Annotated in this window: 56 protein-coding genes (1 of these 56 cut by a window edge); 22 read left to right on the top strand and 34 right to left on the bottom strand. The window is 68.5% G+C overall.

Features of this window, described 5'->3' with window-relative positions:
• Positions 1-753, bottom strand: partial view of a transglycosylase SLT domain-containing protein gene (locus OEJ37_RS24415; RefSeq protein WP_263346347.1) — the start only. 822 nt of this gene lie to the left of the window's left edge; the window shows 753 of its 1575 coding nt (coding positions 1-753); the start codon lies at positions 751-753; its stop codon lies off the left edge, out of view.
• A 151-nt stretch (positions 754-904) separates the two neighbouring features.
• Entirely contained in the window at positions 905-1711 is an 807-nt protein-coding gene (gene gloB, locus OEJ37_RS24410) for a hydroxyacylglutathione hydrolase (protein WP_263346346.1), read from the bottom strand.
• An 18-nt stretch (positions 1712-1729) separates the two neighbouring features.
• Between gloB and OEJ37_RS24405 the strand changes: the two genes are divergently transcribed.
• Genes OEJ37_RS24405 through dnaQ form a run of 3 tightly spaced genes read left to right on the top strand, consistent with a single transcriptional unit; the run spans position 1730 to position 3755 of the window.
• Entirely contained in the window at positions 1730-2542 is an 813-nt protein-coding gene (locus tag OEJ37_RS24405; RefSeq protein ID WP_263346345.1) for a class I SAM-dependent methyltransferase, read from the top strand.
• A complete protein-coding gene (gene rnhA, locus OEJ37_RS24400) occupies positions 2539-2982 on the top strand; it encodes a ribonuclease HI (RefSeq protein WP_072435875.1) in 444 nt (147 codons plus the stop codon). Before OEJ37_RS24405 ends, rnhA begins: the two co-directional genes overlap by 4 nt.
• Positions 2983-3020: 38 nt before the next feature.
• Positions 3021-3755, top strand: a complete 735-nt coding sequence (gene dnaQ, locus OEJ37_RS24395; RefSeq protein WP_263346342.1) for a DNA polymerase III subunit epsilon — start codon at positions 3021-3023, stop codon at positions 3753-3755.
• Positions 3756-3782: 27 nt separating this feature from the next.
• Here the strand turns inward: dnaQ and OEJ37_RS24390 are convergent, their stop codons facing one another.
• Positions 3783-4115, bottom strand: a complete 333-nt coding sequence (locus tag OEJ37_RS24390; protein ID WP_175945510.1) for a YnfA family protein — start codon at positions 4113-4115, stop codon at positions 3783-3785.
• 542 nt (positions 4116-4657) lie between these two features.
• Here OEJ37_RS24390 and proP point away from each other — a divergent pair.
• Positions 4658-6142, top strand: a complete 1485-nt coding sequence (proP, locus tag OEJ37_RS24385) for a glycine betaine/L-proline transporter ProP (RefSeq protein ID WP_174419091.1) — start codon at positions 4658-4660, stop codon at positions 6140-6142.
• 109 nt (positions 6143-6251) lie between these two features.
• On the opposite strand, the gene OEJ37_RS24380 is transcribed toward proP, so the two are convergent.
• Together OEJ37_RS24380 and OEJ37_RS24375 are read right to left on the bottom strand one after the other, a co-directional pair.
• A complete protein-coding gene (locus OEJ37_RS24380; RefSeq protein ID WP_111017951.1) occupies positions 6252-6449 on the bottom strand; it encodes a hypothetical protein in 198 nt (65 codons plus the stop codon).
• Between the two features lie 192 nt (positions 6450-6641).
• Positions 6642-7271 (bottom strand): glutathione S-transferase family protein, encoded by a 630-nt coding sequence (locus OEJ37_RS24375; RefSeq protein WP_175918817.1) that lies wholly within the window; start codon positions 7269-7271, stop codon positions 6642-6644.
• Between the two features lie 182 nt (positions 7272-7453).
• Here OEJ37_RS24375 and OEJ37_RS24370 point away from each other — a divergent pair, with 182 nt between their 5' ends.
• Positions 7454-8677 (top strand): polyhydroxyalkanoate depolymerase, encoded by a 1224-nt coding sequence (locus OEJ37_RS24370; protein ID WP_263346339.1) that lies wholly within the window; start codon positions 7454-7456, stop codon positions 8675-8677.
• Here OEJ37_RS24370 and OEJ37_RS24365 read toward each other — a convergent pair.
• From OEJ37_RS24365 to madL, 11 genes are all read right to left on the bottom strand, one after another.
• Complete coding sequence (locus OEJ37_RS24365) at positions 8664-9329, bottom strand: phosphoribosyltransferase (RefSeq protein WP_263346338.1); 666 nt, start codon at positions 9327-9329, stop codon at positions 8664-8666. The genes OEJ37_RS24370 and OEJ37_RS24365 overlap by 14 nt on opposite strands.
• Positions 9330-9454: 125 nt before the next feature.
• Positions 9455-9976 (bottom strand): phospholipase D-like domain-containing protein, encoded by a 522-nt coding sequence (locus OEJ37_RS24360; RefSeq protein ID WP_263346337.1) that lies wholly within the window; start codon positions 9974-9976, stop codon positions 9455-9457.
• Positions 9977-10093: 117 nt separating this feature from the next.
• A complete protein-coding gene (mdcH, locus tag OEJ37_RS24355; RefSeq protein WP_263346336.1) occupies positions 10094-11026 on the bottom strand; it encodes a malonate decarboxylase subunit epsilon in 933 nt (310 codons plus the stop codon).
• Positions 11023-11889, bottom strand: a complete 867-nt coding sequence (gene mdcB, locus OEJ37_RS24350) for a triphosphoribosyl-dephospho-CoA synthase MdcB (RefSeq protein WP_263346335.1) — start codon at positions 11887-11889, stop codon at positions 11023-11025. Before mdcB ends, mdcH begins: the two co-directional genes overlap by 4 nt.
• Positions 11886-12554 carry a malonate decarboxylase holo-[acyl-carrier-protein] synthase gene (gene mdcG, locus OEJ37_RS24345; protein ID WP_263346334.1) on the bottom strand — a complete coding sequence of 223 codons (669 nt, stop codon included), beginning with the start codon at positions 12552-12554 and terminating at the stop codon, positions 11886-11888. The genes mdcB and mdcG overlap by 4 nt, the downstream gene beginning before the upstream one ends.
• Complete coding sequence (mdcE, locus tag OEJ37_RS24340; protein ID WP_263346333.1) at positions 12541-13248, bottom strand: biotin-independent malonate decarboxylase subunit gamma; 708 nt, start codon at positions 13246-13248, stop codon at positions 12541-12543. The genes mdcG and mdcE overlap by 14 nt, the downstream gene beginning before the upstream one ends.
• Before the next feature lie 151 nt (positions 13249-13399).
• Positions 13400-14329 (bottom strand): biotin-independent malonate decarboxylase subunit beta, encoded by a 930-nt coding sequence (locus OEJ37_RS24335; protein WP_263346332.1) that lies wholly within the window; start codon positions 14327-14329, stop codon positions 13400-13402.
• A complete protein-coding gene (gene mdcC, locus OEJ37_RS24330; RefSeq protein ID WP_034183256.1) occupies positions 14326-14640 on the bottom strand; it encodes a malonate decarboxylase acyl carrier protein in 315 nt (104 codons plus the stop codon). The genes OEJ37_RS24335 and mdcC overlap by 4 nt, the downstream gene beginning before the upstream one ends.
• A 10-nt stretch (positions 14641-14650) precedes the next feature.
• A complete protein-coding gene (gene mdcA / locus OEJ37_RS24325; protein WP_175945530.1) occupies positions 14651-16297 on the bottom strand; it encodes a malonate decarboxylase subunit alpha in 1647 nt (548 codons plus the stop codon).
• Between the two features lie 134 nt (positions 16298-16431).
• A complete protein-coding gene (gene madM, locus OEJ37_RS24320; protein ID WP_175918827.1) occupies positions 16432-17199 on the bottom strand; it encodes a malonate transporter subunit MadM in 768 nt (255 codons plus the stop codon).
• 11 nt (positions 17200-17210) lie between these two features.
• On the bottom strand, positions 17211-17606 hold the full coding sequence (gene madL, locus OEJ37_RS24315) for a malonate transporter subunit MadL (protein WP_034183253.1): 396 nt from the start codon (positions 17604-17606) through the stop codon (positions 17211-17213).
• Between the two features lie 328 nt (positions 17607-17934).
• On the opposite strand from madL, the gene OEJ37_RS24310 reads away from it, so the two are divergent.
• Together OEJ37_RS24310 and OEJ37_RS24305 are read left to right on the top strand one after the other, a co-directional pair.
• Positions 17935-18783: a LysR substrate-binding domain-containing protein gene (locus OEJ37_RS24310; protein WP_072435890.1), complete on the top strand. Its 849-nt coding sequence runs from the start codon at positions 17935-17937 to the stop codon at positions 18781-18783.
• Between the two features lie 175 nt (positions 18784-18958).
• Positions 18959-19237, top strand: a complete 279-nt coding sequence (locus tag OEJ37_RS24305; protein WP_174419078.1) for a DUF4148 domain-containing protein — start codon at positions 18959-18961, stop codon at positions 19235-19237.
• 69 nt (positions 19238-19306) lie between these two features.
• Here the strand turns inward: OEJ37_RS24305 and OEJ37_RS24300 are convergent, their stop codons facing one another.
• Positions 19307-20224: a 3-hydroxyacyl-CoA dehydrogenase NAD-binding domain-containing protein gene (locus OEJ37_RS24300; RefSeq protein WP_174419077.1), complete on the bottom strand. Its 918-nt coding sequence runs from the start codon at positions 20222-20224 to the stop codon at positions 19307-19309.
• Positions 20225-20469: 245 nt separating this feature from the next.
• On the opposite strand from OEJ37_RS24300, the gene OEJ37_RS24295 reads away from it, so the two are divergent.
• Together OEJ37_RS24295 and OEJ37_RS24290 are read left to right on the top strand one after the other, a co-directional pair.
• Positions 20470-20910 (top strand): Hsp20/alpha crystallin family protein, encoded by a 441-nt coding sequence (locus OEJ37_RS24295; RefSeq protein WP_263346326.1) that lies wholly within the window; start codon positions 20470-20472, stop codon positions 20908-20910.
• 16 nt (positions 20911-20926) lie between these two features.
• Positions 20927-21337 carry an Hsp20/alpha crystallin family protein gene (locus OEJ37_RS24290; protein ID WP_263346322.1) on the top strand — a complete coding sequence of 137 codons (411 nt, stop codon included), beginning with the start codon at positions 20927-20929 and terminating at the stop codon, positions 21335-21337.
• A 116-nt stretch (positions 21338-21453) separates the two neighbouring features.
• Here the strand turns inward: OEJ37_RS24290 and OEJ37_RS24285 are convergent, their stop codons facing one another.
• Both OEJ37_RS24285 and OEJ37_RS24280 read right to left on the bottom strand, forming a co-directional pair.
• On the bottom strand, positions 21454-21765 hold the full coding sequence (locus OEJ37_RS24285) for a zf-TFIIB domain-containing protein (protein WP_175918830.1): 312 nt from the start codon (positions 21763-21765) through the stop codon (positions 21454-21456).
• A gap of 89 nt (positions 21766-21854) precedes the next feature.
• Positions 21855-22610 (bottom strand): TerC family protein, encoded by a 756-nt coding sequence (locus OEJ37_RS24280; RefSeq protein ID WP_263346317.1) that lies wholly within the window; start codon positions 22608-22610, stop codon positions 21855-21857.
• 108 nt (positions 22611-22718) lie between these two features.
• On the opposite strand from OEJ37_RS24280, the gene OEJ37_RS24275 reads away from it, so the two are divergent.
• Together OEJ37_RS24275 and OEJ37_RS24270 are read left to right on the top strand one after the other, a co-directional pair.
• Complete coding sequence (locus tag OEJ37_RS24275; protein WP_174419072.1) at positions 22719-23612, top strand: LysR family transcriptional regulator; 894 nt, start codon at positions 22719-22721, stop codon at positions 23610-23612.
• A gap of 227 nt (positions 23613-23839) precedes the next feature.
• The gene (locus OEJ37_RS24270; protein WP_263346313.1) at positions 23840-24988 is read left to right on the top strand and encodes a DUF2242 domain-containing protein; all 1149 of its coding nucleotides are present in this window, start codon (positions 23840-23842) and stop codon (positions 24986-24988) included.
• Positions 24989-25278: 290 nt separating this feature from the next.
• Here OEJ37_RS24270 and OEJ37_RS24265 read toward each other — a convergent pair whose 3' ends face one another.
• On the bottom strand, positions 25279-26205 hold the full coding sequence (locus OEJ37_RS24265) for a pyridoxal-phosphate dependent enzyme (RefSeq protein WP_263346311.1): 927 nt from the start codon (positions 26203-26205) through the stop codon (positions 25279-25281).
• A 157-nt stretch (positions 26206-26362) separates the two neighbouring features.
• Between OEJ37_RS24265 and OEJ37_RS24260 the strand changes: the two genes are divergently transcribed.
• Positions 26363-27274 carry a LysR family transcriptional regulator gene (locus tag OEJ37_RS24260; RefSeq protein WP_152855247.1) on the top strand — a complete coding sequence of 304 codons (912 nt, stop codon included), beginning with the start codon at positions 26363-26365 and terminating at the stop codon, positions 27272-27274.
• A gap of 769 nt (positions 27275-28043) precedes the next feature.
• Complete coding sequence (locus OEJ37_RS24255) at positions 28044-29249, top strand: MFS transporter (protein WP_263346306.1); 1206 nt, start codon at positions 28044-28046, stop codon at positions 29247-29249.
• 61 nt (positions 29250-29310) lie between these two features.
• Here the strand turns inward: OEJ37_RS24255 and OEJ37_RS24250 are convergent, their stop codons facing one another.
• Genes OEJ37_RS24250 through OEJ37_RS24240 form a run of 3 tightly spaced genes read right to left on the bottom strand, consistent with a single transcriptional unit; the run spans position 29311 to position 32972 of the window.
• Positions 29311-30333, bottom strand: coding sequence for a histone deacetylase family protein (locus tag OEJ37_RS24250; RefSeq protein ID WP_174419068.1), 1023 nt, complete (start codon positions 30331-30333; stop codon positions 29311-29313).
• A gap of 25 nt (positions 30334-30358) precedes the next feature.
• Positions 30359-31630, bottom strand: coding sequence for a Zn-dependent hydrolase (locus OEJ37_RS24245; protein WP_263346303.1), 1272 nt, complete (start codon positions 31628-31630; stop codon positions 30359-30361).
• Positions 31631-31661: 31 nt separating this feature from the next.
• Positions 31662-32972, bottom strand: a complete 1311-nt coding sequence (locus tag OEJ37_RS24240; protein WP_175918837.1) for an MFS transporter — start codon at positions 32970-32972, stop codon at positions 31662-31664.
• A gap of 192 nt (positions 32973-33164) precedes the next feature.
• On the opposite strand from OEJ37_RS24240, the gene OEJ37_RS24235 reads away from it, so the two are divergent.
• Positions 33165-34121 (top strand): LysR family transcriptional regulator, encoded by a 957-nt coding sequence (locus tag OEJ37_RS24235; RefSeq protein WP_069745718.1) that lies wholly within the window; start codon positions 33165-33167, stop codon positions 34119-34121.
• Between the two features lie 58 nt (positions 34122-34179).
• On the opposite strand, the gene OEJ37_RS24230 is transcribed toward OEJ37_RS24235, so the two are convergent.
• The 4 genes from OEJ37_RS24230 to speB form a co-directional block, all read right to left on the bottom strand.
• Positions 34180-35250, bottom strand: coding sequence for a porin (locus OEJ37_RS24230; protein ID WP_174419064.1), 1071 nt, complete (start codon positions 35248-35250; stop codon positions 34180-34182).
• Positions 35251-35414: 164 nt separating this feature from the next.
• On the bottom strand, positions 35415-36845 hold the full coding sequence (locus OEJ37_RS24225; RefSeq protein ID WP_263346297.1) for a purine-cytosine permease family protein: 1431 nt from the start codon (positions 36843-36845) through the stop codon (positions 35415-35417).
• Between the two features lie 305 nt (positions 36846-37150).
• A complete protein-coding gene (locus tag OEJ37_RS24220) occupies positions 37151-37828 on the bottom strand; it encodes an SOS response-associated peptidase family protein (RefSeq protein WP_175918839.1) in 678 nt (225 codons plus the stop codon).
• Positions 37829-38088: 260 nt separating this feature from the next.
• The gene (gene speB / locus OEJ37_RS24210) at positions 38089-39057 is read right to left on the bottom strand and encodes an agmatinase (protein ID WP_263346293.1); all 969 of its coding nucleotides are present in this window, start codon (positions 39055-39057) and stop codon (positions 38089-38091) included.
• Positions 39058-39186: 129 nt separating this feature from the next.
• Between speB and OEJ37_RS24205 the strand changes: the two genes are divergently transcribed.
• Positions 39187-40104 (top strand): LysR family transcriptional regulator, encoded by a 918-nt coding sequence (locus OEJ37_RS24205; RefSeq protein ID WP_175945556.1) that lies wholly within the window; start codon positions 39187-39189, stop codon positions 40102-40104.
• A 48-nt stretch (positions 40105-40152) separates the two neighbouring features.
• Here OEJ37_RS24205 and OEJ37_RS24200 read toward each other — a convergent pair whose 3' ends face one another.
• The 7 genes from OEJ37_RS24200 to OEJ37_RS24170 form a co-directional block, all read right to left on the bottom strand.
• On the bottom strand, positions 40153-40782 hold the full coding sequence (locus OEJ37_RS24200) for an NAD(P)H-binding protein (protein WP_263346289.1): 630 nt from the start codon (positions 40780-40782) through the stop codon (positions 40153-40155).
• A gap of 321 nt (positions 40783-41103) precedes the next feature.
• Complete coding sequence (gene lpdA / locus OEJ37_RS24195; RefSeq protein ID WP_263346286.1) at positions 41104-42495, bottom strand: dihydrolipoyl dehydrogenase; 1392 nt, start codon at positions 42493-42495, stop codon at positions 41104-41106.
• 5 nt (positions 42496-42500) lie between these two features.
• Positions 42501-43844, bottom strand: a complete 1344-nt coding sequence (locus tag OEJ37_RS24190; RefSeq protein ID WP_263346283.1) for a dihydrolipoamide acetyltransferase family protein — start codon at positions 43842-43844, stop codon at positions 42501-42503.
• 1 nt (position 43845) lies between these two features.
• Positions 43846-44886, bottom strand: a complete 1041-nt coding sequence (locus tag OEJ37_RS24185; protein WP_174419057.1) for an alpha-ketoacid dehydrogenase subunit beta — start codon at positions 44884-44886, stop codon at positions 43846-43848.
• Positions 44887-44888: 2 nt separating this feature from the next.
• Complete coding sequence (locus tag OEJ37_RS24180; RefSeq protein WP_175945564.1) at positions 44889-46121, bottom strand: 3-methyl-2-oxobutanoate dehydrogenase (2-methylpropanoyl-transferring) subunit alpha; 1233 nt, start codon at positions 46119-46121, stop codon at positions 44889-44891.
• Positions 46122-46691: 570 nt separating this feature from the next.
• Entirely contained in the window at positions 46692-47312 is a 621-nt protein-coding gene (locus OEJ37_RS24175) for a glycoside hydrolase family 19 protein (protein WP_175918845.1), read from the bottom strand.
• On the bottom strand, positions 47309-47458 hold the full coding sequence (locus OEJ37_RS24170; RefSeq protein WP_263346277.1) for a hypothetical protein: 150 nt from the start codon (positions 47456-47458) through the stop codon (positions 47309-47311). The genes OEJ37_RS24175 and OEJ37_RS24170 overlap by 4 nt, the downstream gene beginning before the upstream one ends.
• A gap of 87 nt (positions 47459-47545) precedes the next feature.
• On the opposite strand from OEJ37_RS24170, the gene OEJ37_RS24165 reads away from it, so the two are divergent.
• From OEJ37_RS24165 to OEJ37_RS24135, 7 genes are all read left to right on the top strand, one after another.
• Positions 47546-48964, top strand: coding sequence for a class I SAM-dependent methyltransferase (locus OEJ37_RS24165; protein ID WP_263346275.1), 1419 nt, complete (start codon positions 47546-47548; stop codon positions 48962-48964).
• Positions 48965-49852: 888 nt separating this feature from the next.
• Entirely contained in the window at positions 49853-50878 is a 1026-nt protein-coding gene (locus OEJ37_RS24160; protein ID WP_175918847.1) for a substrate-binding domain-containing protein, read from the top strand.
• A gap of 73 nt (positions 50879-50951) precedes the next feature.
• Positions 50952-51980, top strand: a complete 1029-nt coding sequence (locus OEJ37_RS24155) for an ABC transporter substrate-binding protein (RefSeq protein WP_174419054.1) — start codon at positions 50952-50954, stop codon at positions 51978-51980.
• Positions 51981-51997: 17 nt separating this feature from the next.
• Complete coding sequence (locus OEJ37_RS24150; RefSeq protein ID WP_263346269.1) at positions 51998-52822, top strand: ABC transporter permease; 825 nt, start codon at positions 51998-52000, stop codon at positions 52820-52822.
• Positions 52823-52832: 10 nt separating this feature from the next.
• On the top strand, positions 52833-53735 hold the full coding sequence (locus OEJ37_RS24145; protein ID WP_152855268.1) for an ABC transporter permease: 903 nt from the start codon (positions 52833-52835) through the stop codon (positions 53733-53735).
• Positions 53736-53756: 21 nt separating this feature from the next.
• Complete coding sequence (locus OEJ37_RS24140) at positions 53757-54788, top strand: ABC transporter ATP-binding protein (protein ID WP_174419052.1); 1032 nt, start codon at positions 53757-53759, stop codon at positions 54786-54788.
• 87 nt (positions 54789-54875) lie between these two features.
• Positions 54876-55700, top strand: coding sequence for a phosphodiesterase (locus OEJ37_RS24135; RefSeq protein ID WP_263346264.1), 825 nt, complete (start codon positions 54876-54878; stop codon positions 55698-55700).
• The last annotated feature ends 119 nt before the right edge of the window (positions 55701-55819 follow it).

Genomic DNA, 55819 nt, shown 5'->3' with positions numbered 1-55819 from the left:
GCCGTACTGCTTCGGGCTCGCGATGATGTTCTTCACCGCCTGCAGCTTCGGCACGTAGTTGCGCGTCTCGTTCGGCATCCGCAGACTCTGGTAGTCGGTCGGCAGGCCGGCCGCCTGGTTGCGCGCGATCGCGCGCTGCACGTTGCCCTCGCCCCAGTTGTAAGCGGCCAGCGCCAGATACCAGTCGCCGAACATGTCATGCAGGCGCGACAGGTAGTCGAGCGCGGCGCTCGTCGACGCGAGCACGTCGCGCCGCTCGTCCTGCCACATGTTGCGCTTCAGGTTGTACGTGCGGCCCGTGCCGGGCATGAACTGCCACATGCCGGCCGCCTTCGCGACCGACAGCGCCTGCGGGTTGAACGCGGATTCGATGAACGGCAGCAACGCGAGCTCGGTCGGCATGTGACGCGCCTCGAGTTCCTCGACGATGTGATACAGGTATTTCTGCGAGCGCTCGGTCATGCGCTGCACGTAATCGGGACGCTGCGTGTACCAGGTCGTCTGCATGTCGACGAGGTCGCTCTGCAGGTCGGGCATCTGGAAGCCGCGACGGATGCGGCCCCAGAGATCGGAGTCCGCACTGGTCAGGTCGCCGACGGATTGCTTGTCGACGTCGACAGTTTCTTTGGCGGTGGCTGATTTACGGAGGTAGTTGGACGTCGCCTGCGAATCGGCGGCGTTGTCGGCGACAGGAGCCTGGCTCGCACAAGCGGCGAGCAGCAGGACCACCATCGCACTCAATATAAGTCGCATGAAAATCTCGGCTTCCGACGGCTGGAAATTGCTGGCGATACTACGGAAGTGCGTGCTTCACGTCAATAAAAACACCGAAAACTCAGCGAAATCCTACATTTGGAGCAATTTTTACAGACACCGCTTGAGCTTTGGAGTCCTCCGGAAATGATCATCTGAACCGGTTTTTCCACTCCCGCATCAGCGTAAACGCCGCCAGACGATCCGGCACCGTTTCGTGAAGCTCGGCCTCGAGCGTCGCATGGATGGCGGCGCTGTCCGCGCGCATGAACGGGTTCACCGCGCGCTCGTGCGCGATCGTCGTCGGCAGCGTCGGCACGCCGCGCGCGCGCAGCGCCTGCGCGTCGTCGCGCCACGCGGCAAGCGCCGCGTTGCCCGGTTCGCACGCGAGCGCGAAGCGGATATTGGACAACGTATATTCGTGTGCGCAATGCACACGCGTGTCGCCCGGCAGCGCCGCGAGCGCGTCGAGCGACGCGAGCATCTGCGCGGGCGTGCCTTCGAACAGGCGGCCGCAGCCGCACGAGAACAGCGTGTCGCCGCAGAACACGTGCGGCACCGCGGCGCCCTGCCCGGCCGCCTGGAAATAGGCGATGTGGCCGCGCGTATGACCGGGCACGTCGAGCACATCGAACGCGACGGCCGGCGCGTCGAGCGTCACGCGATCGCCGCCCGAAAGCGGCCGCGTGACCACGCCGATCGCCTCGGCCGCAGGGCCGTAAACGGTCAGCGGCACATCGGCCGGTTGGCTATTGCGCAGCGACTCGACACCGCCGACATGGTCGGCGTGATGGTGCGTGAGTAAAATAGCGGTCAACCGCCAGCCTCGTTCGGCAAGAACCCGGCGTACGGGCGCGGCTTCACCCGGATCGACGGCGATCGCATCGCGGCCGTCCGAGACGAGCCAGATATAGTTGTCTTCGAATGCCGGTACCGGCACGTACTCCAGCTCGTTCATGGGCGCGCAATCATCGTTATGCCTGATCGTCAAATTATAGACTGGCCCGCCTGGACCGACTCGCCTCCCGGCCGCTACGTGCTGGACTGGGAGCAGGCGCAGCTCGACCGGATCGTGTCCGACGTCTTCGGGTTCCACGCGCTGCAGCTCGGCCTGCCGCAGCTCGACGCGCTGCGCGAGAACCGCATGCCGTATCGCGGCCTCGTGCTCGATCCGGCGAGCGGCGCGAGCGCGCCGTACCAGTATCCGTGGGCGCGCGAAGCGCACGCGCCGGAGCACGCGCCCGCCGATCGCAGCACGACGTGGTGCGACCTGCTCGACCTGCCGTTCGAATCGCAGAGCGTCGACCTGATCGTGATGTCGCACACGCTCGAATTCACGTCCGACCCGCACCGCCTGCTGCGCGAGGCCGAGCGCGTGCTGATGCCGGAAGGCCAGCTCGTGATCACCGGCTTCAATTCGCTCAGCCTGTGGGGCATGCGGCAATCGTTCGGGCGCATGGCGAACCACCCGTTCGTGCCGGCCACGCGCGACCAGATCGCGTTCATCCGGCTCAAGGACTGGATCAAGCTGCTCGGTTTCGACCTCGAACGCGGCCGCTTCGGCTGCTACCGGCCGCCGCTCGTCACCGACAAGTGGCTGGCCCGCTACGGCTTCATGGAAGCCGCGGGCGACCGCTGGTGGCCGATCTTCGGCGCCGTCTACATGGTGACGGCCGTCAAGCGCGTGCGCGGCATGCGCCTGGTCGGCCAGATCAAGATGAAAAAACCCGTGCTCGCGCCAGGCCTGACGCCCGCGGCCTCCCCGACCACCCATCAAGAACATTCATGACAATCGATACCATCGACATCTATACCGACGGCGCCTGCAAGGGCAACCCCGGCCCCGGCGGCTGGGGCGCACTGATGCGCTACGGCGACCGCGAAAAGGAGCTGTTCGGCGGCGAGCCCAACACGACCAACAACCGCATGGAACTGATGGGCGTGATCGCCGCGCTCGAGGCGCTGAAACGGCCATGCCAGGTGATCGTGCACACCGACTCGCAATACGTGCAGAAAGGCATCAGCGAGTGGATCCACGGCTGGAAGAAGAAGGGCTGGGTCACCGCGGCGAAGACGCCCGTGAAGAACGCCGACCTGTGGAAGCGGCTCGACGCGCTCGTCGCGCAGCACGAGGTCGAGTGGCGCTGGGTCAAGGGTCACGCGGGCCATCCCGAAAACGAGCGCGCGGACGCGCTCGCGAATCGCGGCGTCGAATCGCTCACGGCCTGAACGCCGGCCACTCCCCTGTTTCCTTCGTTTTTCCCGACATGCGCCAGATCATCCTCGATACCGAAACCACCGGCCTGAACGCCCGCACGGGCGACCGCCTCATCGAAATCGGCTGCGTCGAGCTGCTGAACCGGCGGCTCACCGGCAACAACCTGCACTTCTACGTGAACCCCGAGCGCGACAGCGATCCGGGCGCACTGGCCGTGCACGGCCTCACGACCGAATTCCTCAGCGACAAGCCGAAGTTCGCGGAAGTCGCCAGCCAGATCCTCGACTTCGTGAAGGACGCCGAGCTGATCATCCACAACGCGCCGTTCGACCTTGGCTTCCTCGACGCCGAATTCTCGCGGCTCGACCTGCCGCCGTTCACCGAACATTGCGGCGGCGTGATCGACACGCTCGTGCAGGCCAAGCAGATGTTCCCCGGCAAGCGCAACTCGCTCGACGCGCTGTGCGACCGCTTCGGCATCAGCAACGCGCACCGTACGCTGCACGGCGCACTGCTCGACTCGGAGCTGCTCGCCGAGGTGTATCTCGCAATGACGCGCGGCCAGGACAGCCTCGTGATCGACATGCTCGACGACGCGGGCGCCGACGGCGGCGCGGCGAACGGCCAGCGCGTGTCGCTCGCCGCGCTCGACCTGGCCGTGGTGGCCGCGAGCGACGACGAGCTCGCCGCGCACCACGCGCAGCTCGACGAACTCGACAAGTCGGTCAAGGGCACATGCGTGTGGCGCACGTCCGCCGACGCGGGCGCTGCCGAAACGGCCTGACCCACGCGGCACGCGCTGCGGCCGCGCTTACGCGCGCGGCTGCAGCGCGATGACCGCCATCCCGCCGAGCGCAAGCACCGCGCCGGCCACGTCCCAGCGGGTCAGCGCGATGCCGTCGACCACCCGCAGCCAGACCAGCGCAACCGCGATATACACGCCGCCGTACGCGGCATACGTGCGCCCCGCAGCACTCGGGTGCAGCGTCAGCAGCCACGCGAACAACGCGAGCGACAGCGCGGCCGGCACCAGCAGCCAGGCCGGCCGGCTGCCCTTCAGTACGAGCCACGGCAGGTAACAGCCGACGATTTCGGCCAGTGCGGTGGCGGCGAACAGCGCCGCGATCCTCAGCAGTTCGGTCATCCGGTTCCTCGTGAATTCGCCCCCGCATCCGGGGGCTGCACGGCCCTGCCGCGCGCCGCCGATCATACCCGAGCCGGTCGCGCCGGACGCCCCGCCAGACGGGTGTCTCCCGGCAATTTGCACGATCATCCGTCATCGTGCTATCATGTCGCCTGTTTCAACATTCAATCTCTGTCTATTCGATTTCGCGAGAAGTCCGTCCGCGCGTTGCGGGCCGGCGCTTCAACCGAAATTGCACCCACAGGAAAGCCCGCCCGACAGGCCCGCTTTTCTCGTTTCGTTGCCCCATTTCGGGGCGCTTGCCGGAACGCCGGACCTCCGTCCGCACCGGCATCTGCCGCCAGCATCATGCGGCCCATTCTTCATGAGCGCACTGTCGCGACGGCCCATCGGGCCCGCGTCGAAGCAGCCCCTTACGGCCCTTTACCGCCCATTGTGCAGTAAGCGCTTAATGGCCTGCCCCGACGCGCCGCACGCGACACCGCGCTTGCAGGCAAACCGTGTCGGACGGCCCGCCCGTTCCGGCGCAGTCAAAGGAGTGCATGACCTTGACCGCAACACACGTCAGCCCGACCGCTGCTTCTTCCTCCACTTCGTCCGGCGACGCTCCGCTCGCCGCGGACGACATAACCGTCGTCGACCAGAGCCTGCTCAAGCGCGCCGTCAGCGCGATGGCCATCGGCAATGCGATGGAATGGTTCGACTTCGGCGTCTACAGCTACATCGCCGTCACGCTCGGCAAGGTGTTCTTCCCGTCCAGCAGCCCGTCCGCGCAGCTGCTCGCGACCTTCGGCACGTTCGCGGCCGCGTTCCTCGTGCGCCCGCTCGGCGGCATGGTGTTCGGCCCGCTCGGCGACCGCATCGGCCGCCAGCGCGTGCTCGCCGCGACGATGATCATGATGGCCGTCGGCACCTTCGCGATCGGCCTGATCCCGAGCTACGCGTCGATCGGCATCATGGCGCCCATGCTGCTGCTCGTCGCGCGCCTCGTGCAGGGTTTCTCGACCGGCGGCGAATACGGGGGCGCGGCCACCTTCATCGCCGAATTCTCGACGGACAAGCGCCGCGGCTTCATGGGCAGCTTCCTCGAATTCGGCACGCTGATCGGCTATGTGATGGGTGCGGGCGTCGTCGCGCTGCTGACCGCATCGCTGTCGCAGGAAGCACTGCTGTCGTGGGGCTGGCGCGTGCCGTTCCTGATCGCCGGCCCGCTCGGCCTGATCGGCCTCTACATCCGGATGAAGCTCGAGGAAACGCCCGCGTTCAAGCGCCAGGCCGAAGAGCGCGAAGCGCAGGACAAGGCCGTGCCGACGGCGCGCTTCCGCGAAACGCTGATGCGCAACTGGCGTGCGCTGCTGCTGTGCGTCGGCCTCGTGCTGATCTTCAACGTGACCGACTACATGGTGTTGTCATACCTGCCGAGCTTCATGTCGTCGACGCTGCACTTCGACGAATCGCACAGCCTCGTGCTGGTGCTGCTCGTGATGGTGCTGATGATGCCGATGACGCTCTATGCCGGCCGCCTGTCCGACCGGATCGGCCGCAAGCCGGTGATGCTCGCCGGCTGTGTCGGGCTGCTCGTGCTGTCGATCCCGTCGATGATGCTGATCCATGCGGGCACCACGGCGTCGGTGTTCGGCGGCCTGCTGATCCTCGGCGTGCTGCTGTCCTGCTTCACCGGCGTGATGCCGTCTGCGCTGCCGGCGCTGTTCCCGACCGAGATCCGCTACGGCGCGCTCGCGATCGGCTTCAACGTGTCGGTATCGCTGTTCGGCGGCACGACGCCGCTGATGACAGCGTGGCTCGTCGACGTGACGCACAACCTGATGATGCCCGCGTACTACATGATGGGCGCCGCCGTGATCGGCATCGTGTCGGTCGTCGCGCTCGCGGAAACTGCGCGCCAGCCGCTCAAGGGCTCGCCGCCGGCCGTCGCGACGCGCCGCGAAGCGCACCAGCTCGCTCGCCAGCTGCGCGAGGAGGACGACTCGGAGATGTACAGCGTCGTGTCGCCCGCACGCGCCTGAGGGTCGCCCATGAAAAAGCCCCGGCCGAAGCCGGGGCCCGATCGAATCCGATCCGCCCGACCGGCTTGCGCCGGCCGGGCTTTTTTTCATCCTTTGGCCGCGAGCGCCCTCATGCGTGCGCTTCGCCGTGACGGCAGAAGATCAGCGCACGCGAGCGAGACACCGCCGCCTGCGCGCCGCGTGCCGCGACGATCAGCCCGACCTGGCCGAGATTGAAATCGCGCTCGACCATCAACTGCGTCAGCGCGGCAAGCGGCAACACGACGGACGGGTGGTACAGGCTTGATTCGATCAGGGCTTTCATCATCGGCTCCATCTGGCAATGCGTGATTCGATGGAGTGGATTCTAGGGATCGGCCGCTTCCGGATAAACGGCGCGAATGCGAAGTCACTTGTCGGCCACCGAGAACAATCGGCGGCGGCTTGCCTGGCAGCGTCAAGCGGCCGGCAGGCAACGGCGCGGGGCGGCCTCGCGCCCCGCCGCCAAGGGCCGCCAGGCCTAGACGAGCGGCGTTTCGACGAACGCCGGCAGCGCTTCCGTGCGCGCCGAATGCGCGGCGAGCGCCGGATAGCGGGCCGGATCGATCCGCGCGAGCACCGGGTAGTCGGCCGACATGAACTGCGTGAAGCGCCACGCCACCGCGACCGTCACGTCGGACTGCAGCAGGCGCGCGCCGCCGAACCAGCCGTTCGCGGCCGCGACGAGCGGCTCCAGCTTGCCGTACGCGCCCTCGAGCTGGCTCAGCACGCGCTCGATCCACGGCGCGTGCTGCTTGTCGGACGGGCGCAGCGCCTGCTCGTAGACGACCTGCACGGCCTTCTCGGCCGCCGCCAGCGCGAAGCCGACCGGCACGAGCGCGCGCAGCCGCGCATCGGCGGCGTCGGGCAGCAGGCGCCGCTCCGGCGCGACCAGGTGATCGAGATAGTCGACGATCAGCGACGAATCGATCAGCGTCGCGCCATCGTCGGTTATGAGCGTCGGCGCCTTGACGACCGGGTTGACCGCCCTGAACTGCTCGAAGTGACGGAACACCGAGATCGACTCGTGTTCGAACGGCAGGTCGAGCAGCTTCGCCGAAATGGCGACACGGCGCACGAACGGGGAATCCAGCATGCCGATCAGCTTCATCGCAAACGCTCCGCTTGAGGGGAATGGGACCGACGACTGTAGCAGCGTCGCGAGCCGCCGGCTAGCGTGCTCGCGCGCGTCCGCTTGATACTACGCATCGGCCGGCAGCGTACCAAGCCCCCCGCTACCGGGCCACAGTGGCCATAATGCAGATTCACGCCTCTTCCGCCCCAAGGTCCGCCATGTGGTATGCCCTCGTCGAGCAGCAGCGGGAATGGATGCGCGCCTGGCGCGCGGCGACGCGGCACGCGTTCGATGCGTGGCCCGCGGCGACGCTGCCGCACGCCGCGTCGTCGTGTTATGACGACCTGTTCGAGCCGCTGCTCGGGCAGCCGGCCCGGCCGCCGAGCTTCGACATCGAGCGCCCGGCCATCAGCGAGCGAATCGCCGCGCGCACGCCGTTCTGCGACCTGCGGCGCTTCACGCGTGCCGACGCGCGGCGCACGGTGCTGCTGTGCGCGCCGCTCGCCGGGCACGCGGCCGTGATCATGCGGGAAACCGTCGAGACGCTGCTCGCCGACGGCGACGTGTGCGTGACCGACTGGCGCAATGCGCGCGACGTGCCGCTCGCATCGGGCCGCTTCGGGCTCGACGAGTATGTCGCGACGCTCGACGGCTTCATCGACGGGCTCGCGCTCGACGATCGGCCGCTGCACGTCGTCGCCGTGTGCCAGGCGACCGTGCCGGCGCTCGGCGCGCTCGCACTGCGCGCGGCCCGCGGCCTCGCGCCGCCCGCGAGCATCACGCTGATCGGCGGCCCGCTCGACGCGCGCCTGAATCCGAGCGCGCTCGGCACCGCGGCAGCCGCCCGCTCGCTCGGCTGGTGCCGCCGCCACCTGATCGACATCGTGCCGCCCGGCTTCGCGGGGCACGGCCGCCAGGTGTTCCCGACCTATCTCCAGCAGGGCGAGATCGCGCTGATGTACCCGCAGCGTTTCATGTCGCTGGTCGAGGCGTACGCGCTGGCCGCGTCGCGCTTCGACATGGCCGCGCTCGCCGGTGCGCGGCGCGCGCTGCTCGAATACACGGCGCTGCTCGACATGCCCGCCGAGTATTTCCTCGACACGGTCGACATCGTGTTCCAGCGCATGTGCCTCGCGAACGGCACGTGGGACGTGGGCGGCCGGCGCGTCGAGCCGGCCGCGCTGCGCGGCGTCACGCTGCTGACCGTCGAAGGCCGCTGCGACGCGGTCACGGGCGCCGGCCAGACGCACGCGGCACTCGACATGTGCAGCGGCCTCACGGCCGACGAGCGCTATCGCATCGATATCGACGATTGCGATCACTACGGGCTGTTTACCGGCGTGCGCTGGCGCGACAATGTCCATCCGATGCTGCAGCGCGTGTTCGCGCTGGCCGAGGCCGGCCGCCCTCGCCCGCGCTCGCGCCGGATCAGGCGGGCGTGATGCCGCGTTGCGTGCGGGCCGCGTCGAGCAACGTCCGCACCTCGTCGTCGCTCGTCTGCTCGAAGCGTGCGTAGAACTGGCTGATCCCGAAGAACGACAGCGGCTGCGATACCGTGACGAACGCGTCGGCCAGGTCGTCGAACGCATGCTGCGCGCCCGCCGGCGCGACCGGCGCAGCCGCCACGATGCGCGCCGGGTGGCGCTCGCGCAGCGCCTGCAGCGCGACACGCATCGACGCGCCGGTCGCAACGCCGTCGTCGACGACGATCGCGATGCGCCCGTCGACCAGCAGCGGCGGCGCGGCGCCGCGATACAGCGCTTCGCGGCGATGCAGTTCGGCCGTCTCGCGCACGATCACGTCGGCAAGCTGCGCGTCGGTCACGCCCATCGAACGGATCACGGAACGCTGCAGATGCATCGCGCCACCCGTTGCGATCGCGCCCATCGCGAGCTCGGGCTCGCACGGCACACCGAGCTTGCGCACGACCAGCACGTCGAGCGGCGCGCGCAGCGCGCAGGCGACCGGATACGCGACGGGCACGCCGCCGCGCGGCAACGCGAGCACGACGACGTCGCCACGCCCCGCATAGTCGCTCAGCGCGTCGGCCAGTTGGCGGCCCGCATCGGCGCGATCTGCAAAATACTCGGTCACGATCGGCTCCCTGCCGCTGCGCCGGATGCGCGAAACCCGCGCCGGCGCCTGTCAACGAGCATGGTTCATCGGCGGCGCCGATGCAAGCGGGGTCACACCGGCGTGCGCGCCGCCGAAGGCAAGGGTCAGAGGCCGCTGGCCTGCCGGTACAGCCGCCAGAACGACTGCGCGTAGGATTGCGCGAGCTCGGGCGCGCGCTGGAACACGTTCATTGTCTCGGCATGCGCGGCCGCGCCGTCGGACAGCGTCGTCAGCGCGACGCTGTCGTCGACGATCACGAAGCGCGGCGCGGGATCGCCGTGCCGCGAATCGATCGCCACATCGATGCCCGAGGATTTCAGATAGCCTGCGCCGCTGGTCTTGCCCGCGCGCGGCGAGCGCACGAGCACGACGCGCACCTCGATCCCGCGCGCACGGGCCGCGCGCAGCGCGCTCGCGACGGCGGGCGGCACATGCGTGTAGCCGGCCAGCAGCACGCGGCGCTGAGCCTGCTCGATCAGGTCGACGGTCGCGTCGGCCGCCGCGTTGTCATACGAAAAGTACGTGCCGACCGATGCGGCATCGGACGGAATCAGGCTGGCGTGGGCGCTCGCCGCGCAGCAAAGCGCGGCGAGAAGGAAGGCGGCTGGTCTCATGGCGGGCGCCATTGTAGCGATGCCAATTCGCGTGGCAAGCGCCGGCTGCGACGCTGCTGCGCCGACGCAACACACAGTGCTGAACGGGTGCCCGGCGGGAGTGTTTCAGGTCGTTTTTCGGGCCGCCGGTCAGCCGGCCGCGACGCGCGCGAGCCAGCTCGTCACGCCGTCGACGGAACGGAAATCCGCGAGGCTACGCGCCGGCAGCGCGGGATACGCGCCGCCTGCCATCTCGGCCAGCGCGCGCCCGGGGCCGAGTTCGAGAAACGCGGTCGCGCCGGCCTCCACGCAGGCAGCGAGACAGGCCGCCCACTCGACCGGCTCCGCGATCTGCCGCGCGAGCTTGTCGAGGCCCTCGTCGACGTCGAGCACCGACGCGCCGTCGATGCCCGAAAACAACCGCGTGCCGGGCAGCGGCCGGCGCACGCGCACCGCGGCAAGCGCCGCGCGAAATACCGGCACGGCCGCTGCGAGCCGGCGCGTGTGCGACGCGATCCGCACGCACACGGGCGCGACGCGCAGCGCACCGGCGCGCGCGGCACCGTCGGCCACCGCGTCGACATCGGCCTGCCGCCCCGCGACCACGAATGCGTCGCCGGGGTTCGCGATCGCGATCGCCGCGTCGCGGCCGTCGCACAACTGCGCAAGCTGCGCGCGCGTCAGGCCGCGCACGAACGCCATCCGCTCGTCGCCGCCGCTGGCCGCATCCATCGCGCGCGCGCGTGCGTCGGCCAGGTCGAGCGCGTCGTGCGGATCGATCATCCCCGCGACGCTCCACGATGCGACCTCGCCGACGCTGTAGCCCGCGACGCAGCGCCGGCGCGGCCACGCCGCGTCGAGCAGCGCGGCCGCCGCAAGCGCCTGGACCGTGCAGAGGATCTGCGCGGCGCGGTTCTCGCGCAGCGCATCCGGTCCCGCCTGCCGGACCCACGCGCGCGGATCGTCGCCGAGGAGCCGGCCGGCGTGCGCGAACCATGCATCGGCCTGCGGCGCCGCGCCCGTCAGGTCGAACATGTCCGCGCGCTGCGCGCCTTGTCCCGAACAGAGGATCGCCAGCGTCATCGCGCGTCCCCGTCGGCTTCGAGCGCATCGACGAATACGCTCATCGCGAGCAGGTCGGCTGCGCCGCCCGGGCTCAGCCGGCGCGCAACGAACGCACGATGCGCGGCCGCCGCGCGCAGCCGCCAGTCGCGCGCGCGCACGCCGCCGCGCGCAACGAACGCGCGTGCGGTCGCCCGCGCGAAATCGAGGCCGGCCTGCCCGCCCCGGTGCAGCAGGTTCGTATCGTCGAGCGCGGCGATCAGCGCGAAACACGCGGCGACGCGCGCGGCTTCCGGGTCGTCCGGCAGGTCGCGCTTCGCACGGCGTAGCGCGGGCAGCCCGATCGCGTATACGGTCGCGAAACCGTCGGCCGCCTCGCGACGCGCGCCGCCGACACCATAGCGTCGGCTCGCGCGCTCGCCATGGCTGTCCGGCAAGCGCGGGCCGCCGAGAATATCGGCGCCCCATCGGCGGGAGACGAACGCGCCGAGCGTCGTTCCGCCCGGCACTGCGCCCGGCATCGCACGCCGACCCGCGGCCGCGCACAGCAGCCCGAGCCCGAAGATCGCGCCGCGATGCGTATTGACGCCGCCGGTCGCGGCGAGCATCGCATGCTCGGCACGCAGGCCGATCTTGCGCAGCACGGCCATGTCCGAGTCGCGCGCGCCCGCGTCGGCGAGTTCCGCGAAATACGGCCGCAGCACGGCGGCGCTGCGCGCGAATGTCGCGGCATCCATGTCCGAATGACTGCCGGTGTCGACGTGGCTGACGAGCCCCGGCTTCGGATAGGTGTCGATCTCGAGCACGAGGCTGCGCTCGGCCAGCTCGGCGATGTGCTCCGCAGCGGACGGCGCCGGTATGCGGCAGGCGGCCCATGCGCTCATCGCGCATCTCCGGTGAAGGCGCCGGCAGGCATCAGTTCGACGGCGATTGCGGTCTTGACCGCGACTTCGGGCAGCCGCGCGTGCAGTTCGCGCCAGTTGACGCCCGCGCCGTCATCACGCAGCAGCTCGCCGTCGATGTGCATCGGCGCGCGCGCGTCGATCGCCGCGAGGCCGTCGAGCAGCGGTGCGAGCGACGCGGCATGCGGCAGCGGAAACACGATGTCGAGATCGGACGACTCGCTCAGGTAGCACTCGCCTGTCAGCGCCTGCCACGCGAGGCTGCCGAACACGCGGCCCTGCACGCCGCAGCGCGCGCCTAGCGCATCGAGCTCGCGCAACGGCGCGTGCCATGCGTCGGGCGCGGCGCCGAGCACGTCGGCCAGCGCGGGCAGCGGGCCGACCGTCGCGAGCGCGTCGGCGGCAACGTTCAGCGCGATGCGCCGCTTGCCCGCGGCAGGCGGCAGCGGCAAGCCGAGCGGTACGCGGCCGGCATCGGCCTCGTCCGGCGACGCGCGGCGCACGATCAGCGGCCAGCCGCGTTCGGTCCACGCGCGCACGAGCGGATCGGCCGCGAGCGCGGGATCGCGCGCGAATGCCGCGCCCCACCCGGCCGCCGTCAGCGTGACGAGCGTGTGGCGGCGCAGCGGCATCTCAGCGTGCGGCACGCGCGAGTTCCTCGACGCGCCGCGCGACGTCGGCCGCGACCGGGCGGCCGCGCGCCGCGCGCCGGTCGACGCGGTCGGCCGGCTTGCCGAGCCATTCGCCGACCTGCGCATCGAGCGCGCGGGCCGGATCGAGCACGGCATCGACGGCGCCCATCTTCACGAGATTGTCGAGCCCGGGCGCGAACACGGGCGTCGAGCGCGCCATCTCCTTGAGCACGTCGATCGGCAGCTTGGTCACGCGCGACATCGACGGCAGGTCCATCACCTCCGGCTCGGCGCCCGGCACCGCGAGCAGCGTGCGCGTCGCGAGCGCGGTCGCGATGAATGCGCCAGCGGCCGTATGGCCGTACAGCACGCCGATCGTCCGGTGCCCGGCGAGATCCGCCTGCATCAGGCACTTCGCGAGATGCGACAGCCCTTCGTTCAGGCCGAGCAGTTCGTCGCGCTTGCTCATCCGCTGGCTGTCGCTGTCGACTAGCACGAGGATCGGCGTGCCGCCGCCGCGCGCAATCGTGTCGAGCACGCGCGACGCGAGCATCAGCGCCTCGTCGATGCCGAACGGCAAACGGTCGGCGACGCCGATCACGTCGACGCGCGTGCCGGCCAGTTCCGCGTGGCCCGTCAGCAGGCCGCCGGTGCGCGCGATCGAATGGCCGTTCGGAAACAGCGAGTTCAGGACTTCATCGAGCGTCATGCTGCCTCCCGCCGGGCCGCTCCAACGGGCATAACGGGGAATTCGCGGAGCATCGCTCCGCGCCCGCGCGGCCGGCCGGCTCCGCAAAGCCGGCCGTGGAAGGCGGCCGCTCCCTCCGAGGGCAACGAACAAGGTGAGCGTGGGGATCGTTTCATTTCGGCTCCTGTAACTGGTCGGCGAGCGCCTCGAACGCAGCGTCGGGCATCCCGGGAATCGCTTCGGGCGTGTCTGCACCGAGCGTGCGCCATACGTCGAGCGCATCCTTGCATGCACCGAACCGTTCGACACGCGCTTCGAGGCGCGCCTGCTCGGCACGCAGCATCGCCGCATCGAACGTCGGCGCACGGCCGATCAGGTCGAGCGCCGCCACGCGAAACGCATCGGGCGTATCGGCGACATAACGCTCGGCACCGCCGATCAGCCGCCGGTGCTTGCCGCCCATCGTGCGCCAGATCAGCGCGCGGTCCTTCGCGTCGAATTCCTCGACGCCGCGATTGGTCTCGATCACTTCGGGGCCCGACACGCTGATGCGCCCCTGCTCCGACACCGCGAGCGCCGAACAGCACGCGGCGAGCAACCCGCCGCCGCCGTAGCAGCCCGCGCGCCCGCCGATCAGCCCGATCACCGGCACGCCGGCCGCGCGCGCGTCGACGAGCGCACGCATGATCTCGGCGATCGCCAGCTCGCCCGCGTTCGCTTCCTGCAGCCGCACACCGCCCGTATCGAACAGGATCAGCACCGGCTTGCCGACTTCGCGCGCGGCGCGCAGCAACCCGGTGAGCTTCGCGCCGTGCACTTCGCCGAACGCGCCGCCCATGAAGCGGCCCTCCTGCGCGGCGACGAACACCGGCCGGCCGTCGAGCCGGCCGTGGCCGACCACCATCCCGTCGTCGAACTGCTGCGGCAGGTCGAACAGCGGCAGGTGCGGGCTCGTCACGCGTTCGGCCGGGCCGAGGAATTCGCTGAAACTGCCCGCGTCGAGCAACCCGTCGATGCGTTGCCGCGCCGACGCTTCGTACCAGCTCGCGCCGGTCGCGACGAACGCGGGCGCGTCGTCGTCGTGGATCACGTCGGTCATCATGCGTCCCCCTCGATCGCGCGCACGGCCTGCGCGAGCCGCAGCGACACCATGTCGGGCCGCGCGCCGCCGTCGTTGATCGACAGCTTCAGGCCGCCCGGCGTGCGCCGCTCGACGAAATCCGATACGACGGCCTGCCACACCGCGCCGAAGCCGACGGCCGCGGTGCGGATGTCGATCTCGCACTCGTTGCCCGGCAGCACGCGCTCGACAAGCACTTCGAGATTGCCGGACGCGACCACGCCGACGAGCGCCGCGGCCAGCTCGCCCTTCGCGCGCTCGCGCGCGGTGAAGCGATAGTTCAACTGTTCCATGCCCTCTACCTCACCAGTTGCGGAACCGGGCCGGCGGCGCATAGAGCCCGCCCGACCAGTGCACGAGATCCTTGATCGAGCGCGCGGCGAGCCAGCGGCGGTCGGCGTCGAGCGGATCGATGCCGAGATCCTCCGGGCGGCGGATCACGCCGCGCTCGCGCAGCCGCTCGACCATCTTCCGGTCGCGGCCGCGGCCGACCTCCGTATAACCGGCGACGCCGCGGATCGCGTGTTCGCGCTCGTCCTTGTCGCGGCACATCAGCAAGTTCGCGATCCCTTCCTCGGTGACGATGTGCGTGACGTCGTCGCCGTAGACCATGATCGGCGCGAGGTCGAGCTGCAGTTTGTCGGCGAGCTTCAGCGCATCGAGCTGCTCGACGAACATCGGCACGTTCTTGTCGCCGAAGGTCTCGCCGATCTGCACGACGAGCTTGCGGCCGCGCCGCAGCGCCGCCGGCGTGTCGGGGTCGGCTTCCGCGCCGGCCTTCAGCCACGGTTCGCTCGGATGGCGCCGCCCACGCGCGTCGCTGCCCATGTTCGGCGCGCCGCCGAAGCCGGCGATCCGCTCGGCCGTGACCGTCGACGAATGGCCGGACAAATCGATCTGCAGCGTCGAGCCGATGAACATGTCGCACGCATAGAGGCCGGCCGTCTGGCAGAACGCGCGGTTCGAGCGCAGCGACCCGTCGGGGCCCGTGAACCACACGTCGGAGCGCGCGCGGATGTAGTCGTCCATCCCGACCTCGGAGCCGAAGCAGTGGATCTGCTCGACCCAGCCCGATTCGATCGCCGGAATCAGCGTCGGGTGCGGATTGAGCGCCCAGTGCGTGCAGACCTTGCCTTTCAGCCCGAGCTTCTCGCCGTAGGTCGGCAGCAGCAGCTCGATCGCGGCGGTGTTGAAGCCGATCCCGTGGTTCAGGCGCTTGATGCCGTACGGCTCGTAGATGCCCTTGATCGCGAGCATCGCGGTGAGGATCTGTGTTTCGGTGATCGCGGCCGGATCGCGCGTGAACAGCGGCTCGACGTAGAACGGCCGGCCGGCCTCGACGACGAAATGCACGCGGTCGCCGGGGATGTCGACGCGCGGCACCTTGTCGACGATGCGGTCGACCTGCGCGATCACGATGCCGTCCTTGAACGCGGTGGCCTCGACGACGGTCGGCGTGTCCTCGGTGTTCGGGCCCGTGTACAGGTTGCCGTCGCGGTCGGCGCTGACCGCGGCGATCAGCGCGACGTGCGGTGTGAGGTCGATGAAGTAGCGCGCGAACAGCTCGAGATAGGTGTGCACCGCGCCGAGCGCGATCTTGCCGCCGAACAGCAGCTTCGCGATCCGCTGCGACTGCGGGCCCGAATACGCGAAGTCGAGACGCTTCGCGATGCCGCGCTCGAACACGTCGAGATGCTCGGGCAGCACGACACCCGACTGCACCATGTGCAGGTCGTGCACCTTCGCGCTGTCGACGTCGGCGAGCGCCGTCGCGAGCAGGTCGGCCTGCTTCTGGTTGTCGCCTTCGAGGCACACGCGGTCGCCCGGCCGCAGCACCGCTTCGAGCAACGCCACGGTGTCGCGCGCAGCGACCCGCTTGCCTTGCGCGTAAGCCGCGCCGGCCGCGAGGCGTGCATCGCGCGCCTGCCGCGCGTGATTCCATCCCGTCATGAACAGTTCTCCCGCTTCGATGGTTCAGCGGCATTCTAAGCCTGGCGCCGCCGCCGATTGATGATGTTGACGAATGCGACTCAGAGGACGCCGCGATGGATTTGGCGCACGTACTGCGACCGCATCACATGGCCCTAGCCGCCGACCAGCGCGCGCGTCGCGAAGAACAGCACCGACGGGCCGAGCAGGCAGCCGACGCCCGTGTGGAACGTCGCGACCAGCGCGCCGTACGGGACGAGCCGGCGGTCGGTCGCGGCGAGCCCCGCGCTCACGCCGCTGACGGTGCCCGCGAGGCCGCCGAAGATCATCGCGGAACGCGGCGTCTTCAGGCCCATGAAGTTGGCCGCGACCGGCGTGCCGACCATCACGATGATCGCCTTCACGAGCCCCGTCGCGATGCTGAGCGCGATCACGTCGGAGCTCGCACCGATCGCCGCGCCCGTGACGGGCCCGACGATGTAGGTGACGGCGCCCGCGCCGATCGTCGTCATGCTGACCGCGTCGGTGTAGCCGAACGCGCGCGCGATGCACGCGCCGACGATGAACGGCAGCACGGTGCCGAGCAGCAGCGACACGACGCCGACGAGCCCGGCCTTGCGCGCCTCGGTCGGCTGCACTTCGAACGCGGTCGCGACGATCGCGAAATCGCGCAGCATCGCACCGCCCATCAGGCCGACGCCCGCGAACAGCGGTACGTCGGCGAGCCCCTTCTCGCCGCCGGTGAACGCGCCGCCGACATACGCGAGCGCGAGACCGATCACGATCGCGATCGCGGAGCCGTGCACGCGGCCGAACGTGAGCTTGCGCGACGCGATCGACGACAGCCACATGATCAGGCCGACCAGCGCGAACGACGCGACGAGCCCGTTATGGGCGACGACTTTTTCGAGCATCTGCAGCATGGCGGCCTCCGTTATTGTTCTTCGAATTGCGGCACGCCCGCGAAGGCCGTGTCGTCACGCCCCATGCGCACCAGTACCGCGATGCAGCATGCGCAGATCGCGACCGCGCCGACGGCGGCCAGCAGCGCGACCGGGCCGCCCTTCAGCGCGGCGACGACGTTCTGGTTCGCGGCCATCGCGACGACGACCGGAATGTACATCGCGCCCCAGAAGCCGACGCCGGCCTCGGTCTCCTTCGGCAGCCAGCCGCGCCGGTGCAGCCACAGGCGCAGGCAGATCAGCAGCAGCATCGCGATGCCGACCCCGCCGACGTTGGTTTTCACGCCGATGGCCGTGCCCAGCAGGTCGCCGAGGAACAGTCCGGCCAGGTGGCAGAACGCCAGCAGCGCGGTTCCGTAGATGATCATGAGTCGTCTCCAGTCTCTTCGTAACGGGCGCCTGACGCATGCAGAAAGCGGGCCCGCACGTCGATCCCGTGCGCGGACTGTCTCCTGCGGCGGTGCGCCGCGGCCCGGCGGCCCGTCGTGCGGGCGCGTTCTCGGGCGGTCGATGGGATGATGCCGTTTCGGGCCGGACGCCGGATGCCGTAGACTGACCGAAGCAGCCGCCGGCACGACACGGGCCACGCGTCCGGTTCACCCCGTTACACGGGCCGCACCGGGGCGTGATCCGATACTAGCGCCGCAATATCCGGCCATTTATGAAGTTGTCGAAACCGATTCAGTGGATTTAGCAATGCGCCCGTTACCGCCCGAGCTGCTGCGCAGCTTCGTCGCTGTCGCCCAGTCCGGCAGCTTCACCGCCGCGTCCGAGCGCGTGAACCTGTCGCAGTCGACCGTCAGCCAGCATATCCGCCGCCTCGAGGAGCTGCTCGACCGGCCGCTGTTCGAGCGCGACACGCGCAACGTGCACCTGTCGCAGCACGGCGACGCGCTGTTCCGCTACGCGGTGCGCATCCTCGAACTGATGGACGAGGCCGTCACGTCGGTATGCGGGCCGCCGCTGTCGGGCAAGGTGCGGCTCGCGATGTCGGAGGATTTCGCGTCGACGCACCTGACGTCCGCGCTCGCGAGCTTCGTGCAGCGCAACCCGGAAGTCGAGCTCGCGATCTCGACCGGGCTGTCGGGCGACCTGTTCGACGCGCTCGACGAAGGCCGGCACGATCTCGTGTTCGCGAAGCGCATCGCGGGCAGCCGGCGCGGCCGCGTGATCCGCAGCGAGCCGCTGTACTGGTGCACCGGCCCCGATTCGCGGATCACCGGCCACGAGGCCGTGCTGCCGCTCGCCCTGCATCCGGAGCCGAGCGTGTCGCGGCGCCGCGTGCTCGAAACGCTCGACGCGATCGGCCGGCCCTACCGGATCGCGGTGGTAAGCAGCAGCATCGCGGTACTGCGCGCGGCCGCGAGCGCGGGGCTCGGCGTCAGCGCGTTCGCCGGCTACGTGATCCCGGCCGGGCTCGCGCGACTCGACGCGGGGTTGCCCGAACTCGGCGAACTCGAATACGTGATCGACCGGCCGGCCGCCGCGTCGCGCTCGACGCTCGCACTAGAAGCCACGCTGATCGCGGCGGCGGCGGAGTTGTAGCGGCAACAGCAGCGACGGTGGACGACACGCATGCGCGGCCGTGCCCGCAACTGACAGCCTTGCCCGGAACGCGTCATCGTCCGCGCAGCACCCGCTCGCGACAATGGGGCCCATCGGAACGCACGGCAAGCCGCCGTGCGCATCCGGTGTCCCGTCCCCTTGATCGGAGCACACCATGAACGTCTTGCGATTCGTCGTCGCGACCGCCGCAGCCGCGCTGCTTTCCCCCGCCTTTGCCCAGACCGATGCCGCCGCGCCCGAACCGGGCCTGACACGCGCGGAAGTGCTCGCCCAGCTCAAGCAGGCCTATCTCGACGGCGAACTGCCGACGAACGACGGCAACTATCCGCCGAGCGCCGCGACGCGCGCGCGCAACCGCGAACTCGTGCAGGCCGCGAGCCCCTCGTGGCTTGCCCAGACGCCGCAAGCACCGCAAACGGCGGCGCAGCAGTAGCCAAGCAAGGCCTAACCGATCGCGGCCCGACCGATCGCGGCCCGACCGAAACGCACCGCCGCGACGCGGTCAGGGCAAAAAGCTTCGACGCCGTGCGTCGATCAGCTCGACGAGCAGCCGGTCGCGCTCGGCCGCCAGCGCCTGCATCGAGTGCTCGCCCTGGATCGCGCGCAATTCGTCGGTCAGCTTGCGATCGACGGCCGGATCGAACGAAGGCGTGCCGAGGTCGTCCCACCAGCTCGTGATCGGCCCCGACAGGTGTTCGAGGAAGTGCGCGATCCCGCCCGCGCCGCCGCCGAGGTGATAGGTCAGGCACTGCCCCATCAGCCCCCAGCGCAAGCCCGGGCCCCATGCCACGGCCTTGTCCGCATCGGCCACACTCACGACACCTTCGCCGACGAGGTGATACACCTCGCGGAACAGCGCGGCCGCGAGCCGGTTCGCGACGTGGCCGGTCATCTCCTTGTTGAGGACGATCGTCTGTTTGCCGAGCGCATCGTAGAAATCCTTCACGCGCGCGATCACGTCCTGGCCTGTCGCGTCGCCGCCGACCAGCTCGACGAGCGGAATCAGGTGCGGCGGGTTGAACGGATGCGCGATCAGGCAGCGTTCCGGATGCTTCGCGCACGCGGTCTGGATGTCCGACATCTTCAGGCCCGACGAACTCGACGCGATCGGCACGTGCGCGGGCAGCACGTCGTCCATTTGCCGATACAGCGCGCGCTTCAGGTCGAGTCGTTCCGGGCCGTTCTCCTGCACGAAATCGACACCGTCGAGCGCGCGCACGAGATCGGCGTCGAACGACAGCCGCGCGGAAAGTTCGGCGGCCCGGTCGCCGAGAAACGCGGCCAGCGCGTCGCGCAGCCGCGCGTCGGCCTGCGGCGCAGGATCGGTCGCGACGACGTCGAAGCCCTGCGTCAGATAGAAAGCGGCCCAGCTCGCGCCGATCACGCCGGCGCCGACGATCGCGATGCGTCGAATATCCATGGTTGTCCCGTCTCGTTGGTCTGCTGATATCTCGGCGATTGTCGCATCGAATCGTACGGGCACACGTTGACGCAAGTTGCGGATTCCCTCTTGAAATGCGCTGCGGCAGCCACTAATTACGCGTTGCCGGGCAGTGCTCCACGCAAACGCACTGCCCCCGTTTCGACCCAGTGGAGCCACCCGTCGCGCCCGCCGCAGGCGTCGCGCCGTCGCGTCTCCCGCGTTCCCTGTTCCGGAGGACCATCATGAGCGGTATCCATAACGGCCACGACCTGTTCGACGAATTCGCCCGCGTGCAACGGCAGGTCGCGAACCTGTTCGGCGAGCTCCCGCCCGGCATCCGCGCGGTGCGGCCGGGCGCATTTCCCGCGCTCGACGTCGGCGCCACCGACGATGCGATCGAGATCGTCGCGTTCGCGCCCGGCATGACCGCGGCCGACTTCGACGTGTCGATCGACAAGGACCTGCTGACGATCAGCGGCGAGCGCAAACCGGCGCCGCGCGGCGAAGGCGACGACGTGCGCACGTATGCGCAGGAGCGCTTTCACGGCACGTTCCGCCGCGTCGTCGAGCTGCCGCAGAATGCGGACGCCGACAACGTCAGCGCGCGTTACGAAAACGGCTGCCTGCTGATTCGCATCGGCCGGCGCGAGGCATCGAAGCCGCGTGCGATCACCGTTCAGTAATATTCAGGATACCGACATGAATACGAACCAGACCCTGGCCGAACGCCATACCGCCACTGCCCACCCGGCTGCCGCGGACGCCGCGCGCCGGCCCGCGATCACGCCGGCCGTCGACATCGTCGAGAACAATCTCGGCGTCACGCTGCGGGCCGACCTGCCCGGCGTGCCGCGCGAGAACCTCGACGTGAAGGTGCACGACAACACGCTGACGATCGAAGCCGATACGCACATCGACACGCCGGCCGACCTGCGCGTGCGGCACACCGAAATCCGCGCGCCGCGCTATGCGCGCACGTTCGTGCTGAGCCCCGATCTCGACACATCGAGGATCGACGCGAACCTGCGTGACGGCGTGCTGACGTTGACGATCCCGCGCCGCGAAGAAACGCGCCCGCGCCGCATCGACGTGACGGCCGGCAACGCGTAAGCGTCGGCACGTGTCGTGTGGTGACGCGACACGCATGAAAAAGCCCCGCCGGGCGCGATACCCGGCGGGGTTTTTTTGCAACGGGCGACGCGCGAGCGTACGCGGCGCGTCCGGATTCAATCGAAATCGAACAGGTCGAACACCGACTTGCGACGGCGCTGGCCGTCGTGCCGGTGACGGTCGTCGTGCGAGCGGCCGTCGCGCCCCCAGCCATCGCGATCGCGCGGTGCATGGGTGTTGGCGTGGGCGTCGCGCGAAGCAGGCGGCTCGTCGCGCCGCGCCGGCGCATCGCCGCCCTCGCGTGCGATCAACTTGTCGAGTTCGCCGCGATCGAGCCACACGCCGCGGCACGTCGGGCAGTAGTCGATCTCGATCGACTGGCGCTCGGCCATCAGCAGGTCGGGCGTCTTGCAGACAGGGCATTTCATCGCGTTTCTCCTTTTGGTGCGAATTCCTGACGAATTCCGTATGAAGGCGCGAGCCGGCCGTCGCGGCGGCCGGCGTCACGCGTGATCGTTCAGCGGCCTTCCACCCGTGCCGCGCGCTTCGCCTTCGCGCGCCGCGCCAGCATGTTCATGCCCTCGACGAAAGCCGAGAACGCCATCGCCGCGTAGATGTAACCCTTCGGCACGTGCGAACCGAAGCCTTCGGCGATCAGCGTCATGCCGATCACGACCAGGAACGACAGAGCAAGCATCACGATGGTCGGATTGCGGTCGATGAAGCGTGCAAGCGGCTGCGCAGCGAACAGCATCACGGCCACGGCGACGATCACCGCGACGAACATGATCGGGACGTGCTCGGTCATGCCGATCGCGGTCACGATGCTGTCGATCGAGAACACGATGTCAAGCATCACGATCTGGCCGATCGCGGCCAACATCGTCAGGCCGGCCGCGCCGCCGGAACCGCCCTCGCCGTCACCGTCGTGCGACACGTGGTGATGGATCTCGGTGGTCGCCTTCCAGACGAGGAACAGGCCGCCCGACAGCAGGATCATGTCGCGCCACGAGAACGCGTGGTCGAAGAGCGTGAACACGGGTTCGGTCAGGCTCGCGATCCACGCGACGCTGCCGAGCAGCGCGAGGCGCATCACCAGCGCGAGCGCGATGCCGAGGCGCTGCGTGCGGGCGCGCTGCGCTTCGGGCAGCTTGTTGCTGAGGATCGAGATGAAGATCAGGTTGTCGATGCCGAGCACGACTTCCATCACGACGAGCGTCAGGAGCGCGGCCCAGACGGCGGGGTCGGCGGCAAGCGTCAGCAGGTAGTCCATGAAATGGGCCGATACGAAAGTGGAAAGCCCGATGATATGCCACCCCGGACTTCGGAAAAATCAGAGAGAATCTGATTTTAAGTTCGGTTTTTCCGAAGTCTCGATCCGATGCTCAATTTCCGACATCTGTACTATTTCTGGGTCGTCGTGAAGGAAGGCGGCTTCGCGCGCGCGGCCGGGCGGCTCGACATGGCCGTGCAGACGATCAGCGCGCAGGTGCGCGAGCTCGAGAAATCGCTCGGGCACCAGTTGTTGCGCCCGGCCGGGCGCGGCGTCGCGATGACCGACGCGGGCCAGGCCGCGTATGCGCGCGCGGAGGTCATCTTCCAGATGGGGCGGCTGATTCCCGACGAAGTGCGCGCGGCGGCCAGCCAGCCGACCGTGCGGCTCGCGGTCGGCCTCGCGGACGGCATCTCGAAGCTCGCCGCGCACGCGATCCTCGCACCGGTGCTCGATACACCCACGCTGCGGCTGCTGTGCCATGAGGGCGAGCACGATGCGCTGCTCGCGGAACTCGCGCTGCATCATCTCGATCTCGTGCTGGCCGGCCAGGGTGCGCCGTCAGGGTCGAACCTGCGTGTGACGAGCGAACGGCTCGTCGCATCGCCGGTCGACTGGTATGGCCCCGCGGCGCTCGTCACGCCGGCCGCGCGGCAACGCTTTCCGCAGTGCCTGGCCGACCTGCCCGTGCTGCTGCCGACCGCGCATTCGGCGCTGCGCGCGCGCCTCGACCGATGGCTCGAAGGCGAACGGATCGTGCCGCGCGTGGCCGGGGAATTCGAGGACAGCGCGCTGATGGCCGTGTTCGCGGCGCGCGGCCTCGGCGTGTTCCCGCTGAGCGAGCTCGGCGCAAACGACGCGTCGCTGCTGCGCGGCCTCAGGCGGCTCGGGCGCGCGGGCGACGTGACCGAGGAAATCCACGCGATCCGCTCGCGGCGCGGCGAACATCATCCGTTGACGTCGCAATTGCTGGCTTCCGCGCGGCCGTCGCCGGCCGGCTAGCGCCGGTTCGCGATCGTTCTCGCCGTCATGGCTCGCCGAAACTGTCATGGGCGGAAACGGCCGCCGAAGCGAACGCGACATCAAACGAAACTATAATGACGCCCCGGCCATCCGAGATTGCCACGCGCCCATTACCGGCCCCGCCCGTGCGCGACGGCCGCCATCCGGTTGCCGCGCGACGCGCGCAACCCCCGCGCGGCATCTCGCCGAGCCTTCTGAAAGACGCCATGCACAACCGATTTCGCCTGTTTTCCGTTTCGTGCGCGCTCGCGGCCGCGACCGTGCTGGCGGCGTGCTCGTCGCCGCCCAAGCCGATCTACCAGCAGGAACAGTTCGACGCGACGACCAGCCCGTATGCGCATACGTTCCATTCGAAATCCGACGCGGCCTGCGAGGCCGCGCGGCGCGCGCTGTTGAGCCAGGGTTATGTGGTGTCGTCGTCGCGCAACGACGCGGTCGACGGCAGCAAGAACTTCCAGCCGAACAACGACATGCACGTCGTGATCGAGTTTCACGTCGTGTGCGCGGATGCGAACGCGGACGGCTCGTCGAGCATCGCGTACGTGAACGCGGTGCAGGACCGCTACACGCTGAAGAAGTCGAATACGTCGGCCAGCGTCGGCCTCAGCGTGTTCGGCTCGCTGTCGCTGCCGATCGGGTCGAGCGACGATGCGCTCGTGAAGACCGCGAGCGAGACGATTCCCGCCGGCGTGTTCTACGAGCGCTTCTTCAATCTCGTCGACCATTTCCTGAAGATCGACCCGGCCCGCCGCGACCGCGCCACCGTGAAGGCCGCCGAGAAGGAAGCCGTCACGCCGCTGCCCGAACCCGCGCCGACGCCGCAGGGCGAACCGATGAAGATGACGACGCCGGTCGTCCCGACGCCGCCCGCGGCGCCGGTGCCGCTTTCGGTGCCGGGTGTCGCGCCCGGGTCGGGCGCGAACGCCGTGCCGGCCGCGGCGTCGGCCGTTGTCGCGCCGGCTGCGATGCGCGCTGCCGTGCCGGTGGCCGCGTCCGGTTCGGTGGCAGCATCGGCTTCCGCACCTGCGTCAGCTTCCGGTTCGGTGCATGCGTCGGCTTCGGCTCCCGCACCGGCTTCCGCGCCTGCACCCGCTTCCGGCACGGCGTCGCCGCCTCCCGCGGCATCGACGCCCGTCGTTGCAGCGCCGGCCGCCGCCAAGCCGGCATCGACCGTGCCGGCGCCTCGGGCCGCAACATCCGCATCCGCATCCGCATCGGTATCGGCATCCGCGCCGTCGAGCGCGTCGCATACGCCGGCGGACAAAACGCCCGCCCCTGCCGCAGCGGACCCCATCGCGTCATCCGCGCCTTCCGGCGCGAGCGCACCGGCCGCGAGCGCACCGGCCGCGAACTGACCGGCCGTCCGACTGGCCGTCCGTATCGTCGCGCCCGGCCGCATCCGGCGCAGCGCGACGATACGCATCCCCTTCCCCTTCATCCGCCGCAGGAATTTCCGCGCGCCCGTTAGCTGCCTGCCGGCAGCGATTCCGCCATTGACATAACGGGAACGCGATGCCGGCGCTACGACATCCGAATCCGGGTATGACACGCTTCGCGGCAATCGCTGCATAGCCGATGCCCACCGTCGCCGAAATCGACGATCGTCCCTCCGTCGCCCGACCAACCCGCGTGCCGGCTTCCCCGCTTATCGCAACGTCGCGCGCAGCGTCCGCAGATGCTCGACGGTCGCCGTCACGCCGCCGCAGACGATCACGGCGATGTCCGACGCCGACGCAAGCACCGGCACCGGCACCGGCTGCTCGAGCGCGGCCAGCGCGGCACCGCACGCAGGCTCGACGACGATCCGGTGTTCGTCCAGGAACCGCAGCGACGCAGCCACCGCTTCCGCATCGGACACGACGACGGGATGGATCTCGTGCCGCGTCGCCCATTCGACCGCCGCGTCGCACGGCCGCTTCGCGCCGAGCGACGTTGCGATGCTCGCGATCGCCGGCAATTCGACCGGGCGCCCTTGCGCGACCGAGCGCGCATAGCAGTCGGCGCCTTCCGTTTCGGCCGCGACGACCGGCACGTCGTGCCAGCCGTTGCGCGCCAGCCCTTCGAGCACGCCGCACAGCAGCCCGCCGCCGCCGACTGCGAGCACGACCGCGTCGGGCTTCGGGCCGACGGCCGCCATCTCGTCGATCATCGTCGCGTGCCCCTGCCACAGCACGCGATCGTCGAACGGATGCACGAACGCGTCGTGCTCGCCGAGCGCCGACTGCGCGAACGCGTTCGCCTCGGCCCAGCTCGCGCCGTGCACGACCAGCTCCGCGCCCTCGACGCGGATCAGCTCGCGCGCGCGAGCCGACGCGCTTTCCGGCACGACGACCAGCACCGGCACGCCGAGTTCGCGCCCGCAATACGCGACCGCGATGCCCGCGTTGCCGCCCGACGACGACACGAACCGCCGCGCGCCGGCCGCGTGCCGCGCTTCGCAGACGGCGCCGATGCCGCGCAGCTTGAACGAACCCGACGGCTGCAGCGCGTCGAGCTTCAGCCGGATGGTCCTGCCGAGCCGGCGGGATGCGATTTGCGAGCGGATATAAGGGGTCGGGATATGAAGCGGCATGGGACGAGACACGATCGGAACGGAGGGAACACACACGACTCGCGAACGAGTGCGGCAACGACGGTCATCGTACGGCACGCCCGCCATGCTTTCCAATACCATCGAATGGCGTTTGCTATGCTTCCCAGGCATATCAACGAACCGGAACGGGCTCCGCATGCGCCAGATCGAACTGCGTCACCTGCGTTACTTCGTGGCCGTCGCGCAAGCCGGCAGCGTGATGGCCGGCGCCCGCGCGGCCGGCATCGTCCAGCCCGCGCTGTCGCGGCAGATTCGCGAACTCGAGGACGCGATCGGCACGCCGCTGCTGATCCGCCGCGCCACCGGCGTCACGCTGACCGCGGCCGGCGCGAGCTTCCTGCGGGATGCGACCGGCCTGCTCGCGACGCTGCAGGACAGCCGCGAACGCGCGCTGCGCAGCGCGGCCGGCCAGCTCGGCGAACTGCGGCTCGGTGCACTGCCGAACTGCCTGCCGCTGCCCGTCGTCGCGAACGTGCTCAAGGCGTTTCGCGACGCGTGCCCGGACGTGAAGCTGTCGATCGCGCCGATGCTGTCGGCCGAACAGGCGAGCGCGCTGGTGCGGGGCCAGCTCGATGGCGGAATCATGGCGTGGCGTCGCGACGAGGCGCCACACCTGTCGGGCGTGCGGCTGCTGAGCGACCGCTTCGTGCTCGCGATGCCCGCGCCGCCCGGCGGACGCTTCAACGCGCCGCGCACGCTGGCCGACGTCGCGAACGAGCCGTTCGTCTGGTTCGACGCGCAGCGCTCCGCCGCGCACCACCGGTTCCTGATGGCACAGTGCCGGCAGGCCGGCTTCACGCCGCGCATCGCGCAGGTCGGCAGCGACATCCCGACGCTGATCGGCCTCGTCGCGGCCGGGATGGGCTGTGCGTTCGTGCCGGAAAGCGCATCGCCGACCTGCCCGCGCACGGTCCGGCTCGTCGCGCTCGACGAGCTCGCGAGCCGCTTCGACATCGAGTTCGTGTTCGACGGCGCGGCAGCGGTACCGTCGCCCGTCGTCGCACGGTTTCTCGCGGCCGTGCGCGAGGCGGCCGGCGAACCGGATTGACCGGGCGCCGCGCGTCGGATACCGGGCGCGCGCGGCAAGCGATCGAGCGACGCGATTCGCGCCACCGGCTGGCGAACGGATTCCGCCCTCCGTCAAATCGACGTTTTGGCCGGTGCAACGCGCCAGGCAGCGTGATCGAGCCCACCCGCGAACGATCCTTTAAAACGGTGACGACGGACGTCCCGGCGCCCGCATTTTTAAATTGACACCAAAAACGGCCGTTTAACGCCATTTCGAATTGTCATGCACCGAAATATACTTCGCGCGCATCCAGTCCTCGTGCCAATGAGAGGATGCGTTTCCGCCCCGGTCACGGTCCCCCTGTGGCCGGGGCTTTTTTGCCCGCGCACCGCGCCGGCAAAGGGTTTTCGGCCGCGACGCGATGTCCGCGCCGGGTTGTAGCCCGCGCATGAAGGCCCTGTCCGATCCTCCGGTCACACGCCGCTGCGCAGTCGCCGGCCGGCTCCCGGATCGCCGCGCGCGACGAGCGTCGATCCGCCGCAAGCCGCCACCGGATCGCGATCCCCCGGCCGGAGGCCACGCCCTTCGCATGACGAAAAACCTTTCGCAACAAACATCTTCGCCCGCCCGCCCCGCCGGCGCGCCGCCCGCGGGCCTCGCGCGCACGTCGGACGCGCTCCGCATTGTTGACATGGAATCAAGATAATTTCGTTCGCATGCAGCTTTTTCCGCAAAAGTAATGCAGGCACACTTCGCCCTGTTCTCAACAGCTCCATGCTGTTGTCCCTCGATTACAGGAGCTCCCCGCGTGAACGCCACGACCTCTTCTCCTTCCCGCCGGGGCGGCGGTGCCGCGCTGCCGCTGCTGGCGCTCGCCGCCGGCGCGTTCGGCATCGGCACGACCGAGTTCTCGCCGATGGGCCTGCTGCCCGTGATCGCCGACGGCGTGCGCGTGTCGATCCCGCAGGCCGGCATGCTGATCAGCGCATATGCGATCGGCGTGATGGTCGGCGCACCGCTGATGACCTTGCTGCTCGCGCGCTGGTCGCGCCGCTCGGCACTGATCGCGCTGATGTCGATCTTCACGATCGGCAACCTGTTGTCGGCCGTCGCGCCGGGCTACACGACACTGCTGCTCGCCCGCCTCGTGACGAGCCTCAACCACGGCGCGTTCTTCGGGCTCGGCTCGGTGGTCGCGGCCAGCCTCGTGCCGCGCGACAAGCAGGCCAGCGCGGTCGCGACGATGTTCATGGGTCTCACGATCGCAAACGTCGGCGGCGTGCCGGCCGCGACCTGGCTCGGCCAGATCATCGGCTGGCGCATGTCGTTCGCGGCGACCGCGGGCCTCGGCCTGATCGCGATCGCCGGCCTGTTCGCCGCGCTGCCGAAGGGTGAAGCCGGCAAGATGCCCGACCTGCGCGCCGAGCTGTCGGTGCTGACGCGCCCGGTCGTGCTCGGTGCACTCGGGACGACGGTGCTCGGCGCCGGTGCGATGTTCACGCTCTACACGTATGTCGCGCCGACGCTCGAACACCTGACCGGCGCGACGCCCGGCTTCGTGACCGCGATGCTCGTGCTGATCGGCGTCGGCTTCTCGATCGGCAACATCGCGGGCGGCCGCCTGGCCGACCGCTCGCTCGACGGCACGCTGGTCGGTTTCCTGCTGCTGCTGATCGCGACGATGGCCGCGTTCCCGCTGCTCGCCAGCACGCATGCCGGCGCCGCGGTCACGCTGCTCGTCTGGGGTATCGCGACGTTCGCGGTCGTGCCGCCGCTGCAGATGCGCGTGATGCGTGCGGCGCACGAAGCACCGGGCCTCGCGTCGGCCGTCAACATCGGCGCGTTCAACCTCGGCAACGCGGTCGGCGCGGCAGCCGGCGGCGCGGCGATCTCGGCCGGCTTCGGCTATGCGGCGGTGCCGCTCGTCGGCGGACTGATCGCCGCGGCCGGACTCGCGCTCGTCGTGCTGCAGATGGCACAGCGGCGCAGCACACCGGCCGCCGCGAATTCGTAATCGCGCCCCGTCCCGCGCCGACACCCGGCGCGGGCGGCGCATGCGATCCGGCACTGCTGCGTCAGCGCGCGCCGGCAAACCCGCCGAAGAACGCACGCGCGTTCGCGTCGAGGCTGTCGAGGTGATAACCGCCCTCCTGCACGATCACCGTCGGTAACCCGAGCGCACCGATCGCGCCGCCGAGCCGCCCGAAACCGTCGGTCGTGACGGCGACCTGCGATTGCGGGTCGTCCTTGTAGATGTCGAAGCCAAGCGCGAGCACGAGCGCATCGGGCTGGAACCGCGCGAGCGCGCGCAGCGCGTCGTCGAGCCGCTCGAAGAATGCCGACTCCGGCGCGCCGTGCGGCATCGGCAGGTTGAGGTTGAAGCCGTCGCCCGCGCCCGCGCCCGTCTCTTCCTCGTAGCCCGCGACGACCGGATAGAAGTTGGTCGGGTCGCCATGGATCGATACGTACAGCACGTCGTCGCGGCCGTAGAAGATCTCCTGCACGCCCTGCCCGTGATGCATGTCGGTATCGAGGATCGCGACCCGGCGATGGCGGCCGAGCAGCGACTGCGCGGCGATCGCCGCATTGTTCAGGTAGCAGAAGCCGCCGGCCGCGTCGCGGCGCGCATGATGCCCGGGCGGCCGGCACAAGGCGTAGGCCTCGCGCGCGCCGTCGTTGACGTCGGCCGCGGCCGCGAGTGCGCCCTGCGCGGACCAGTACGCGGCGCGCCAAGTATTCGCGCCGACCGGGCAACTGCCGTCGGCGAGATAGCGCGCGGCTTTCGCGAGCACGCCGCGCAGCGGGTTCGGATCGCGCACGAACACGTTCGACATCACTTCGTCGCCCCAGTCGTCGGGCATCTGCTTCCAGTCGCGGTGCGCGTCCTCGAGAAAGCGCAGGTAGTTCATGTCGTGCACGGCCGCGATCGGCGCGGTGCCGCGGTCGGCCGGCTCCCGCACATCGAAGTCGAGCGAGCGCACCGCTGCGACGAGCCGCGCCGCGCGCTCCGGCACTTCCTGCGGTTCGCGCATCTGCCCGCGCGACAGGTAGCTGCGCGGATGGTGCAGCAATTGTTCGGGATGGAAATAGGTTTTCATCGTTCGTCCTCGTCGGTTCGCCGCGTCATGCATCGTGCGCGGCGGTTGCCGTTTCGATGCGCGCCGCAATGCCGGCGCGCGCCAGCACCGCATGCAGCAGCACGTTCGTGCCGCGCGTCACGTCGTCGGGCAATGCATCCTCGGCTTCGTTGTGCGACAGGCCATCGACGCACGGGATGAACACCATCGCGGTCGGGAAGCGGCGCGCGAGCACGATCGCATCGTGGCCGGCGCCGCTGACGATCCGCTCGTTCGTGTAACCGAACGCGGCGGCCGCCTGCGCAACCAGCTCGACGCAGTCGCGATCGAACGGCGTCGCCGGGCTGCGCCAGCAGGTATCGATCGCGACCTGCACGCCCCGCGCGGCGGCGACGCGCATGCACGCATCACGCAGGTCGCGCTCCATCGCATCGACTTCGGCATCGTCGTGATGGCGCAGGTCGACCGTGAATGTCACGTCGCCGGCGATGGTGTTGCGCGACGCGTTGCGGATGCCGACCTGCCCGATCGTCGCGAGCCCGCGCGGCGCGTAGCCGGCGACGATCCGTTCGAGTTCGAGCGCGATCTGCGCGCTCGCGAAATATGCGTCCTTGCGATACGGCATCGGCGTCGTGCCCGCGTGCGCGGCGACGCCCGTTACCGTCACGTCGAGCCAGCGGATCGCCTGCCCGCCCGTGACGATGCCGATCGTCGTGCCGTTCGCCTCGAGCACGGGCCCCTGCTCGATATGCGCTTCGAAATACGCATCGACCGCGCCGCCCGTCGCGCGCGTGCCGCGATAACCGCATGCGTCCAGCGCGGCGCCGAGCGTGACGCCGTCGGCGTCCTGCTTCGCCAGTGCGTCGGCGAGCGACAACGCGCCCGTGAACACCGCCGAGCCGAGCATCGCCGGCGCGAAGCGCGCGCCTTCCTCGTTGGTCCACGACACGATCTCCAGCGGCTTGTCGGTCGCGATGCCCGCGTCGTTCAGCGTGCGCACGAGTTCGAGCGCGGCGAGCACGCCATACACGCCGTCGAAGCGGCCGCCTTCGGGCTGCGTATCGAGATGGCTGCCGATCACCACCGGCACGGCCTGCGCATCGGTGCCGTCGCGTCGCGCAAACAGGTTGCCGGCTTCATCGACGCTCACCGTCATCCCCGCGTCGCGGCACCATTGCGCGAACAGGTCGCGGCCGCGGCGGTCGTCGTCGGTGAGCGCGAGGCGCCGCACGCCGCCGCGCGGCGTCGCGCCGACGCGTGCCATGTCGGCCAGGCTCTGCCACAGACGCGCGGCGTCGATTTCCAACAGGTCTTTCATGTGCACTCCGGATGAATTCGTTCTTGCAGGTTCAATGCGAGCCGAGCGCTTCGGCGGCGGCCGGCTGCGCGGCCCGGCGCGCATCGAGCGCGACGATGCAGAGCAGCGAAATGCCGGCGAGACACGTGTAGAACACCGCGAGCGGCCACCACTGACCGACAAAGCGATGCGCGAGCCACGTGCCGACGAGCGGCGTCAGGCCGCCCGCGATCGCGCCGCAGATCTGGTAGGCGAGCGAGATCGCCGAATAGCGCACGTGCGCGGGAAACACGTCGCTGACGAAGCCCGCGATCACCGAATAGAAACCGGCCATGCACACGACCGCAAGCGCGATGCCCGCGACGAGCGACGCGGACGTGCCGCCCTGCACGAGCATGAACATCGGATACGGCGACAGCATCGCGAGCAGCGCCGCGAGCTTCAGGAAGCGCGCGCCGCCGATCCGCTCGGCGATCCATGCGGCGATCGGCTGCGCGACGAACTGGATGATCGCGACCGCGAACAGGCTGTCGAGGATCAGCGAACGCGATACGCCGACGTACTGCGTCGTGTACGCGATCATGAACGTGTTCGTGAAATAGACGCCCGCGATCCCGATCGTGTTCGCGCCGATGCACAGGGCCACGAGCCCCGACGCGGAACGGAACACTTCGGCGACCGGCAGCTTCACCGTGCGGTTCGCTTCCTTCACGCGTGCGAATTCCGGCGACTCGTTCACGCCGAGCCGGATCAGGATGCCGACCACGAGCAGCACCGCGCTCGCGAGAAACGGCAGGCGCCAGCCCCATGCGAGGAAGTCGGCCTTGTCCATCGACGTGACCGCGCGGAACGCGATCAGCGACAGGATCAGCCCGGCCGGGCTGCCGAGCTGCGCGAACGACGCGAAGAACGTGCGGCGCCCCTGCGGCGCGTGCTCGCCCGCCATCAGCACCGCGCCGCCCCATTCGCCGCCGACCGCGATCCCCTGCACGACGCGCAGCACGACGAGCAGCACCGGCGCGAGCATGCCGACCTTCGAATAGTCGGGCAGCAGCCCGACGCAGACGGTCGCGACGCCCATCATCATCAGCGTCGTCATCAGCGCCTTCTTGCGGCCGATGCGGTCGCCGAGATGGCCGAAGATGACGCCGCCGAGCGGCCGCGCGAAGAAGCCGACCGCGAACGTCGCGAACGACGCCATCGTGCTGACGAACGGGTCGTGCGACGGGAAATAGAGTTCGCCGAACACGAGTGCGGCGGCGGTCGCGTAGATGTAGAAGTCGTACCACTCGATCATCGTGCCGATGAACGCGGCCGTCGCGGCGCGTCCCGGCTGGCGGGCGGAAGGAAGGGACTGGGTCATGCGGGCTCCTGACGCGCGCCGCGTTGCGGGCGACGCGCAATATCGTGGTGACGGCCGTCTGTCGCGGCCTCGCGCCGCACGCTGCGGCGCCCCTTCTTTATCGGCGACCGCAAATCATTAGTCAAATTTCAAGTTATTATTCGCTGTATAAATTCAACTAATGTCCGACTCGACGCCTCGCCCGGAGACCCGATGCGCCCCGACCTCGCCCCGTTCCTGAACGACCGTCTCGACTGGAACCTGCTGCGCACCTACCTGGTGATCATGCAGGAGCGCAGCGTGAGCCGCGCGGCCGCGCGCCTGCACGTGACGCAGCCGGCCGTGAGCCAGGCATTGCGGCGGCTCGAGGACACGCTCGAGCGCCGGCTGATCGAGCGGCGTGGCGCGCACTTCGCGCCGACGCCGGCCGGCGAAGCCGTGTACCGGATCGCAAGCGACATCTACGGCGGCATCTCGCGCCTCGAAACGGAAATCGACGACAGCACGGCCGACCTGACCGGTTCGATCCGGCTGCTGACGGTGAGCCGCATCGAATCGCCCGTCTACGACGAATTCCTCGCGGAATTCCATCGCGCGTATCCGCGCATCGACCTGCAGATCGAAGTGATGCGCTCGTCGGACATTCTTTCGTCGCTGCTGCAGAAGACGGCCACGGCCGGGCTCGGCCTGTGCCGCACGCCGCACGACAAGCTGGAGATGCGCTGCTTCCTGCGCCAGCGTTATGCGATCTACTGCGGCCGCCATCACCGGCTGTTCGGGCAGACGCAACTGCGGATGGACGATCTGCTCGCGGAGAATTTCGTGTCGTTCACGAGCGACCAGATCGGCGACAGCCTGTCGCCGCTCACCGTGTTCCGCGACCAGAAGGGCTTCACGGGGCGCATCGTCGCGTCGTCGCCGAGCCTCGAGGAAGTGCGGCGGCTGATCTTCGCGGGCTACGGGATCGGCTGCCTGCCCGAGCACATCGTGCGCGACGACATCGCGCAGCAGCGGCTGTGGCGGCTGCCGCCAGACGACGGGCTCGTCGATGTCGACGTGTTCCTGCTGTGGCATCGCGACCGCAAGATGAACGCGGCCGAGCACGCGTTTCTCGACGCGATGGAGCGCTGCATGCAGCGCTATTCGCTCGCGGAGCGGCTGGGGAAGTAGCGGCGCGAACGCGCGCGGAGAAAGCGCCGGGCGCACACGGCCCGGCGCGTCGACGACATCAGAAGCGATGCACGATGCCGAGCTGCACGCCGCGCGCATTCGCGCCCGGATACGCGAGCGGCAAGCCGGGATTCGCCGCGCCGGCGAGCGTGTAGCCGGCCTGGTTGCGGTTGCGCAGGTACGACAGCGCGCCGTAGAAGCTCGTGCGCTTCGACAGGTCGTATTCGTACATCAGCCCGAGCTGGTCCGCGTTGTTGCCCTGCGACGACTGGTCGTGCAGATACGCGTAACCGAGCGCGACATAGTTCGCCGGGTTGAACTGGTATTTGACCGACAGCCCGTACACGCGCGAATCGATTCCGAGGTCGGCCCACTTCACCGCGGAGAAACCGCCGTAGACCGTCGCTTTGCCGATCGCATACGATGCGCCGGCCATGATCGTACGATCGGTCGTGGTCGCCGTCGCGTTCTTCAGCCACTGGCCCGCGACGAACGCCGCGAACGGCCCGTGTTCGTAGGTCAGGTCGAACTGCTGGCTGGAGCCCGCCGAGCGCGCACCGCCCGCATCGCCGAACCCGAAATACAGCCCGCCCTGGAAGCCCGCGATCTCCGGGCTCTGGTACGACAGCGTATTGCTGGTGCGAAACGCGAACACGGTCAGGTTGTCCATGCCGGACGCCTGCGTGACGCCTCCGAACGCATCCTGCCCGCCCTGGTCGTTGAACAGCGGCGAATTCTGCCGGCCCGCGCGCACCTTGCCCCACTGCCCCGCGACGCCGACCCACGCCTGCCGGTTGAACATGCTGCCCGAACTCGCCAACGAGCCGTCGTTCGGGTTGAAGCCGTTTTCCAGCGCGAACTCGATTTTCTGCCCGCCGCCGATATCCTCGCCGCCCTTCAGCCCGAACCGGCTGCCCCACTGGCCACCCGAGCCGATCGCCGCCGTATAGCCGTTGCCGGTATTCACGTACTGCGCGAATTCGTCGATCACGCCATACAGCGTGACGCCGTCCTGCGCGAGCGCGGCGCCCGAGCCGCCAAGACACACGGCTGCGACCGTCATCCGAAGAACGGCATGCGGCGGCCGTACCGGCGAAGCGCTCGCACGGCATTTCATTTGTTTAGTCATACTATTTGATTAAAAGAGAATGAGACGATGCCGGGCGCGGCAATCGTGCCGCACCGGCATCGCAAGACAGGAAATATGTGGACCACCGGCGCTGGCAACGCCGGGACCGACGCGACATGCTGCTCAGGCCGGCCGCCGGCCGGCCCGATGCGCGATGCGTGTCGTCAGTGGTGAACTTCGCCGCGTTCGAGCGGCAGGATCAGGCGTTCGGGGATGCTGCGACGCGACGCGCGCGCACCGATGTAATACAGCACGGCCGGCACGATCAGGCCGAGGATCCACGAGATGTCGGTGCCGCCGAGCGCGTCGACGAGCGGCCCCGTGTAGATGTGCGTCGACATGAACGGCAACTGCACGAGGATGCCGACCAAGTAGATCGTGATCGCCATCGCGTTCCAGCGGCCGTAGCGGCCATCCGGATCGGACAGCGCCGGCACGTCGTAGCGCGAGCGCGTGAAGCAGTAGTAGTCGACCAGGTTGATCGCGCTCCACGGCGTGAAGAACGCGAGCAGGAACAGGATGAACGCGGTGAATTCCTTCAGGAACGAATGGCGGCCCGCGAGCGCGATCAGCGTCGACACGCAGATCATCCCGAAGATGTACACGAGGCGGCTCTTCGACGACACGGCACCCTTGCCGCGAAAGCCGCTGACGATCGTCGCCATCGACATGAAGCTGCCGTACGCGTTGAGCGCCGTCACCGTCACCTTGCCGAACGCGATGCTGAAGTACAGCAGCGCGGCCACGGCGCCCGTCGAGCCGAGACCGACGATATACGCGACTTCATGGTGCGCGAACTGGCTGCCGGCCAGCGCGGCCGCGAACACGCCGAACACCATTGCCGCCTGCGCGCCGATCACCGAGCCCAGGCCGACCGCGAGAAACGTCGCGACCGACGACGTCGAGCGCGGCAGGTAGCGCGAATAGTCGGCGACGTACGGGCCGAACGCGATCTGCCACGACGCCGACAGCGACATCGACAGCAGGAAGCTTGCAAGCGAGAAATGCCGGTTCGCGAGCAGCGCGCCGACGTCGTGGTTCGCGAACAGTTGCGAGAACATGTAGACGAACGCGACGATGCCGACCACGCTCGCGATCCGGCCGACGAAGTGGATCGCCCGATAGCCGAACACGGTCAGCACGACGATCACGGCCGCGAACAGCAGGATGCCGGCCGCGTCGTCGACGTGCAGCAGTTGCGCGACGGCCTGCCCGGCCAGCACCGAGCCGCTTGCGGAAAAGCCGATATACATCAGGCACACGAGCACGATCGGGATCATCGCGCCGTACACGCCGAACTGCACGCGGCTCGAGATCATCTGCGGCAGCCCGAGCTGCGGCCCTTGCGCGCCATGCAGCGCCATCACCGCGCCGCCGACGAGCTGGCCGAGCAGCAGCGCGACCAGCGACCAGAACACGTCGCCGCCGAGCACGACCGCGAGCGCGCCCGTGACGATCGCCGTGATCTGCATGTTCGCCGACAGCCACAGCGTGAACTGGCTCAGCAGGCCGCCGTGGCGCTCGGCATCGGGAATGAAGTCGATCGAGCGAACCTCGATCAGGGCGCCGGCTTTTCCACTGGAATTCGTTGACACGGGGGAAATCTCCAAAATACTCAGGATCGCAAATGGTTTGAAAGAGACAGGCAACGTGCGAGCCGCCCTTTCGGCTCTTCGGATGCGGGGCGCCGTGGATCGCCGGCATGCGCCACGCACGCACGGTTTGCACGCTGGCGCGCAAGCGGCACGACGTGTGCCGACATTGCCAGCGGATGATCTTGTATATACAACTTGCGAGATATCGGTGATTACCCGGAATCGGCAAATTTTGGAAATTGTCCGAACGATCGGGACGCGTCCGACGGGTTTGATTGCAAGTCGGACGTCGGAAAAATGAAAGGTCAGGCGCTCGCGGGAGGTGCCTGATCGGGCGCGGCCGTCATGTCGCCTGCGGGGAGCAGGTTCAGCATGCGCCGCGCGGCTTCGATGCCGCGCGCATGCAGCCATTCGTCGTAGTCGTCGCGCCGCAGGATCACGACGCCCCGCTTCTCGTCGCCGGGCCGATGCATCCGCGCGAACACCGGATGATCGTCGGCATTCACCGTGAGCATCGCCATGCCGATGCATTCGCGGCCGTCGTCGCCTTCGTAGCGCCGCCAGATGCCGGCGACACAGTACGGTTGCCAGCCGTCGACGCCGATCCGCTGCCACACGTTGCGGCCGGTTTCGTAACACGGCTCGCAGATCCACCGCGCCGGAATCAGGCAGCGCTGGCCGTTGCGCCACGCACTACCGTAGAGCCGCGACGAGCCGACCGTTTCCGCGCGAGCGTTCATCGTATCGAGCTTCTTTCTTTTCCGGCCGTTCTCGTCGAGCCGCTCGGGCTGCATGAATTTCGGCCAGAAGCCGAACACGGCCGCCGCGACCGCGAGGCCGTCGCCGTCGGCGCACGCGATCGGCGCCGCGTAGTCGGGATACACGTCGGGTGCCCACGGGTCGCGGCGGTACAGATCGCCGATGCCGATCTTCAGCTCGCTGATGCCCGGGTCTTCACCGGGGGCGCGGTAGTGGGTGCACACGGTTCGGAGGACGATGAAAGCAATGTCTCCATCGTAGGTCAGCGCGCGGGCCGCAAGCGTGCCATCGCTTTGTATGACGAAACAGTTTTACGAATCGACGATGCGCCGGGATTCGGCCGGCGCGTATCCCGTCGCCCCAGCTCTCGGCGGTGATGCCGGGTTCGCGCAACTGCGCGTCGGTGAACGCGGATTCGCGCGTCTTGCCGCGCAGCGCGATGCACGCGGCCGCGTCGTCGGGAACGGCCCTGCGCCAGGTGATTTCATCCATCGACCGAATCTTCCTTTTTCTGCCGCCGGCGCGATGCATACAGGCAGATCAGTTCCAGCGCGATCGTCGCGCCCGCCAGCGACGTGATTTCCGCATGATCATACGGCGGCGACACCTCGACCACATCCATGCCGATCAGGTTGATGCCTTCCAGGTGACGCAGGATCTCGAACGCCTGGTGACTCGACAGCCCGCCTGAAACCGGCGTACCGGTGCCCGGCGCGAACGCCGGATCGAGGCAGTCGATGTCGAACGTCAGGTACACGGGATGATCGCCGACGCGCTCGCGAATGCGCGCGGCGACCGCGGCGGGTGTCGACGCATGCACGCCGCGCGCATCCTGGATGTCGAATCCCATCGGCTCGTCGTTGGTGGTCCGAATGCCGATCTGCGCCGACCGTTCGGGCACGACCCACCCTTCGCGCGCCGCGTGATAGAACATCGTCCCGTGATCGATGCGCTTCACATCGCGGTCGGGCCACGTGTCGGTATGCGCATCGAAATGCACGAGCGACAGCGGCCCGTGCACCTTCGCATGTGCCTTCAGCAGCGGATACGCGATGAAGTGATCGCCGCCGAGCGTCAGCATCGCGCAGCCGCGCGCGAGGATCGCATCGGCATGGCGCTCGATCGCACCCGGCACCGATTCGGGTTGCCCGAGATCGAACGCGCAATCGCCATAGTCGACCGCGGCCAGCACGTCGAACGGATCGAATGACCACGGCCACGGGCGCTCCCACGCGATGCCCGTCGATGCGATCCGCAACCCGCGCGGGCCGAAGCGCGTGCCGGGCCGGTGCGATGCCGCGGCGTCGAACGGCACGCCCGTGATCGCAAGGTCGACGCCGTCGAGATCGCGGCTGAAACGCCGGCGCATGAAGCTCGTCGCGCCCGCGAATGTCGGTTCGGCCTGCGTGCCGTAGAGGCTGTCGCGCGTGAACGCGAGATCGTTGTGGCTCATCGTCGGATTCCTGGCTGAAGGGGAACGCGGCCGCGCGGCTGGCGACCTCGTGCCCGATTCTGCCGTCAGCGCATCCAACGAAAAATATGAACTAACATAAGCCGACTTCACAAAACGCGATGTATCGCCATGCTGACCCGACTGAGAGACATGGATTTGCAGTTGCTGCGTCTATTCCTGACGATCGTCGAAAGCGGCGGCTTCAGCGCCGCACAGGGCACGCTCGGGATGGCGCCTTCGACGATCAGCACGCAGATGGCCAAGCTCGAGACGCGCCTGGGGTTCCGGCTGTGCGACCGCGGCAAAAGCGGGTTCCGGCTGACGCCGAAGGGCGAACGCGTGCTGCAGTCGACGCGGCGGCTCCTGCAGGCGATGGACGTGTTCACGCGCGATACGCAGCACGTGTCGGGCACGTTGCTCGGCGAGTTGCGCATCGGCCTGTCCGAGCGGCTCGCGCCGGACATCATCGAAGCGATCGCGGCGGCCGTCGGCCGCTTTCGCGAACAGGCGCCGGACGTGCTGATCGAGATGATCGCGGTCGCGCCCGACGAACTGGAGCGCGGGCTGCTGAAAGGCGAACTGCAACTCGCGATCGGCTACTTTTCCGGCCACCAGGCCGGCCTGCACTACGCGCCGCTGTTCGTCGAACACCAGTCGCTCCACTGCGGCGCCCGGCATCCGCTGTTTGCGAAACGGACCGTGTCGGTCGGCGACATCGCGCACGCGAGCAATGTCGCACGGCTCTACAAGACGAATACGTCGGGTGCGGCGCTGCGCAACGCGCAGCCGACCGCGTTCTCGGAAAACGTCGATGCCGACGTAATCTTCATCCTGTCCGGCGCGCACGTCGGCTTCCTGCCCGACCACGTCGCGGCGCCGTGGGTCGCGGCCGGGAAGATGCGCAGGCTGCTCGCGAGCAAGTTGAGCCATACGGTCGAATTCCAGCTCGCGACGCCGAGGAACTGCGACGGCAGCGAAGCGCTGGACGCATTCACGGCAGCGCTCGCCGAACAGTTCCGCGAACTCGACGGTTTCGCGGGCCAATAGCCGGTGCGTGCCGCACGGCGGCGCCGCCGGTTCGCCGCGCGCCCCGCGTCAACCGAGCCGATCCGATGCGACGACCTGCACACCCGGCCGCGCATCGATCGCGGCGTCGACCAGCGCGCGCGCAATTCGTGACGCGGGATTCACGCGCCACTTCGCCGGCAACACGGGGCGGGCGACGTTCAACGCGAACACCAGCAACCGCTCGCCGAGCCTGAATTCGTCGCGGCTGCCGCCGATCACGCCCGGCCGCACATAAGTGAGCGATGCGAACCCGACGCCGGCGAGCGCCCGTTCGACCTCGCCCTTGACGCGGTTGTAGAAGATGCGCGACGCAGGATCCGCGCCCAGTGCCGAATTCAGGACGTAGGCCGGCGTGCCGTGCCGGTGGGCGAGCCGCGCGACCGCCAGCGGATAGTCGTGATCGACGCGCCGGAATGCCGCCTGCGAGCCGGCGGCGCGCATCGTGGTGCCGAGCGTGCAGATCACCGCATCGGCCTGCCACCAGTCGGCCGTGTCAGGCAGATGATCGAAGTCGACCTCCAGCGCGCGCATCTTCGGATGCGGCGACAACGGCCGGCGCGCGAGGACGACCACGTGATCGACCCGCGGATCGGCAAGCGCGACTTCGAGGACGTGGCGCCCGACGAGTCCGGTCGCGCCGACGAGCAGCAGTTTCATGTCCGGTTCTTCCGTGTGGAGCCTGCGTTGGCGGGCCGGGAGCGGCCCGGTTTCCGGCTACCGACATGATGGGCGACCAGCGTGGCGCCGACAACCTTCCCACATCTCGAAAAATTACCAGCCGAACTCATTGCATAGCTCGAATCGGTCGCGTCATGCTGCGGGCTTCGGACCAGTCCATGCGTCAAGTCTACGCACTTTGCCGGGCGGCCGATTCAGATCGGCTTCGGCGCGGGAACCGGCGCAGGCTCGCAGCAAACGGACAATCGGAAGGCCGCCGATGCGCGTTGCGCACCCACGGCTCCGTTCGACGATCACACGTCAAACATGCAACGCGTGCCCCAGCGCTCGCAATGCCGCTTCCTGCAGCACTTCGCCCAGCGTCGGATGCGCGTGGATCGTGCCGCCGACGTCTTCCAGCCGTGCGCCCATCTCCAGCGACTGCGAGAACGCGGCAGCCAGCTCCGACACGCCGCGCCCGACGGCCTGCCAGCCGACGATCAGGTGGTTGTCGCGTCGCGCGACGACGCGCACGAAGCCGTCGGTTGCCTGCAGCGTCATCGCGCGCCCGTTCGCCGCGAACGGAAACGACGCGCTCAGACAATCGACGCCGGCCGCGCGTGCGTCGTCCGGCGACCAGCCGGCCGTCACGATCTCGGGATCGGTGAAGCACACGGCCGGGATCGACGCCGGCATGAACTTGCGGCGCCGGCCGGCGATCAGCTCGGCCACCATCTCGCCCTGCGCCATCGCGCGATGCGCAAGCATCGGTTCGCCGGCGACGTCGCCGATCGCCCACACGTTGTGCATCGACGTGCGGCATTCGTCGTCGATCCGCAGCGCACGGCCGTTGCGATCGAGCGGCAGCGCTTCGAGCCCGAAGCCGTCGACGCGCGGCCGGCGGCCGACCGCAACCAGCACACGATCGGCCGGCAGCGTCCGTTCGGCGCCATCGGCCGCCTGCACGCGCACCGCGCCGTCCTCCGCGAGCCCGAGCACCTTGTGGCCGAGCCACAGCCCGACGCCGAGCCGCGCGAGCGAATCGGCAACCGGCCTCGCGAGTTCGGCATCGTAGGCGGGCAACACGCGTTCCGCTGCTTCGACGACGCTGACGTCGACACCGAGCTTGCGATAGACGATCCCGAGTTCGAGCCCGATATACCCGGCTCCGACGACGACCAGCCGCTTCGGCAACGTCGCGGGCGACAGCACCTCGGTGGACGACACGACATGCCCGCCGAACGGCATCGACGGCAGTTCGACCGGTTCGGAGCCGGTCGCGAGCAACAGGTGTTCGCATCCGATGTGCACCGTGTGGCCGCCGGCGACGACTTCGACGGTCTTGCCGTCGATCACGCGTGCGTCGCCGTGCAGCACGCGCACGCCGTTCTTCTTGAGCAGCGCGCCGACGCCGCGCGTCAGCCGGTCGACGATACCGTCCTTCCACGCGACGCTTTGCGCGATGTCGATCTCGGGCGTGCGCACGCGGATCCCGAGCGCCCCTTCGCCGGCCTGGCCGCGGGCCTGTTCGAATGCGTCGGCCACGTGGATCAGCGCCTTCGACGGAATGCAGCCGATGTTCAGGCAGGTACCGCCGAGCCGGTCGCGCTCGACCAGCACGGTCGGAATGCCGAGCTGGCCGGCGCGGATCGCGGCGACGTAGCCGCCCGGGCCGCCGCCGATCACGAGCAGCGTGGTGTGTTCGTTTTTCATCGGCGTCACTCCACGAACAGCAGTGCCGGGCGCTCGAGCACCCCGCGCACGGCCTGGATGAATTCGGCCGCGTCCGCGCCGTCGACGACGCGATGGTCGAACGACGACGACAGGTTCATCATCTTGCGCGCGACGACCGCGCCGTCGCGGATCATCGGCCGCTCGACGATCCGGTTCACGCCGACGATGCCGACCTCGGGATGATTGATGACCGGCGTCGACACGATGCCGCCGAGCGCGCCGAGGCTCGAGATCGTGATCGTCGAGCCGCTCAACTCGTCGCGCTGCGCGCGGTTCGCACGCACCGCGTCGGCAAGCCGCGCGATTTCGGCCGAGATCGACCACACATCGCGCGCTTCCGCATGACGAAGCACGGGCACCGTGAGGCCACCGTCCGTTTGCGTCGCGACGCCCATGTGCACCGCGCCGTAGCGCGTGACGACGCCCGCTTCGTCGTCGAAGCGCGCGTTGATCTGCGGGAAGTCGCGCAGCGCGATCACCATCGCGCGGATCAGCAGCGGCAGCGGCGTAAGCCGGCCGCGCGTATCGCCGTAGCGGCGGTTCAAGTCCGCGCGCAACGATTCGAGCTCGGTGACGTCGATTTCCTCGACGTAGCTGAAGTGCGGAATGCGGCGCTTCGCTTCCTGCATCTTGCGCGCGATCGCGCGCCGCAGGCCGATCACCGGCACGTCGGTTTCGTCGTTGCGTTCTTCGTAGCCGTGCGCTTGCGACGCGCGCGCCGCACCGCCGCTCGTCTTCGCGTATGCATCGAGATCCGCGTGCAGGATCCGCCCTGCTTCGCCCGTGCCGTGCACATAGCGCAACTCGATGCCCATGTCCCACGCGCGCTGACGCACGGCGGGCGACGCGAGCGGCCGTTCGCCCGGCGCGAGCGCCGCGCGCGGCGCCGCCGCAGGTTCGGCACGTTCCGCACGACGCGGCTCCGCGGGAGCGCGGTTCGGCGCACGATCCGGCGCCGCAGCTGCCACAGGCGCTTCAGCCGGCGCGTCGGCCACGGGCGCCGACTTCGCAGCCACTGCGGCCTGAACCGGCGCCGCTTCGGCCTTCGCGTCGCGCGCCGGCGCACCCTGCTTCAGGTTGCCATCGCCTTCGACCTCGAGCCGAATCAGTTCGCTGCCGACCGCCATCATCTCGCCGATCCTGCCGCCGAGCTCGAGCACCTTGCCCGACACCGGCGACGGAATCTCGACCGCCGCCTTGTCGGTCATCACGTCGGCGAGCGGCTGGTCTTCGTTGATCGTCTGTCCGACTTCCACATGCCAGGCCACCAGCTCGACCTCTGCGATCCCTTCGCCGATGTCCGGCATCTTGATGACATGAATCCCCATCTCACGCCTCCATCACGCGTCGCAACGCTTCACCGACCCGGGCCGGGCCCGGAAAGTACGCCCATTCCTGCGCATGCGGATACGGCGTGTCCCAGCCCGTCGTGCGCTCGATCGGCGCCTCGAGGTGGTAAAAGCAGTGTTCCTGCACCAGCGACACCAGTTCCGCGCCATAACCGCAGGTGCGCGTCGCCTCGTGCACCACGACGCAGCGCCCGGTCTTGCGCACCGACGCGACGATCGTGTCGAGGTCGAGCGGCCACAGCGTGCGCAGGTCGATCACCTCCGCGTCGATGCCCGTCTCCTCGGCCGCGGCGAGCGATACGTGCACCGTCGTGCCGTACGTCAGCACCGTCACGTCGTTGCCGGGCCGCACCACGGCGGCCGTATCGAGCGGCACCGTGTAGTAGCCCTCGGGCACCGCGCTCGCCGGATGCTTGAGCCACGACGTGACGGGCCGTTCGTGATGGCCGTCGAACGGCCCGTTGTACAGCCGTTTCGGCTCGAGGAAGATCACCGGATCGTCGTTCTCGATCGACGCGATCAGCAGCCCTTTCGCGTCGTACGGATTCGACGGCATCACCGTGCGCAGCCCGCACACCTGCGTGAACATCGCCTCCGGGCTCTGGCTGTGCGTCTGGCCGCCGTAGATGCCGCCGCCGCACGGCATCCGGATCGTCATCGGCGCGATGAACTGGCCGGCCGAGCGATAGCGCAGCCGCGCGCCTTCCGACACGATCTGGTCGGATGCCGGGTAGAAATAGTCGGCGAACTGGATCTCGCACACCGGGCGCAGCCCGTACGCGCCCATCCCCACCGCCACGCCGACGATCCCGCTTTCCGAGATCGGTGTATCGAACACGCGCGACTTGCCGTATTTGTTCTGCAGTCCTTCGGTGCAGCGGAACACGCCGCCGAAATAGCCGACGTCCTGCCCGAACACGACCACGTCGCCGTCGCGCCCGAGCATCACGTCCATCGCCGAGCGCAGCGCCTGGATCATCGTCATCGGCTGCGTCGCCGTGCCGGTCTCGAGTTGCGCCATGGTCACACTCCCAGTTCCTGGCGCTGACGGCGCAGATGCGCGGGCAGCTCCTTGTACACGTCGTCGAACATCGAGGCCGGCGACGGAATCCGGTCGTCGGCCAGCGTTCCGTATTTCTCCGCTTCCTTCTGCGCGGCGATCACCTCGGCCTCGAGCTCGGCCGTCAGCGCGTCGTGCGCGCTGTCGGACCAGATGCCCTTGACGATCAGGTGGCGCTTGAAGCGGGCGATCGGATCGCCGAGCGGGAAATGCGACCAGTCGTCGCTCGGCCGGTACTTGGTTGGGTCGTCCGACGTCGAATGCGCGCCCGCGCGATAGGTCACCCATTCGATCAGCGTCGGGCCGAGATTGCGGCGCGCGCGTTCGGCCGCCCAGCTCGACGCCGCGTAGATCGCGAGGAAGTCGTTGCCGTCGACACGCAGCGACGCGATCCCGCAGCCGACGCCGCGCCCCGCGAACGTCGTGCCTTCGCCGCCCGCGATCGCCTGGAACGTCGAGATCGCCCACTGGTTGTTGACGACGTTCAGCACGACCGGCGCGCGGTACACGTGCGCGAACGTGAGCGCGGTGTGGAAGTCGGATTCGGCCGTCGCGCCGTCGCCGATCCACGCGGACGCGATCTTCGTGTCGCCCTTGATCGCCGACGCCATCCCCCAGCCGACCGCCTGGATGAACTGCGTCGCGAGATTGCCGGAAATCGAGAAAAAGCCCGCGTCGCGATCCGAGTACATCACGGGGAGCTGGCGCCCTTTCAGCGGGTCGCCTTCGTTCGACATGAGCTGGCAGATCATTCGCTCGAGCGGCACGTCGCGCGCGATCAGGATGCTCTGCTGCCGGTAGGTCGGGAAGCACATGTCGCCGTCGCGCAGCGCCATCGCGTGCGCGGTGCCGATCGCTTCTTCGCCGAGGCTCAGCATGTAGAACGAGATTTTCTTCTGGCGCTGCGCGATCATCATGCGCGCGTCGAAAATGCGGGTCTTGAGCATCGCGCGCAGCCCGGCAATCAGGCGCGCATCGTCGAGGTCCGGCACCCACGGGCCGACGGCCTTGCCGCTGTCGTCGAGCACGCGCACGAGGCTGCGGGCGAGATTGGCGGTGTCCGCCGGGGCAACGTCGATCGGCGGGCGGCGGACCGCGCCGGCCGGCGATAGATGCAGATAGGAAAAGTCCGTCTTGCAGCCCGGGCGCCCGGTGGGCTCCGGCACATGCAGACGCAATGGCTCTGACAGGCTCATCGTGTCGTCTCCACGCTCGATTGTGTCTCACGCTGATAGGCGCGCGCGGCCGGTTGCCGGCCTGCGCGCGGGCTGGCGCGCGGATAAGCACGCCAACCTTGGAAATCTATGCAATGCCGCGCCGGCCGTCGATGACCAACCCGCTCGATCGCGGTGAGCATATTTGCCATGATAGGCGCGGGATGGGGGGACGGCGGGATGGCGTGCCTGTCGCGGCTGGCCGCAACGCGTGACCGTGCTCGTGCGAACGGAGCCTGACGAGGATTCGCGGACGCCGCCGCGATCGATGCCAAAGCCGAAGCCGAAGCCGAGATCGGGTGCGCCGGACGGCGCCGGCATTCCGCACTGCAGCGAGCGGTAGCCAAGGTCGGATGGAATGTCGATCGAGCGCGTGTCGCTTCGATCGCCGCGTGCGGGGGTGAAGACGATCCTGGGCCTCTGGTAGCACGTAATGCGACGGCCGGCGGCCAAACTGGCCCGGTATTGCGTCCATGCGAAGCACCCGAAGCGCCCTGTCCGGCATCGCAGGTTCAAGGCGTGATCAGGAAGTGATATCCGGCACCGCGACGATTACGCAGTTGCGATCTGCGGTGCTAGCGCCCCGACCACCCGCGCAATCGCATGGTCCGCGAGGTTCGGGAACGGAAACGCCGCGCGGCCGATCTGCTGGATCGCGCCGGCGTCGGCCAGCGCGTTCAGGCCGTGCGCGGCCCACCTCCAGGCGGCCGACGCAGCAGCATTCGCCGGAACGGCGAGCAGGTCCGGCTGCTGCACGAGCGGCAGGCCGAGCGCCACGGCGCAGAGCTGGTAGTTGTCGTGGAACGTGATCTGCATCAGGCCGCGGCCGCGATACCGCCAGCCGTCGCCACTCGCTTCGTCGCCGTTTCCGTACCGGCCGGCGTAGACGCGGTTCGCAATGGCCGGCGGCCGGCGCGCGTACTGCTGCGCCTCGCCTTCGTCGAAGTACGTCGGGAACGTCGCGAGCAGCCCTTCCGCGCTGTAGCTCAGGTTCTCGACGACGGCGGTCAGGCGCGCGCTCTCGACGCCGACGGTCGCCAGAAACGCGGCCGCGCGCAGCGGCGTGTTGATCTGCCGCGCGGCACATGCGTCTTGCAGCGGCGCGAGCCACTGCGCAGCGAGCGCCGGCGGCGCGCCGCAGCTGGCGGCTACGATGGGCGCCGTCAGGTTCATTTGAAAACCACCTCAAGCAGCGTCATCGCATTCGCCGGGCCGACCAGCACCGCAGCGGCGAGGAAGTAGAGGATGTACTCGATGCGCTGCATCCGCTTATCGCCGCTGCGAAGGCGATAAGCGGATGCCTTGGTTGCGTTCCGCACATACCGCCTCGTGGACCGCGATGCGCTGCTCGTTCTCAGCAATATCGCCTTGCATATCGTCGTGACTCGCCACAGGTGATCCCCAAAATGAAAATGCCGCCTCGATGGGCGGCTGTGTTGTTTGTGCTGATGAAGCTCTATTCGAAAGACGTTGCTATAGAACATATGAACTGCAGTACACTTTCGCCCACATTCCTGAGTGCAGAGGCTAAGTCTATGCAACTCGCATCAGAAGTATTCGCTTGCCCAGAATGTGCGGGTCGCTTACTGCCCCAAACAGATCGCATTGTCTGTAGCGCATGCGATTGGCAGACCCACAAACATGCCGGTGTCGTCGATATCCTTCCCCGAGCGCGCGAATCCAAATGGAATCACGTCGATGTCTCGGAATGCGAGCGCGCACTGATAGCGAATCTGGGCTTGCCTGGAGGCGGCGACGACCTTCTTGCGATCAGGGCGGCTCTGGAACCTGTCTCGCCAATCGGGAATCCATTTTTCGATGCTGAAGAGAACCTTTTCTTGGATCGGTTCAATATCTCCAATTTCTATCCAAAAGTAACTCTCGGGCCGCTCTATCTTCCGGATGCCGCTGGCTTGGGCGAATTTTTCCATGGAGCAATACGCATCATCAACAACGGTGAATTCCCCGTCGATTCGAATGGGGAAAATGCCGTCGTAGTGAGCTATCACTGGCGTCGCAATGGTGAGATGGAAATCTTCGAAGGCAATCGAACATCGATCCCTGTCGCGATCAAACCGCATCAATCGGTAACCGTTCCGTTCGCGATAACCGCCCCTCAGAACGAGGGGCGCTATACCCTGGACGTGACCGTTCTCCAAGAACACAAGCGCTGGCACGACGAGCGAACCATCAGCTCAGAAATGCTCGTCAGCAGGAAGGCTGGACCCGTCTACCCCGATATGTCGAGGGGGCATCAATTCTCCGAAGCGTTCGATGGCAAGTTGGCGGCCCAGTTCGTGGATCAAAACCTCGAGCTCGATAGAAACGGAACGGCCCTAGAGATCGCAGGTGGCATTCGTCCAAGCTTCCGCGAATCGGAAACGGGTCGATATTGGCCCGGCACGTTCATCAACAGCGACGTTTCGATTCGACTCCTGCGGATTGCGGACCTTCTGGCGCGGCGATGCGGGCACCCGGAAACCATACAGGCGCGATTCGATGCGAACAGGATGCCCATCAATGCCGGTTCCGTTGATGTCGTTTTTGTATCCCGCGCGATCCATCACTTCGAAGACCTGCATGCGATTTTCAGTGAAATCACACGAGTCCTGAAGCCTGCCGGCCAGTTGTTCATTTTGTGCGAGCCGGTCGGCGTCGCCTACGATGAATTCACCAAGAATCTCATCTCGTCAGGAGTCAACGAACAGGTGTTCCCGCACGGGATCTATGAGCGATCAGCAAAGGCCGCCGGCCTGCGCCTCAAGGAGGTGCAGTGCGACTGGGGATTTTCCTTCAAGGGGATGTTCCGCAAGGAGCGCCCCTAGCGATCAGTGGTGCCACATTTCCCGCCAGCAGGGGCACGCTTGGTCGTACCATGGGGGCATTTCGATGCCCCAGATCAGGAAAACTGCCCTCTACGATGCCCCCGATTCCGTGGGTGTCAATGGGAAAGGATGGGCAGCGCCGGCACCAAAAATCCCCGTAAGTCCTTGACTCGCAGGGATTTTTTGCCAACCATAGGATTGCTTGGGAGTATATGTGGTGCCGGGGACCGGACTTGAACCGGCAAGCCAATCAAGGCGGCGGATTTTCGTCACACTGCTTCTTTCAAAGCCGGCGTCGCGTGGGCGATGCCGTTCGTGCGCTGGACTATGCCTTCGCCGTCGCGCGCGGGCGTGACCGCCGCCCATGCGCCTTAGGCGCCCCCCGTCTAGTCTCTACACCTTCCTCGCGGGTGCCGCGAGGCTTGGCTCGGCGTTGCCTCGATGCGCGCATCAGGGGTTTCGCCGAATTTGAAGGGTTCTGCACCGACCGTTTCCGGCCGGGCACTCAATCGTTTAAGTCCGCTATGTTTACCAATTTCATCACCCCGGCAAGAGGGCGGACGGGATTCTACCATTGCTTGTGCATGCGTTCCCTTATTCCGGCGAGATGCATCGGGACGCAGCGAACCTGCGCGCCCCATCACCCGTCGACGCACCGCCGCATCGCACGCACTCATTCAGTGTAATCAGCGCCGATACGACACTGCATGCGATTTCGTCCCGCGCCGCAACATCCGCCGATACAATCGAGTCCGCCTTGTCGGACGGTCCCAACCGTCTGACGTTTGTATCGTGCTTTTTTGCGAAACAAGCGTCGCGTGCGTCATCGCGAAGTCACAAACGTTTTCGATAATTTCCCTGCCGAAAACGTTTACATCGCGCTACTTAATGACCTCGACCATCAAGGATGTCGCTGCCCTCGCGGGCTTCTCGATCGCCACCGTCTCACGCGCGATCAACGCACCGCATACCGTCAGCCCCGCCACGCTGCAGACGATCCGCACCGCGATCGACACGCTGCAGTTCCGCCCGAGCCCGCTCGGTCGGCAACTGCGCGGCGAACGCACGCGGCTCGTCGGCGTCGTCGTGCCGACGCTGTCGAACCCCGTGTTCGCCGACTGCCTGCAAGGCATCGACGAGCTCGCGACCGCGGCCGGCTTCAAGCTGATCCTGATGACGACCGAATACGACGCGGCGCGCGAGCGTCACGCGATCGAGACGCTGCGCGAGCAGCGCGTCGAAGGGCTGATCCTCACCGTCGCCGACGCGGACACGCATCCGCTGCTCGACATGCTCGACCGCGACGGCCCGCATTACGTGCTGATGCACAACGACACGCAGCGCCGCCCGTCGGTGTCGGTCGACAACCGCCGCGCCGCCTATGACGGCGTGCGGCTGCTGACCGCGCGCGGCCACCGCCGCGTGCTGATGCTGGCCGGTTCGCTCGCCGCGTCGGATCGTGCGCGCCAGCGCCATCTCGGTTATGCGCAGGCGCTCGAGGAAAGCGGCGTCGCCACGCTGCCGCCGGTCGAAGTCGACTTCAACGCGCCCGAGCTGCCCGACGCGGTGCTCGCGCATCTGACCTCGCGCGCCACGCGCCCGACCGCCCTCTTCTGCAGCAACGACCTGCTCGCGATGGTCGTGATGCGCGGCCTGCGCCGCGCGGGCTTCTCGATCCCGGACGACCTGTCGGTGCTCGGCTTCGACGGGATCGCGCTCGGCGAACTGCTCGCGCCGCCGCTCGCGAGCGTCGCGACGCCGAACCGCGACATCGGCCGCCACGCGTGGCGCCGTCTCGTCGAATGCATCGGCGGCGCGACGCTCGAACGCACGTCGCTGATCCTGCCGCACGCGGTGCGCGACGGCGCGACGGTCGCGCCGCCGGCCACCGACCTGCAATTGCGCAAGGCCTGAACGCACCGGCGTGCCACCGCGCACGCCGATCACCACACCACCCCAGCGCCACACACTCGCCCGGAGACCCACCGTGTCCTTTCGCCTGACCTCGCTGCTGCGCGCGCTCGCCGCGCCGCTCGCCTGCGCCGCACTTTTCGCGGGCGCACCCGCCGCCCACGCCGACGAAACGGCGATCTGCTACAACTGCCCGCCCGAATGGGCCGACTGGGCCGCGCAGATCGCGGCGATCAAGCAGAAGACCGGCATCCGCGTGCCGTTCGACAACAAGAACTCGGGCCAGTCGATCGCGCAGCTGATCGCCGAGCAGAAGAGCCCGGTCGCCGACGTCGTCTACCTCGGCGTGTCGTCGGCATTCCAGGCGAAGGACAAGGGCGTGATCGCGCCGTACAAGCCCGCGCACTGGAACGACATTCCCGCGAACCTGAAGGACCCGCAAGGCTACTGGTTCGCGATCCACTCGGGCACGCTCGGCTTCTTCGTGAACAAGGACGCGCTCGACGGCAAGCCGGTGCCGCGCTCGTGGGCCGATCTGCTGAAGCCCGAATACAAGGGCATGGTCGGCTATCTCGATCCGTCCAGCGCATTCGTCGGCTACGCGGGCGCGGTGGCCGTCAACCAGGCGCTCGGCGGCAGCCTCGATAACTTCAAGCCGGGGCTCGACTGGTTCCGCAAGCTGAAGGCGAACGCGCCGATCGTGCCGAAGCAGACCGCGTATGCGCGCGTGCTGTCCGGCGAGATTCCGATCCTGCTCGACTACGACTTCGACGCGTATCGCGCGAAATACAAGGACAACGCGAACGTCGAGTTCGTGATTCCGAAGGAAGGCACGATCGCGGTGCCGTACGTGATGAGCCTCGTGAAGGGCGCGCCGCACGATGCGAACGGCAGGAAGGTGCTCGACTTCGTGCTGTCGGACGAAGGCCAGAAGCTGTGGGCCAACGCGTACCTGCGCCCGGTGCGCGCGCAAGCGCTCGGCGCCGATGTCGCGTCGAAGTTCCTGCCGGCGAGCGAGTATGCGCGCGCAAAGCCGGTCGACTTCGGCAAGATGGCGGCCGGCCAGCAGGCGTTCGGCCAGCAGTACCTGCAGGTGATGCAGTAAACGGCCGGACACAACCGATGCTCGACCTGACTTTCCCGCTGCGCTGGCGCGTCGCGCTCGTCGCGCCGGCGCTCGCGATGTTCGCCGCGTTCTGGCTGCTGCCGATGGCGGCGCTCGTGCAGGTGTCCGCCGACGGCGCGTTCTTCTCGCAGTATGCGGCGCTGCTCGGCAATGCGCGCTACATGAAGAGCCTCGGCGAGACCGTCGCGCTGTCCGCGGGCGTTACGCTCGCGACGCTCGCGCTGTCGACGATCTCCGGCCTGCTGCTCGCGCGCCGAGAATTCGCCGGCAAGCGCGTGCTGCTCGCGCTGCTCACGTTCCCGCTCGCGTTCCCGGGCGTCGTCGTCGGCTTCATGGTGATCATGCTCGCCGGGCGCCAGGGGCTGATCGGCATGCTGTCGGCGAAGCTCACCGGCGACAAATGGGTGTTTGCGTATTCGGTCGCGGGCCTGTTCGTCGGCTACCTGTACTTCTCAATTCCACGCGTGATCGTCACCGTGATCGCGGCCGCGTCGAAGCTCGACGCGTCGCTCGAGGAAGCCGCACGCTCGCTCGGCGCGTCGCCGTGGCGCATCTTCGTCGACATCGTGCTGCCCGCGCTTTCGCCCGGGCTGATCGCGGCCGGCGCGATCTGCTTCGCGACCGCGATGGGTGCGTTCGGCACCGCATTCACGCTGGCCACCGACCTGAACGTGCTGCCGATGACGATCTATACCGAGTTCACGCTGAACGCGAACATCGCGACGGCGGCCGGCCTGTCGATCGTGCTCGGCATCGTCACCTGGGCCGTGCTCGCGCTCGCGCGCCGCTTCACCGGCCACACCGCCGCCGCCGCGGCCTGAGGATTCCTGCATGCAATCGCTTTCCGGCTCTTCCGCGCCGTCTCCGGCGCCCGCTCCCGTGCCCGCGCAGGCGAACGGCGTCGCGCGCCGCGCGCCGCGCGTCACGGGCGCGCGTGCGATCGCCGCGCTGCAATGGGGCGTCACGCTGCTGCTGTGCGCGTTCCTGATCGTGCCCGTCGTGATGTCGGTGCTCGCGGGCCTGACCGTCAACTACTTCCGCGGACTGTCGAGCGGCCTCACGCTGCGCTGGCTCGAACAGGTGTGGCAGCAGTATCACGGCTCGGTTGCGCTGTCGCTCTATGTCGCGTTCGCGACGCTCGCGATCGTGCTCGCGGTCGGCGTGCCGGCCGGCTATGCGCTCGCGCGCAGCAAGAGCCGCATCTCGCGCGCGATCGAGGAAGCACTCGTGCTGCCGGTCGCGCTGCCGGGCCTCGCGTCGGCGCTCGCGCTGCTGGTCGTGTACGGCGGCTTCACCGCATTCCGGATGAGCCTGTGGTTCATCGTCGTCGGCCACGTCGTGTTCACGCTGCCGTTCATGGTGCGCGCGGTCGCGGCCGTCGCCGCCGGCGCCGACCTGCGCACGCTCGAGGAAGGCGCGGCCAGCCTCGGTGCGTCGTTCGTCACGCGCTTCGTCACGATCGTGCTGCCGAACCTGCGCCCCGGCATCGTCGCGGGCGCACTCGCGGTGCTCACGCTGTCGATCGGCGAATTCAACCTCACGTGGATGCTGCATACGCCCGACACCAAGACGCTGCCCGTCGGGCTCGCCGACACCTATGCGTCGCTGCGCCTCGAAGTCGGCAGCGCATACACGATCCTGTTCCTGCTGATGACGCTGCCGCTCCTCGTCGCGATGCAATGGCTCGGCGTCGATCCGTCCGGCACGCGTGCGCTCAAGCGCCGCTCGCGCTGACCCGCTGACCTTTTCGCTGACATGAAACTCGATTCCACTCCCATCACCCTGACCGGCTGCGCGAAGACGTTCCGCGGCACGCGCGTGCTCGAACCGCTCGACCTGTCGATCGGCGCGGGCGAAACGCTCGTGCTGCTCGGGCCGTCCGGCTGCGGCAAGACGACGACGCTGCGCCTGATCGCCGGCCTCGACACGCCGGACGCCGGCGGCACGATCGCGTTCGGCAACGACGACGTGACCGCACTGCCGATCGAGCGCCGGCAGGTCGGCATGGTGTTCCAGAACTACGCGCTGTTTCCGAACCTGACGGTGCGCGGCAACGTCGGCTACGGGCTGAAGATCCGCAAGACCGAGCCGCGCGCGCTGCGCGAGCGCGTCGACGAACTGCTCGCGATGATGCGGCTCGACGCGCACGCGGACAAGCCGATCGATCAGCTCTCGGGCGGCCAGCGTCAGCGCGTCGCGCTGGCGCGCGCGCTCGCGGTGCGGCCGCGCGTGCTGCTGCTCGACGAACCGCTGACGGCACTCGACGCGAAACTGCGCGACGTGCTGCGTCGCGAGATGAATGCGCTGCTGCGCGAGCTCGGCGTGACGACGGTCTACGTGACCCACGACCAGGCCGAAGCGATGGAGCTCGGCGACCGGATCGTCGTGATGGGCGCGGGCCGCATCGAACAGATCGGCACGCCGCGCGACATCTACTACCGGCCGGCCAACCGTACGGTCGCGCAATTCATCGGCACGCTGAACCGGCTTGGCGGACAATGGCGCGATGGCGCGCTCGTGACGACGGGTGGCGCGATCGTCACGCCGCATGCCGCCGACGAGTGGTTCTTCCGCCCCGAGGATGCACAGCTCGCCGATCCCGTGCATGCACCGTTGCGCGGCACGGTCGGCGCGTGCGCATTCCTCGGCGAGCGCACGCGGCTCACGATCGAGCACGCGGCGCCGGACGCGCTCGTGATCGACGTGCCGGGCCGCATCGCGCTCGCGCACGGCACGGCGGTCGGCATTACGATTGCACCGGAAGGCCTGATCGCGCTCGGCGCTTGATGCACGTCGAATGCACGACGCAAGCGCCACCCCGCTGCGGCGCATGACGCCGCACCCACAATAACCAGACGATTCCGAGAACCGACGATGCTGCTAGCTCAAATCAGCGATCTCCACATCAAGCGGCCGGGTCAGCTCGCGTACCGGCGCGTCGACACGGCGGCCGCGCTCGCGCGCTGCATCGCGAAGCTGAACGCGCTCGTGCCGCGCCCCGACGCCGTGCTCGTCACCGGCGACCTGACCGACTTCGGCCACGACGACGAATACGCCAACCTGCGCGACCTGCTCGCGCCGCTCGAGATTCCGTACTACCTGATGATCGGCAATCACGACGACCGCGCCGGGCTGCGCCGCGCGTTCGCCGATCGCCCGGAGCTGCACGACGGCGAATTCGTGCAGTACGCGTTCGACGTCGGCACCGTGCGCGTGCTCGCGCTCGATTCGCAGGTGCCCGGCGCGAGCCACGGCGACCTGTGCGACGCGCGGCTCGCATGGCTCACCGCGCAGCTCGACGCCGCGCGCGATCGCCCGGTGATCGTCGCGCTGCATCACCCGCCGTTCGTATCGGGGATCGGCCACATGGACGCGCTGCGCCTCGCGCCCGCCGCCGCCGCGAAACTCGACGCGCTGCTGCGCGGTTATCCGAACGTCGAGCGCGTGCTGTGCGGCCACGTGCACCGTACGATGTTCACGCGTTTCGGCGGCACGCTCGCGTCGGCCGTGCCGGCGCCCGCGCACCAGGTCGCGTTCGACCTGCGGGCCGATGCGCCGTCTGCGTTCCGGCTCGAACCGCCGGCGTTCGCGGTGCATCGTCATGCGCCGGATACGGGGATGACGTCGCACCACGTGTATGTGGACGAAGGCGCCGGGCCGTATCCGTTCTATGAGCCGACGGGGGAACTGGTCGACTGACCGCGTGAAGCACATGCAATGACGGGCGGCCGGGTGTGCCGGGTGTGCCGGGTGTGCCGGGTGTGCCGGTTCGCCGGTTCGCCGGTTCGCCGGTTCGCCGGTTCGCCGGTTCGCCGGTT

This window comes from Burkholderia sp. BKH01 (assembly GCF_025685725.1).
GTDB lineage: Bacteria > Pseudomonadota > Gammaproteobacteria > Burkholderiales > Burkholderiaceae > Burkholderia > Burkholderia pyrrocinia_C.
This window is presented reverse-complemented; position numbering and strand designations above follow the sequence as displayed.

Coding starts and splice junctions, on each gene's coding strand:
- gloB (WP_263346346.1), bottom strand. CDS start 1,711: ATGAACGAGCTGGAGTACGTGCCGGTACCGGCATTCGAAGACAACTAT.
- OEJ37_RS24405 (WP_263346345.1), top strand. CDS start 1,730: ATGCCTGATCGTCAAATTATAGACTGGCCCGCCTGGACCGACTCGCCT.
- rnhA (WP_072435875.1), top strand. CDS start 2,539: ATGACAATCGATACCATCGACATCTATACCGACGGCGCCTGCAAGGGC.
- dnaQ (WP_263346342.1), top strand. CDS start 3,021: ATGCGCCAGATCATCCTCGATACCGAAACCACCGGCCTGAACGCCCGC.
- OEJ37_RS24390 (WP_175945510.1), bottom strand. CDS start 4,115: ATGACCGAACTGCTGAGGATCGCGGCGCTGTTCGCCGCCACCGCACTG.
- proP (WP_174419091.1), top strand. CDS start 4,658: ATGACCTTGACCGCAACACACGTCAGCCCGACCGCTGCTTCTTCCTCC.
- OEJ37_RS24380 (WP_111017951.1), bottom strand. CDS start 6,449: ATGATGAAAGCCCTGATCGAATCAAGCCTGTACCACCCGTCCGTCGTG.
- OEJ37_RS24375 (WP_175918817.1), bottom strand. CDS start 7,271: ATGAAGCTGATCGGCATGCTGGATTCCCCGTTCGTGCGCCGTGTCGCC.
- OEJ37_RS24370 (WP_263346339.1), top strand. CDS start 7,454: ATGTGGTATGCCCTCGTCGAGCAGCAGCGGGAATGGATGCGCGCCTGG.
- OEJ37_RS24360 (WP_263346337.1), bottom strand. CDS start 9,976: ATGGCGCCCGCCATGAGACCAGCCGCCTTCCTTCTCGCCGCGCTTTGC.
- mdcH (WP_263346336.1), bottom strand. CDS start 11,026: ATGACGCTGGCGATCCTCTGTTCGGGACAAGGCGCGCAGCGCGCGGAC.
- mdcB (WP_263346335.1), bottom strand. CDS start 11,889: ATGAGCGCATGGGCCGCCTGCCGCATACCGGCGCCGTCCGCTGCGGAG.
- mdcE (WP_263346333.1), bottom strand. CDS start 13,248: ATGACGCTCGATGAAGTCCTGAACTCGCTGTTTCCGAACGGCCATTCG.
- OEJ37_RS24335 (WP_263346332.1), bottom strand. CDS start 14,329: ATGATGACCGACGTGATCCACGACGACGACGCGCCCGCGTTCGTCGCG.
- mdcC (WP_034183256.1), bottom strand. CDS start 14,640: ATGGAACAGTTGAACTATCGCTTCACCGCGCGCGAGCGCGCGAAGGGC.
- mdcA (WP_175945530.1), bottom strand. CDS start 16,297: ATGACGGGATGGAATCACGCGCGGCAGGCGCGCGATGCACGCCTCGCG.
- madM (WP_175918827.1), bottom strand. CDS start 17,199: ATGCTGCAGATGCTCGAAAAAGTCGTCGCCCATAACGGGCTCGTCGCG.
- madL (WP_034183253.1), bottom strand. CDS start 17,606: ATGATCATCTACGGAACCGCGCTGCTGGCGTTCTGCCACCTGGCCGGA.
- OEJ37_RS24310 (WP_072435890.1), top strand. CDS start 17,935: ATGCGCCCGTTACCGCCCGAGCTGCTGCGCAGCTTCGTCGCTGTCGCC.
- OEJ37_RS24305 (WP_174419078.1), top strand. CDS start 18,959: ATGAACGTCTTGCGATTCGTCGTCGCGACCGCCGCAGCCGCGCTGCTT.
- OEJ37_RS24300 (WP_174419077.1), bottom strand. CDS start 20,224: ATGGATATTCGACGCATCGCGATCGTCGGCGCCGGCGTGATCGGCGCG.
- OEJ37_RS24295 (WP_263346326.1), top strand. CDS start 20,470: ATGAGCGGTATCCATAACGGCCACGACCTGTTCGACGAATTCGCCCGC.
- OEJ37_RS24290 (WP_263346322.1), top strand. CDS start 20,927: ATGAATACGAACCAGACCCTGGCCGAACGCCATACCGCCACTGCCCAC.
- OEJ37_RS24285 (WP_175918830.1), bottom strand. CDS start 21,765: ATGAAATGCCCTGTCTGCAAGACGCCCGACCTGCTGATGGCCGAGCGC.
- OEJ37_RS24280 (WP_263346317.1), bottom strand. CDS start 22,610: ATGGACTACCTGCTGACGCTTGCCGCCGACCCCGCCGTCTGGGCCGCG.
- OEJ37_RS24275 (WP_174419072.1), top strand. CDS start 22,719: ATGCTCAATTTCCGACATCTGTACTATTTCTGGGTCGTCGTGAAGGAA.
- OEJ37_RS24270 (WP_263346313.1), top strand. CDS start 23,840: ATGCACAACCGATTTCGCCTGTTTTCCGTTTCGTGCGCGCTCGCGGCC.
- OEJ37_RS24265 (WP_263346311.1), bottom strand. CDS start 26,205: ATGCCGCTTCATATCCCGACCCCTTATATCCGCTCGCAAATCGCATCC.
- OEJ37_RS24260 (WP_152855247.1), top strand. CDS start 26,363: ATGCGCCAGATCGAACTGCGTCACCTGCGTTACTTCGTGGCCGTCGCG.
- OEJ37_RS24250 (WP_174419068.1), bottom strand. CDS start 30,333: ATGAAAACCTATTTCCATCCCGAACAATTGCTGCACCATCCGCGCAGC.
- OEJ37_RS24245 (WP_263346303.1), bottom strand. CDS start 31,630: ATGAAAGACCTGTTGGAAATCGACGCCGCGCGTCTGTGGCAGAGCCTG.
- OEJ37_RS24240 (WP_175918837.1), bottom strand. CDS start 32,972: ATGACCCAGTCCCTTCCTTCCGCCCGCCAGCCGGGACGCGCCGCGACG.
- OEJ37_RS24235 (WP_069745718.1), top strand. CDS start 33,165: ATGCGCCCCGACCTCGCCCCGTTCCTGAACGACCGTCTCGACTGGAAC.
- OEJ37_RS24230 (WP_174419064.1), bottom strand. CDS start 35,250: ATGACTAAACAAATGAAATGCCGTGCGAGCGCTTCGCCGGTACGGCCG.
- speB (WP_263346293.1), bottom strand. CDS start 39,057: ATGAGCCACAACGATCTCGCGTTCACGCGCGACAGCCTCTACGGCACG.
- OEJ37_RS24205 (WP_175945556.1), top strand. CDS start 39,187: ATGCTGACCCGACTGAGAGACATGGATTTGCAGTTGCTGCGTCTATTC.
- OEJ37_RS24200 (WP_263346289.1), bottom strand. CDS start 40,782: ATGAAACTGCTGCTCGTCGGCGCGACCGGACTCGTCGGGCGCCACGTC.
- lpdA (WP_263346286.1), bottom strand. CDS start 42,495: ATGAAAAACGAACACACCACGCTGCTCGTGATCGGCGGCGGCCCGGGC.
- OEJ37_RS24190 (WP_263346283.1), bottom strand. CDS start 43,844: ATGGGGATTCATGTCATCAAGATGCCGGACATCGGCGAAGGGATCGCA.
- OEJ37_RS24185 (WP_174419057.1), bottom strand. CDS start 44,886: ATGGCGCAACTCGAGACCGGCACGGCGACGCAGCCGATGACGATGATC.
- OEJ37_RS24180 (WP_175945564.1), bottom strand. CDS start 46,121: ATGAGCCTGTCAGAGCCATTGCGTCTGCATGTGCCGGAGCCCACCGGG.
- OEJ37_RS24175 (WP_175918845.1), bottom strand. CDS start 47,312: ATGAACCTGACGGCGCCCATCGTAGCCGCCAGCTGCGGCGCGCCGCCG.
- OEJ37_RS24165 (WP_263346275.1), top strand. CDS start 47,546: ATGAAAATGCCGCCTCGATGGGCGGCTGTGTTGTTTGTGCTGATGAAG.
- OEJ37_RS24160 (WP_175918847.1), top strand. CDS start 49,853: ATGACCTCGACCATCAAGGATGTCGCTGCCCTCGCGGGCTTCTCGATC.
- OEJ37_RS24150 (WP_263346269.1), top strand. CDS start 51,998: ATGCTCGACCTGACTTTCCCGCTGCGCTGGCGCGTCGCGCTCGTCGCG.
- OEJ37_RS24145 (WP_152855268.1), top strand. CDS start 52,833: ATGCAATCGCTTTCCGGCTCTTCCGCGCCGTCTCCGGCGCCCGCTCCC.
- OEJ37_RS24140 (WP_174419052.1), top strand. CDS start 53,757: ATGAAACTCGATTCCACTCCCATCACCCTGACCGGCTGCGCGAAGACG.
- OEJ37_RS24135 (WP_263346264.1), top strand. CDS start 54,876: ATGCTGCTAGCTCAAATCAGCGATCTCCACATCAAGCGGCCGGGTCAG.